Annotated in this window: 49 protein-coding genes and 1 pseudogene (1 of these 50 cut by a window edge); 16 read left to right on the top strand and 34 right to left on the bottom strand. The window is 44.9% G+C overall.

Features of this window, described 5'->3' with window-relative positions:
* The 10 genes from ACFQZR_RS05745 to ACFQZR_RS05700 all read right to left on the bottom strand — a co-directional run.
* Positions 1 to 1,039: the 5' portion of a right-handed parallel beta-helix repeat-containing protein gene (locus ACFQZR_RS05745; protein WP_379343673.1), read on the bottom strand. 317 nt of this gene lie to the left of the window's left edge; the window shows 1,039 of its 1,356 coding nt (coding positions 1–1,039); its start codon is at positions 1,037 to 1,039; the stop codon falls past the left edge of the window.
* On the bottom strand, positions 1,036 to 1,905 hold the full coding sequence (locus tag ACFQZR_RS05740) for a sensor histidine kinase (RefSeq protein ID WP_379343671.1): 870 nt from the start codon (positions 1,903 to 1,905) through the stop codon (positions 1,036 to 1,038). The genes ACFQZR_RS05745 and ACFQZR_RS05740 overlap by 4 nt, the downstream gene beginning before the upstream one ends.
* Before the next feature lie 284 nt (positions 1,906 to 2,189).
* Positions 2,190 to 3,317, bottom strand: a complete 1,128-nt coding sequence (locus ACFQZR_RS05735; RefSeq protein WP_379343669.1) for an NAD(P)/FAD-dependent oxidoreductase — start codon at positions 3,315 to 3,317, stop codon at positions 2,190 to 2,192.
* A gap of 257 nt (positions 3,318 to 3,574) precedes the next feature.
* A complete protein-coding gene (locus tag ACFQZR_RS05730) occupies positions 3,575 to 4,294 on the bottom strand; it encodes a class I SAM-dependent methyltransferase (protein WP_379343667.1) in 720 nt (239 codons plus the stop codon).
* 246 nt (positions 4,295 to 4,540) lie between these two features.
* Positions 4,541 to 7,609 (bottom strand): alpha-L-fucosidase, encoded by a 3,069-nt coding sequence (locus ACFQZR_RS05725; protein ID WP_379343665.1) that lies wholly within the window; start codon positions 7,607 to 7,609, stop codon positions 4,541 to 4,543.
* Between the two features lie 26 nt (positions 7,610 to 7,635).
* The gene (locus ACFQZR_RS05720) at positions 7,636 to 11,856 is read right to left on the bottom strand and encodes a discoidin domain-containing protein (RefSeq protein WP_379343663.1); all 4,221 of its coding nucleotides are present in this window, start codon (positions 11,854 to 11,856) and stop codon (positions 7,636 to 7,638) included.
* A gap of 226 nt (positions 11,857 to 12,082) precedes the next feature.
* Complete coding sequence (locus tag ACFQZR_RS05715; protein ID WP_379343661.1) at positions 12,083 to 13,180, bottom strand: vWA domain-containing protein; 1,098 nt, start codon at positions 13,178 to 13,180, stop codon at positions 12,083 to 12,085.
* A gap of 5 nt (positions 13,181 to 13,185) precedes the next feature.
* Entirely contained in the window at positions 13,186 to 14,289 is a 1,104-nt protein-coding gene (locus tag ACFQZR_RS05710; RefSeq protein ID WP_379343659.1) for an AAA family ATPase, read from the bottom strand.
* Complete coding sequence (locus ACFQZR_RS05705) at positions 14,289 to 14,771, bottom strand: DUF6530 family protein (protein WP_379343657.1); 483 nt, start codon at positions 14,769 to 14,771, stop codon at positions 14,289 to 14,291. The genes ACFQZR_RS05710 and ACFQZR_RS05705 overlap by 1 nt, the downstream gene beginning before the upstream one ends.
* Positions 14,772 to 15,013: 242 nt before the next feature.
* Positions 15,014 to 15,166 (bottom strand): hypothetical protein, encoded by a 153-nt coding sequence (locus tag ACFQZR_RS05700; RefSeq protein WP_379343655.1) that lies wholly within the window; start codon positions 15,164 to 15,166, stop codon positions 15,014 to 15,016.
* A gap of 124 nt (positions 15,167 to 15,290) precedes the next feature.
* Between ACFQZR_RS05700 and ACFQZR_RS05695 the strand changes: the two genes are divergently transcribed.
* Positions 15,291 to 15,890, top strand: coding sequence for a cysteine hydrolase family protein (locus tag ACFQZR_RS05695; protein ID WP_379343653.1), 600 nt, complete (start codon positions 15,291 to 15,293; stop codon positions 15,888 to 15,890).
* A gap of 69 nt (positions 15,891 to 15,959) precedes the next feature.
* Here the strand turns inward: ACFQZR_RS05695 and ACFQZR_RS05690 are convergent, their stop codons facing one another.
* The 7 genes from ACFQZR_RS05690 to ACFQZR_RS05660 form a co-directional block, all read right to left on the bottom strand.
* Positions 15,960 to 17,567, bottom strand: coding sequence for an oleate hydratase (locus ACFQZR_RS05690; RefSeq protein ID WP_379343651.1), 1,608 nt, complete (start codon positions 17,565 to 17,567; stop codon positions 15,960 to 15,962).
* A 137-nt stretch (positions 17,568 to 17,704) separates the two neighbouring features.
* Entirely contained in the window at positions 17,705 to 18,265 is a 561-nt protein-coding gene (locus ACFQZR_RS05685) for a TetR/AcrR family transcriptional regulator (RefSeq protein WP_379343649.1), read from the bottom strand.
* A 164-nt stretch (positions 18,266 to 18,429) separates the two neighbouring features.
* On the bottom strand, positions 18,430 to 19,410 hold the full coding sequence (locus ACFQZR_RS05680; protein WP_379343647.1) for an alpha/beta hydrolase: 981 nt from the start codon (positions 19,408 to 19,410) through the stop codon (positions 18,430 to 18,432).
* Between the two features lie 126 nt (positions 19,411 to 19,536).
* Positions 19,537 to 20,991 (bottom strand): alpha/beta hydrolase family protein, encoded by a 1,455-nt coding sequence (locus tag ACFQZR_RS05675; protein ID WP_379343645.1) that lies wholly within the window; start codon positions 20,989 to 20,991, stop codon positions 19,537 to 19,539.
* A gap of 69 nt (positions 20,992 to 21,060) precedes the next feature.
* Positions 21,061 to 22,032, bottom strand: coding sequence for an alpha/beta hydrolase (locus ACFQZR_RS05670; RefSeq protein ID WP_379343643.1), 972 nt, complete (start codon positions 22,030 to 22,032; stop codon positions 21,061 to 21,063).
* A 178-nt stretch (positions 22,033 to 22,210) separates the two neighbouring features.
* Entirely contained in the window at positions 22,211 to 23,575 is a 1,365-nt protein-coding gene (locus tag ACFQZR_RS05665; protein WP_379343641.1) for a sensor histidine kinase, read from the bottom strand.
* Complete coding sequence (locus tag ACFQZR_RS05660; RefSeq protein ID WP_379343639.1) at positions 23,572 to 24,246, bottom strand: response regulator transcription factor; 675 nt, start codon at positions 24,244 to 24,246, stop codon at positions 23,572 to 23,574. The genes ACFQZR_RS05665 and ACFQZR_RS05660 overlap by 4 nt, the downstream gene beginning before the upstream one ends.
* A 204-nt stretch (positions 24,247 to 24,450) precedes the next feature.
* Between ACFQZR_RS05660 and ACFQZR_RS05655 the strand changes: the two genes are divergently transcribed.
* A complete protein-coding gene (locus ACFQZR_RS05655; RefSeq protein WP_379343637.1) occupies positions 24,451 to 24,981 on the top strand; it encodes an NAD(P)H-dependent oxidoreductase in 531 nt (176 codons plus the stop codon).
* Between the two features lie 76 nt (positions 24,982 to 25,057).
* Here ACFQZR_RS05655 and ACFQZR_RS05650 read toward each other — a convergent pair whose 3' ends face one another.
* From ACFQZR_RS05650 to ACFQZR_RS05630, 5 genes are all read right to left on the bottom strand, one after another.
* The gene (locus ACFQZR_RS05650) at positions 25,058 to 25,423 is read right to left on the bottom strand and encodes a winged helix-turn-helix transcriptional regulator (protein ID WP_379343635.1); all 366 of its coding nucleotides are present in this window, start codon (positions 25,421 to 25,423) and stop codon (positions 25,058 to 25,060) included.
* 118 nt (positions 25,424 to 25,541) lie between these two features.
* Entirely contained in the window at positions 25,542 to 26,756 is a 1,215-nt protein-coding gene (locus ACFQZR_RS05645) for a Ger(x)C family spore germination protein (protein WP_379343633.1), read from the bottom strand.
* Positions 26,753 to 27,838: a GerAB/ArcD/ProY family transporter gene (locus ACFQZR_RS05640; RefSeq protein WP_379343632.1), complete on the bottom strand. Its 1,086-nt coding sequence runs from the start codon at positions 27,836 to 27,838 to the stop codon at positions 26,753 to 26,755. The genes ACFQZR_RS05645 and ACFQZR_RS05640 overlap by 4 nt, the downstream gene beginning before the upstream one ends.
* Before the next feature lie 23 nt (positions 27,839 to 27,861).
* Positions 27,862 to 29,508 carry a spore germination protein gene (locus tag ACFQZR_RS05635; RefSeq protein WP_379343631.1) on the bottom strand — a complete coding sequence of 549 codons (1,647 nt, stop codon included), beginning with the start codon at positions 29,506 to 29,508 and terminating at the stop codon, positions 27,862 to 27,864.
* Between the two features lie 68 nt (positions 29,509 to 29,576).
* Positions 29,577 to 30,140, bottom strand: a complete 564-nt coding sequence (locus ACFQZR_RS05630; RefSeq protein WP_379343630.1) for a hypothetical protein — start codon at positions 30,138 to 30,140, stop codon at positions 29,577 to 29,579.
* A gap of 156 nt (positions 30,141 to 30,296) precedes the next feature.
* Between ACFQZR_RS05630 and ACFQZR_RS05625 the strand changes: the two genes are divergently transcribed.
* The 3 genes from ACFQZR_RS05625 (at position 30,297) to ACFQZR_RS05615 (ending at position 33,083) form a co-directional block, all read left to right on the top strand.
* Positions 30,297 to 30,623, top strand: a complete 327-nt coding sequence (locus tag ACFQZR_RS05625) for an ArsR/SmtB family transcription factor (RefSeq protein ID WP_379343629.1) — start codon at positions 30,297 to 30,299, stop codon at positions 30,621 to 30,623.
* Between the two features lie 160 nt (positions 30,624 to 30,783).
* A complete protein-coding gene (locus tag ACFQZR_RS05620; protein ID WP_379343627.1) occupies positions 30,784 to 32,547 on the top strand; it encodes a SulP family inorganic anion transporter in 1,764 nt (587 codons plus the stop codon).
* A gap of 89 nt (positions 32,548 to 32,636) precedes the next feature.
* On the top strand, positions 32,637 to 33,083 hold the full coding sequence (locus ACFQZR_RS05615; RefSeq protein ID WP_379343625.1) for an OsmC family protein: 447 nt from the start codon (positions 32,637 to 32,639) through the stop codon (positions 33,081 to 33,083).
* Between the two features lie 64 nt (positions 33,084 to 33,147).
* Here ACFQZR_RS05615 and ACFQZR_RS05610 read toward each other — a convergent pair whose 3' ends face one another.
* Both ACFQZR_RS05610 and ACFQZR_RS05605 read right to left on the bottom strand, forming a co-directional pair.
* Entirely contained in the window at positions 33,148 to 33,525 is a 378-nt protein-coding gene (locus tag ACFQZR_RS05610; protein ID WP_379343623.1) for a VOC family protein, read from the bottom strand.
* A 144-nt stretch (positions 33,526 to 33,669) separates the two neighbouring features.
* The gene (locus tag ACFQZR_RS05605; RefSeq protein ID WP_379343835.1) at positions 33,670 to 34,959 is read right to left on the bottom strand and encodes an MFS transporter; all 1,290 of its coding nucleotides are present in this window, start codon (positions 34,957 to 34,959) and stop codon (positions 33,670 to 33,672) included.
* A gap of 744 nt (positions 34,960 to 35,703) precedes the next feature.
* Here ACFQZR_RS05605 and ACFQZR_RS05600 point away from each other — a divergent pair.
* Positions 35,704 to 35,862 (top strand): annotated as a pseudogene (locus ACFQZR_RS05600) (phytanoyl-CoA dioxygenase family protein); the annotation flags it as partial.
* A gap of 94 nt (positions 35,863 to 35,956) precedes the next feature.
* Here ACFQZR_RS05600 and ACFQZR_RS05595 read toward each other — a convergent pair.
* The 5 genes from ACFQZR_RS05595 to ACFQZR_RS05575 all read right to left on the bottom strand — a co-directional run bounded on the left by ACFQZR_RS05595 (position 35,957) and on the right by ACFQZR_RS05575 (position 44,110).
* Positions 35,957 to 37,516 carry a carboxylesterase/lipase family protein gene (locus tag ACFQZR_RS05595; RefSeq protein WP_379343621.1) on the bottom strand — a complete coding sequence of 520 codons (1,560 nt, stop codon included), beginning with the start codon at positions 37,514 to 37,516 and terminating at the stop codon, positions 35,957 to 35,959.
* Positions 37,517 to 37,756: 240 nt separating this feature from the next.
* The gene (locus ACFQZR_RS05590) at positions 37,757 to 40,264 is read right to left on the bottom strand and encodes a GH39 family glycosyl hydrolase (RefSeq protein WP_379343619.1); all 2,508 of its coding nucleotides are present in this window, start codon (positions 40,262 to 40,264) and stop codon (positions 37,757 to 37,759) included.
* 119 nt (positions 40,265 to 40,383) lie between these two features.
* A complete protein-coding gene (locus tag ACFQZR_RS05585) occupies positions 40,384 to 41,238 on the bottom strand; it encodes a polysaccharide deacetylase family protein (RefSeq protein WP_379343617.1) in 855 nt (284 codons plus the stop codon).
* The gene (locus tag ACFQZR_RS05580; protein WP_379343615.1) at positions 41,228 to 42,514 is read right to left on the bottom strand and encodes an MFS transporter; all 1,287 of its coding nucleotides are present in this window, start codon (positions 42,512 to 42,514) and stop codon (positions 41,228 to 41,230) included. The genes ACFQZR_RS05585 and ACFQZR_RS05580 overlap by 11 nt, the downstream gene beginning before the upstream one ends.
* 165 nt (positions 42,515 to 42,679) lie before the next feature.
* Positions 42,680 to 44,110, bottom strand: a complete 1,431-nt coding sequence (locus tag ACFQZR_RS05575) for an aminotransferase-like domain-containing protein (RefSeq protein ID WP_379343613.1) — start codon at positions 44,108 to 44,110, stop codon at positions 42,680 to 42,682.
* A 121-nt stretch (positions 44,111 to 44,231) separates the two neighbouring features.
* Here ACFQZR_RS05575 and ACFQZR_RS05570 point away from each other — a divergent pair, with 121 nt between their 5' ends.
* The 4 genes from ACFQZR_RS05570 to ACFQZR_RS05555 all read left to right on the top strand — a co-directional run bounded on the left by ACFQZR_RS05570 (position 44,232) and on the right by ACFQZR_RS05555 (position 46,705).
* A complete protein-coding gene (locus tag ACFQZR_RS05570) occupies positions 44,232 to 45,167 on the top strand; it encodes a DMT family transporter (protein WP_379343611.1) in 936 nt (311 codons plus the stop codon).
* A gap of 137 nt (positions 45,168 to 45,304) precedes the next feature.
* Entirely contained in the window at positions 45,305 to 45,523 is a 219-nt protein-coding gene (locus ACFQZR_RS05565) for a hypothetical protein (protein WP_379343609.1), read from the top strand.
* A 201-nt stretch (positions 45,524 to 45,724) separates the two neighbouring features.
* Positions 45,725 to 45,979, top strand: a complete 255-nt coding sequence (locus ACFQZR_RS05560; protein WP_379343607.1) for a hypothetical protein — start codon at positions 45,725 to 45,727, stop codon at positions 45,977 to 45,979.
* A 48-nt stretch (positions 45,980 to 46,027) separates the two neighbouring features.
* Complete coding sequence (locus tag ACFQZR_RS05555) at positions 46,028 to 46,705, top strand: class F sortase (RefSeq protein WP_379343605.1); 678 nt, start codon at positions 46,028 to 46,030, stop codon at positions 46,703 to 46,705.
* A gap of 63 nt (positions 46,706 to 46,768) precedes the next feature.
* Here ACFQZR_RS05555 and ACFQZR_RS05550 read toward each other — a convergent pair whose 3' ends face one another.
* Positions 46,769 to 48,436 carry a ribonuclease J gene (locus ACFQZR_RS05550; protein ID WP_379343603.1) on the bottom strand — a complete coding sequence of 556 codons (1,668 nt, stop codon included), beginning with the start codon at positions 48,434 to 48,436 and terminating at the stop codon, positions 46,769 to 46,771.
* A gap of 277 nt (positions 48,437 to 48,713) precedes the next feature.
* On the opposite strand from ACFQZR_RS05550, the gene ACFQZR_RS05545 reads away from it, so the two are divergent.
* From ACFQZR_RS05545 to arsC, 3 genes are read left to right on the top strand one after another with little or no spacing between them, the layout of a single operon-like run.
* A complete protein-coding gene (locus ACFQZR_RS05545; protein ID WP_379343602.1) occupies positions 48,714 to 49,031 on the top strand; it encodes an ArsR/SmtB family transcription factor in 318 nt (105 codons plus the stop codon).
* A 15-nt stretch (positions 49,032 to 49,046) separates the two neighbouring features.
* Positions 49,047 to 50,342, top strand: a complete 1,296-nt coding sequence (locus ACFQZR_RS05540) for an arsenic transporter (RefSeq protein WP_379343600.1) — start codon at positions 49,047 to 49,049, stop codon at positions 50,340 to 50,342.
* A gap of 17 nt (positions 50,343 to 50,359) precedes the next feature.
* Positions 50,360 to 50,782, top strand: a complete 423-nt coding sequence (arsC, locus tag ACFQZR_RS05535; protein ID WP_379343598.1) for an arsenate reductase (thioredoxin) — start codon at positions 50,360 to 50,362, stop codon at positions 50,780 to 50,782.
* 162 nt (positions 50,783 to 50,944) lie between these two features.
* Here arsC and ACFQZR_RS05530 read toward each other — a convergent pair whose 3' ends face one another.
* Together ACFQZR_RS05530 and pepF are read right to left on the bottom strand one after the other, a co-directional pair.
* Complete coding sequence (locus ACFQZR_RS05530; protein WP_379343596.1) at positions 50,945 to 51,355, bottom strand: VOC family protein; 411 nt, start codon at positions 51,353 to 51,355, stop codon at positions 50,945 to 50,947.
* A gap of 69 nt (positions 51,356 to 51,424) precedes the next feature.
* Positions 51,425 to 53,224 (bottom strand): oligoendopeptidase F, encoded by a 1,800-nt coding sequence (gene pepF, locus ACFQZR_RS05525; RefSeq protein ID WP_379343594.1) that lies wholly within the window; start codon positions 53,222 to 53,224, stop codon positions 51,425 to 51,427.
* A gap of 222 nt (positions 53,225 to 53,446) precedes the next feature.
* Here pepF and ACFQZR_RS05520 point away from each other — a divergent pair, with 222 nt between their 5' ends.
* From ACFQZR_RS05520 to ACFQZR_RS05510, 3 genes are all read left to right on the top strand, one after another.
* Positions 53,447 to 54,295 carry an AraC family transcriptional regulator gene (locus ACFQZR_RS05520; RefSeq protein ID WP_379343592.1) on the top strand — a complete coding sequence of 283 codons (849 nt, stop codon included), beginning with the start codon at positions 53,447 to 53,449 and terminating at the stop codon, positions 54,293 to 54,295.
* A 99-nt stretch (positions 54,296 to 54,394) separates the two neighbouring features.
* A complete protein-coding gene (locus ACFQZR_RS05515) occupies positions 54,395 to 55,777 on the top strand; it encodes an ADP-ribosylglycohydrolase family protein (protein WP_379343590.1) in 1,383 nt (460 codons plus the stop codon).
* Positions 55,778 to 55,978: 201 nt separating this feature from the next.
* The gene (locus ACFQZR_RS05510; RefSeq protein WP_379343588.1) at positions 55,979 to 56,758 is read left to right on the top strand and encodes a helix-turn-helix domain-containing protein; all 780 of its coding nucleotides are present in this window, start codon (positions 55,979 to 55,981) and stop codon (positions 56,756 to 56,758) included.
* A 60-nt stretch (positions 56,759 to 56,818) separates the two neighbouring features.
* Here the strand turns inward: ACFQZR_RS05510 and ACFQZR_RS05505 are convergent, their stop codons facing one another.
* Together ACFQZR_RS05505 and ACFQZR_RS05500 are read right to left on the bottom strand one after the other, a co-directional pair.
* On the bottom strand, positions 56,819 to 57,202 hold the full coding sequence (locus tag ACFQZR_RS05505; protein WP_379343586.1) for a VOC family protein: 384 nt from the start codon (positions 57,200 to 57,202) through the stop codon (positions 56,819 to 56,821).
* A gap of 36 nt (positions 57,203 to 57,238) precedes the next feature.
* Positions 57,239 to 57,671 (bottom strand): DinB family protein (locus ACFQZR_RS05500; protein ID WP_379343584.1); only part of this gene is annotated, 433 nt, incomplete at its 5' end.

The following is a 57,671-nucleotide window of genomic DNA, read 5'->3' as shown; positions in this document are numbered from 1 at the left end:
ATGAATCCCAATAATTCCCTATCATTTCGTTCTTCTGACTATCTGCCGCCTCCGCTTCAATGACGTTAGCAATAAATTCGTTGCCATGAAATTGATTACTATTCGAATTTATCAACTGGATGCCTATGAAATTTCGAAGCACTGCGTTGTTACTTAATTCATTCTCTGATGATTGTTCCATATAGATTCCAACGCGATTGCCTTCTACAACGTTTTTATTGATCGAAGAAGACTGTACATCATATAACAATATCCCTTGCGAATGGACATTTTGGCTTTGTCTGCGAAAGACGTTCCCTGACACGACAACATTCTTCACGCCCATGACCATAGCGCCGGTTATATTATATTGGCCTTCATTATCGATAACAGAAGAGCCGTCGATATACATACAATGGATGCCATATCGAGTACGTGACAGTTTGTTCCCTTGAATTCTCGCATTGCGGCTCTTCTCGAGATAGATTGCATCTCTTACTCCTGTAATGCGATTATTCTTGATCAGCGTACCGTTCGAATTGTACAGGTCGATGCCATTGCCTTTTTGCTTCGGCTTATTCGTCTCAGGCTTGAACCATGTGATCGTATTGTTTTGAAGAATTGCTTGATCGGCATCGCGAAGGATGATCCCATATCCACTCGTCTGAATCGTAAGGTCCTCAAGTGTTACTTGGTGAGACTTTACCAGAATAGCTGGTGATTGATCGCCGCTCGCATTGTTTTTAATTTGAATGTTCGCTAGATGAACCCCGTCCGAGAGAATTGAAATCGCAGGCGCTCCGGATGGATTCAACAGCGTAACTTCACTATTTCCTCGTATGTATACCTTCTTGTTAATCGTTGCAGGGCCAGCATATGTACCCGGTGGAAGCTCTATCGCATCACCTGCGTCCAGCTGATCAATAATCGCCTGAAGCGAATTCACTTGGTCGATCGATGAACTTGCTAGAGCTTCCTCCATATTCAATACTTGATGACATATAAGCAAAAGCACAATGAATAGAAAACGGTAGATTAGGGTCCACTTTGCCTTTTTCATATATTCATCTTGTGATTGACTTCACAACCAACCTCATTTTCTCGTTTAGATATCATAATATGGGTATGGTGGTTATCCCGAATTAGCTTCAGTTCCCAGTTCATTTCTTCTGCTCTTTCCTTCATAATGTTCAGACCATAACGATCTGTCAGCTGGAACGGATTACCTTCAAATCCCTGGCCATTATCTTTGATCGTTACTCTCCAGTTCTGCTTATCCCCTTCTCCTTGAACCCAACCTTTAGACGCGTTTGCATGCTTTTCGATATTTAACACAGCTTCTCGAATGCAGGCTAACAGCTCGACCTTTTCTTTTGGCGTTAACATCTCATCTTGGAGCTCCCAGAATACATCGATATCCACATAAACCTCTTTTGCTATTTTCTGAACTTCAACATCAAGCGCCTCGTTCAAGTTCATAAGCTTCACCGCCGTATCCTCGTACCTTAAATTCGAAATGGCTTGACGCACGTAGCGATTCACCTCGTGAACAGTCTTTCTGATATTATAAATTTCTTGAAGTTGCGACTGCTGCTCATCGCTCTTCTCCAATCGATCTATCTTTACAGATAGCAAAAACAGCGATTGTGCAATCCCGTCATGAAGTTCTTTGGCTAAGTTTTCTCTTGCTTCCAGAGCGAACTTGGCTGTTCTCTCTTGCTCTAATTCACGTCGAATTCTCTCTAACATGTGAAATAGCTTATTTAATAATGTTACGCTCACTAGGTATACAATCAGAGGGGTAAGCCAATTCCCAAGATCCATCGAAATATAAGGCAATAAAAACTGGTGTCTGACATACTCCCATAATCCAACGGTGATTGTAGGAATGAACAGGATTGTCCACTTGATCTGCTTGTACGTCATGTTGTTCTCCTTTCTTGCGATTTGATCACTCTTCGTATGTCATATATCAAGTTTTCAATATTGACAGTATATCGATAATGCAATAATAAGAGTTGACTCGATCGGGCTATTTTTCACCTAAAATATTGAACAATTTGTGATCATTGTCATTTCATTTGTAAAAAACCGTAACAAAAAGCACCCGATCTGGGTGCTTTGGGTCCTGCATGAACCTAGTCTTTGTCTTCACATGACAGATGGATAGCCTGACAAGAATGAATGCTGTCGTATTTACAAGGTGTGGATCACTCTTCATCCATTGCTTTCCGAATATCATAATCATTCAGATCGATATCGAGCTCCATGCCAAGCGTGAGTTTGGCAAGTTGGCTCCCCAGGAAAGGTCCTACCGTCAAGCCGGATGCTCCCAGTCCATTGGCCGTGATGAGACCTTCCCAGCCAGGAACGGCACCAATCACCGGCAGAAAACCGGGGGTAAAAGGCCTAAACCCCACTCTGATCTCTTGCAATGTGCTCGATGCTAATTTAGGGGCTAGTTGCAATCCTTTGTTCAAGATTTCCTGCATACCACCCGCCGTTACGCGTGTATCGTACCCTTCGATATCGTTTTCATGCGTTGCCCCTATAACGATTTTTTGGTTCTCAAACGCAAGCAAATACTGATCGGATGGCGGAATGACTAGTGGCCAATTGCCGGTGTCCTGTTGATCAGGGACATGTAAATGCATAATTTGTGCTTTTTGATAACCCACTTTAAAATGTAATCCCAAAGGCTCGAAGAGCGAATTGGCCCATGCCCCTGCACAGACAACCACGAGATCCGAAGTGTAGGTTTTATCGCCAATTGAAACGCCTGTAACGCGATTTGACTGATATTCAAGCGTCGCATCACCTTGAATCAAGTCAGCGCCGTTCCTCTCTGCTGAACGGATCAACGCATTGCGGAGCGCACGACCATCTACCCGAGCAGCACCGCTAATATGAACCGCCTGATAACCTTCGGCTAACAGCGGAAACCGCTTAAGCGTTTCTTCGTCATGAAGCAAGTCAATATCACCGATTTCTGGTGCATCTACTTTGCGAATGCGTGCCCGCTCCTCGATCTTTCTGATCTTCTCCATATCATCATGGATACAAAGCGCGCCCACTTGAGCATAACCTGTTTCTGTTTCTCCCTCGCTTTTGAGTTCATGGATTAACCCAGGATAATAACGTGCGCCCGCCTTAGCTAACCGGTACCAAGCTTGATTCCGTCGCTGAGATAGCCAGGGGCAGATGATGCCAGCGGCGGCGTCCGTGGCCTGCCCTTGATCTTTGCGATCTATAATAAGGACATCCGCCCCCATTTTGGCTAACGTGTATGCGGTTGACGCCCCAAGAATTCCTGCTCCGACGATGATGATTTTCTTCATGTATGCAACCCTTTCCAATCGAAGTCTAACGATACATGCGCAATGGCTTGATATCGTTAGTCCGATGATCTAGGTCTATTATACATTGCTTCTACATCACCGAATCAAGTTTGACTCATATTTAGCTAATCCTCGTAACCGGATATCATGTTTTTATCGAAATACAATAGAAATAATTCGCATGATATCAGGGCATCTGGACCTCGAAAAGTCATTAAAAAAGCCCAAGCCTAAGATTGTTCGGCTTGAGCTTCTGCTTAACTGCGTTCCTTGATGGCGACGATGCGCAATCGACTTGTGTCGATCATCCACTGACCGTCCCGGTATAGAAGCGGCTTCACCTGCGCTTCGATGGCGTTGTAGATCGACGCTTTGTCCACAGCAGTAACATCGTGGAAGAAATAATCGGAGAAACTGTCGAGCCAGATCCGAACTCCTGCCTCTCTCTTGAGCGGCGTAGGCTTGTCGAAATGCTGAGCGAACATGACGCGGAAGCCGGTCCGCTCGAGTAGGCTGGCGTATTCGCCGATAGTGGGATGATACCACGGATTCCGCCCCGCCCACGCATAACCATGTGACTCAAGCGCCTGTTGAATTGCTGTAGTTAGCACGGCGACATTGCCTCTGCCGGCGAATTCGGTCACGAATCGGCCGCCATCGCGCAGCGCCAGCCAGATGGAGCGAGTGACACTGGTTGCATCCAGGATCCAGTGCAAAGTCGCATGGGAGAAGACCGCATCATAGGGGTTCTCTGTCCGGTACTGAGATGCGTCTGCTACTTGGAAGTCCAGTTCAGGATACTTCTGTCTCGCTCGATTTACCATCCCCTCCGACATGTCGATCCCTGTGGGTACCGCACCTGCAGCCGCAATCTTAGCCATCAAGTCCCCATTCCCGCTACCTACGTCAAGGATTCGCTCACCCGCTTGAGGCTGAAGCATTGATAAGACCCCGGAATCTATAATTTCGCTATACATCAGTTCCATCTCCTTTGGTATGAATATCTTTCTCTCTATTATAGATCTTATATGTCTATAATATCTACAATTCAGTTATCCTGTCAACAAACTGGACGTTAATGCCAAAAAGCCGCGATGTTCGCGGCTTTGAGTTAGATATAATATAAATATCGAGAAATGATCTGAACTAATTTTGTTTAGGCAGTACATTCGGCTTCCTGAATGAGTTCAAATTTATGACCTCTTGGATTTCATAAGCATCCTTTATGTTATGATAATTTTATGGGCTAACGCTGCAAGATCCACAAAATCAATAACATGATTGCCATCAAAATCCGCATCCTTGACTTTATCCCACTCCGGATCAGATGAGGTCTTCCCGTAATAAGAGGCCAGAATCGCAAGATCCCCGATGCTTATGCGGCCGTCATGATTCAGATCTCCTGAACCGACGCTCGGCGTAGACGTAACCTCGATGCGTAATGAAGCTTGCGTAGCAGTCGCTTCTGTACCCAGCTCATCTCCTAGCGTTGCGTTAGTTACAGAGATCGTACCGGATTTGGTTTCTTGTACGTCTTTTGCTTTGAAATCCAAGGTCAGCAATGGCGTATTGCCGCTAATTCCTTTGTCCGCGCCTTCGCTAGCTGCGATGAATCGAATTTTCCCAGCCTGCGGATTGGTTGATGCGACGATACTGATTCCTGGTTGTATGGACTTTGCAGAGACGTATTCCATTAGGTTTGCGTCATAATTCATCGAGATATCCATCCCGTACATCTTATTCTTCACTTGATTCATATCGATCTGGACGGTGAACGATTGACCTGATTTTACGGAATTCGGAGCTGTCAGCGCAGCAGCCGCTTCATCGGTAATCGCTGCTTCGACATTGACGTTTGACGTTGCCTTGAAGCCTCCGTCCACTGCCATTGCCGTAATTTCAGCTGTGCCTGCCTTGACGCCACGTACGGTCGCCCTTCCGTCGCCTAAATCTTCTAAGGAAGCCACGGTGTCGTCACTGCTCGACCAAAGAACGGTCTTATTCGATGCATTGGCCGGCATAACAGTTGCCGTCAGTTGCCCCGATTGGCCGATCTTTAATTTTAGCTGTTGTTGGTCAAGTGTAATGCCGTTAGCTTTGACACCTGTATTGTACACTTGGAACTCGTTGATTGTCGGACCCGCTGTCCCCGTTACGGAAGTGATATTCAGCCTTACTTTCGACCCTGTTACAGGATCAAACGTTATAGTCTTATAAGGACCCGCTGTCGTTCCTTGATATGCATCTTTCCACGCTGTTCCATCCCAGTACTGGATCACAAACCCGGCAATTCGCAGCATGTTGTTATAAATCCATTCATCGATCACCACTTTATTAAAGGTGGTATTCTCCCCGAAGTTTACTTCAAGCCAGGCCGCATTCGTAGGATCATCGGTTGCCCATCGCGTGCTAGAATCGCCATCTACTGCTTTGGATGCATTGTAATTCGCGTCATTCTTATAGAAATTGCTTGCCGTTGCCGGTTTTTTCAAGGCCAAATTCTCAAAAACCTGGATTTTAGGAACTCCGTCGACATCGATAACGTACACGGAATCATAAGAGTTCGGTAAAGATGCAGGAAGATTTATCGTTATCTCTTCCCCTAGCGTGTAATTTAACGTCACCTTGTCATCCGCCAGGGAGTAAACCTTGTTCACTTTGTTCAAAAGCCGCGGAAGAACGATTTGATTGTTCGCGGGTTGATTCAATACGTGCAAGTACACTTTTCCATTCTTTGTCGTGGAATAGCCCCAAGGGAACTTGCTTGCGAATATACTCGCCTTGGAATCATAAATGCTCTCCCCATAAAGCTTTAACCAATTACCTATTTCGGTTAAACGATCTACGCTTGCCTGCGGGATAAGTCCTTCCGGCGTCGGTCCCACATTCAGTAAGTAATTTCCGCCCTTTGAAGAAGTTTCTACCAAATTCGAGATTAATGTTTTGGTGGATTTCCAATTGAGATCCTTGGCATGAAATCCCCATGAACCGTTCATGGTCATACATGTCTCCCAGATATAAGGCAAGCCTGTCGCGGGTATTTCTTGCTCTGGTGTCCCGTAATCTCCGTCATCCGATTCTCGTTTGCCAACACGGTTGTTAATAACAAGATCATTTTTTAATGTCCGAAGATATCTGTATAATTCCTTCCCATCTTGCTTCGTCCACCAGGCGTCCCATTCTCCGTCGAACCATAGTAGATCAGGATCATACTTCTCAATGAGCTCGCGCAGCTGTTCCTTCATTTCGGATACATAGAGTTCTTTCTGCGCAGGCACCTTAGGATTAACCCATTCTAATATGGAGTAATAGAAGCCGAATTTAATGCCTTGTTTCTTCGCCTCTTTCGATAATTCCGCCATAGGATCCTTTCCATAGGCGCTAGTCTTTACAATGTTGTAGTCCTTGAATCCGTTGACCCCGGTATCGAACATACTGAACCCGTCATGATGCTTCGACGTGATCACCATATATTTCTGCCCTGCCTGCTTCATCACATCGACCCATGCTTTCGGATCATACTGTGTCGGATTGAACGGGGTCGCTGCCTGCTTAATATAATCATCTTTGGGGATATTCAGATAATTCATGATCCACTCTGCCGCGCCGTTAACTGTCTTGCCGTTATAAGTCCCTGCGAGCTGCGAATAGGCTCCCCAATGAATGAATTGTCCAAAGCGCGCATCATTGAACCATTGCATTCGTTGATCTCGCTGCTCCTTGGTTTCATGGTCGGGCGTCTGGCCCAACGCGAACCAGTTCATACTTCCAATAGAACCATCTGGAAATGTGAGATATACGTCATGGACCCCTGTCACATTCGCAATCGATGCGTATTGTTCTTTGAACAAAGCCACGTTCCCCGTAGAATTGACGGTTAACGTTCCGATCAGCATCCCTGATTGCGAATCCAGACGAATCTCAACCTTTCTGCCCGCTTCGGACGAGGAAGCCGCAATCGTGGCCATGAATGTATCATACGAGCCTGTTCCAAAGTCAACCCCGGCGTATTTCACCCAATCGCCTGATGCTATATTTCCGATTGCATTGCCATCCGGCGCAGTACCTTGAACGATCTGCACACTCCCCGATTTATCAGACCATTGATGCGCTTGCACAATTTTAACAGGGGCTTCGGCTGCTAGAGCTTGAGTCTGGACTTTCGCTGTGTTAACGTTCACCTCCGCCGCAGCGGCCTGTGAATTGAAGGCATACATATTCAACAAGGACAACGTGAATGACACTGCCGTAACCCATGCCAATCTCTTCAATATGCTACTCTGGATCACCATATGAACCTCCTTCGATATAGACTTTATTAACCGCCTATGATCTTCTTGGCAACCATCGATAAATCGGAAATGTCCACTTTTCCATCGTGGTTCACATCGGCTTTCTTCGCTTCCTGCCAATCGATGCTGGATTGATCTTTGCCGTAATGGACAGCGACGATCGACAGATCGCCAATGCTGACCTTGCCGTCTTTGTTTACATCTTCGATCATACCGGCCGCGGTAATCTCGATTCTCGCAGATCGCTCCGGAAGAAGTGTCTCTTCACCAAGTCCGTTAGCTAAAACCGCTTGGTTTAACGCAATTATCCCAGACGTATCCTGATTTGAATCCTTAGCCCGTAAGGTTAGTTCCAATATATGAGCATCTCCATCAATAGCCTGATCAGCTCCCTGGCTTGCAAGAATGAACCGAAGCTTACCTTGCGGTTCTTTCACTGTTTGCAGGATCTCCGTTCCGGTCTGCAAAGACTTTGCCGATACGAATTCGAACACATTAGGATCGAAATTGAGGTCAAGGTCCTGGGCATAAACCCCCTTAACTCTTTCCAATCCTAAATTCAGCTTGAAGGTCTCACCCGCCTGCACCGATTGCGCACCGGAAAATACGGCAGCCGGATCTTTAGAAGGAACAACGTTTACGGATGTGTATAGCTTACGCACTTCATCGTTCGATAGCGGCTTGCTATATAAACGAATTTCGTCTAACACGCCATCGAACACATTCACCAATGTCGAGCCGTTCTCGTTCAATCTAGAACCAATCCGAAATTGGTAAGGGTTATAGGGTTGATCGATAAATCCGGAGATCACTTTCTCTGCTGCCTGCTCGCCATTGATAAACATTTTATACTTATTCCCATCCCGAGTAACGGCAACATGGGACCACTCATTAAGTGGGATCGAGCCTGCCGGCGTAACAAACTCATATAGACCAAAATCTTGGCCAAGCTCGTTTGTTATTTGGAAATACATTCTCCCTTTCGAAATCCACCAATCCCATTGATATGGAGATTTGTTCTGCTGTCCCTGAGATAAAATCATTTTTTTATCATCAAATGAACGCGGATTGATCCAGAGTGATAACGTGAAGTTAGAGCGAGTAACAATCGGATCAATAATGATCGAGTGATCTTTGCCATTAAAGTCGAGTGCTTTACCAGCTTTGCCTTCAACCCAGACAGGAGTGGAACCCTGAATGACGCTAACGTGACCCGTTACTTTATCGACCACGGTATTGCCCTGATTCTCGTTGAAATGAAAATATTGTTCGAGGCTAGAATTGCTCGTGAATGTCATTTTCGTATTCGATGCTATCGTATTCGGCGCAGCCGCACGATCTTTTATCCCGGAAATCGTGAGAATGTAACTTTTCAATTCCTCAAGCGGTCCTGCCAGCGTCAATTCAACCGTCTTGTCGTCCACTAACACGGCAGAACGCACGGAGATCGGGGTATTCAATACGTAATTTCCTGTATTCTGAGCAGATTGCGGATCGACTGGCTCGCTGAATGTAACGGAAATTTTATCATTTTGCAGAGATGTCACTTTATCTACTGTAGGAGGGATCGTATCCTCTGCTGTACGCACGGTTACTGTACCGCTCTTCTCTCCTTCCATGCCTTGACCGTTCACAGCCGATACCTGGTAGGTATACTCATTCGATTCGGTTAATCCATTATCGATGTAATTCGTACCTGATGTTTCCGCGACCTTTATCCCGTTACGGTAAATATCATATTGTTTAATTCCTGTTTCCGGATCGGAAGCGGCGATCCAGGATAAGGTAACGGAAGTATCGTTCTTCACCTCGGCTTTCAGTTCGGATGGAATCGTTGGCGGTGTTGGATCTATGGCTTTGATACCCGTTCTAGTGACATACAATTTCGATATTTTCGGAGTCAGAACAGATTCGCTGATTTGCAGGCGAACTTTCTTGACGGTAACGGGATTGATTTTGATGATATGCTTGTGGCCGATCGCGTCGCCATCCGCCAGCTTGATCCATGTGCCGTCTTCCTTTTGTCCTTCATACGAATATTTTCGGACTCTCTCGCCAAATGCGATATCTTCCATAGCAATGATATGGTCGATCTCCTTGGTACCGTTCAGGTCAAGCTCGATCGACTTGCCTTCTCCTTTGGTGATGGCAAGCGGATAACCGACCCGGTCCGATATGGCGGTCCCTAACTCCTTCGCCCGTTGAACATAACTATCGGGGATCATACCATCGGTTTGCGGTGTTACATTCAACAGCAAATTTGTTCCTTCCCCTACGGAATTGTAAAAGGCATTCACCAATGTATTTAGCGGCTTCGGAGTGCCTCCGAACCATTGCCCCTCGTAAGTTCCGCCTTCATGCAGACTGGTGTCCGTCTCATTCGGCAGCCAGTAAACGCCGTTCGGATCACTATAGTCGCTTGTTACATCGCCCTCTTTGTTCATGAAACGGTCCAGACCAGCTTGAGAGACAGTATTCCACGGCTTGAACGGTTTACTTCCCCCCTCGTTGCCTACCCAGCGAACCAGGTTGTATGTGCCTTGGAACTGTATGGCATTCGGCTGATTGCGGTCGATTGTCTCTTTCACACGCTCTACGAGACGAGGGTCCAAATTGCCATCGAACCAGATTTCGAATATATCGCCATATTTCGTCGTTAATTCCTGCAGCTGGCGCACATAATAATCAACGTATTTTTCCATTTTGATCGGATCGCTGATCGTTCCTCCCAATCCGGTGCCAAATGCCTTGTCTTGCGGGGAGAGATAGAATCCAAGCTTCAGTCCGCGCTCTTTCGCGGATTTCACGAGATCCGCCATGACGTCGCCTTTTCCGTCTTTATAAGGGGTCTGATGGATACCGAGAACATTATCCTGGGAATTCCACCATGCGAACCCGTCCATATGTTTAATGACGACAACCATATATTTCGCGCCTAAACTTACGGCAACGTCTGCCCATTGATCCGTATTCAATTTTGACAATGTCATTTGTGACGGTGGAATGGCGGAACCATTGGGATGACGGTTAATATGCATGAACATCCCGATCTCTTGATTTGCCCAGTCGACTTGAGGGGACGATGGAATTTCAAGACCCCCATAATGGATCATCGCCGGAACCTGATCGAGATCCTTCGTCCCTCCAAATGCACTTTTCTTCACTACAATTTGAATGGGTGTATCGTCTTGAACTGGAACAGCGGTGCTGCCTTTCACGATGATGTCGATCGTCTCATTGGAGCTTTTCTTTACATCGTAACTTAATCCATTCGGCAAACCGGTTACGGTAACATCACTTAATTCCAATTCGTCCTTCACGGTCTGCCCTGGTACGCGAACGGTCCATTTATTTTTAAAGGATCGAATTTGTGCGTTGTTCTTCTCGAATTGCACGCTGCCTGCGAGTTGAAATTCATTATATTTGTAAGTGGACGGTGGAGGCTCGTATGCGCGGTAATTGGGATTAAACGGATTGATGACTTCCTTAGCGATCTTAACGGTCGCCGTTGTCTGCTTGCTGCCGTCCTCCGTTGTCGCAGTCACGGTTGCCGTACCTTCCTTCAAACCCTCCAGTATAACTTTGCCTCCGCTTTCGTTCGCGATTTTCACAACGGACTCATCGCTAGTTGTCCACTTGATTTGGTTGTTGGTCGTATTAAACGGCTGCAGTAACGCTTCCAATTGCCCCATCTCGCCTTTCTTGATCGTGAGTCTCGTCTGGTTCATTTGAATGCCTGATACTTCATTCGTCGGTTGATAGACCTCGAAATCATATAAAGAGTATCCATAATTCGTAGCACGGCTTGTTCCTTGCATTTTGACATATTTGGCACGAACCGGATCAAACGTTATGTAATCGAATCCGCCGTCTCCCGTGTTCGTTGTAAACACGTCTTTCCACGTATTTCCGTCCGTTGAGACTTGAATTTTGTACCCCTTGCCGTATGCTGCTTCCCAATTCAGCTTAACACCGTTAAACTCGTGGATTTGACTCAAATCCACCGAAATCCATTCCCCATCTGTGTAAAGGCTCGACCAGCGCGTCGTAGAATCACCGTCTACCGCTTTCTGAGCGGTAAAGCTGCTTGTTTCAGTGGAAGAGACCGTGACGGGATTATTCAACGCCAAATCGCCGGCCGATGCCGCATGGACATTCGGACATACAGGCATTAGATAACCCGCCGTCGTCGCGATCAGAATGGTAGCAAGCCATCGTTGTGGTCTGCTGGAATTCATAGGCTTCATGGTTAACCTCCATTTCTATGATTTCACTGCAGTTATATGTGTACGGGATAACGGATGAAATAATAATTGAATATTTAACTTTAAATGTTTGTTTTTCTACTATTATTCAAAACCATATTAAAACAACAAAAACCCGACTGATCAGAGCACGTCGTGTGCCTCGGTCAGTCGGGTTAAATGCGCCCCATATTATCGTAATCTGTTAGAAGTCTATACTCGATGAATATTATAAATATCGAGAAATGATCCGAACTAATTTTGCTGGCAGTTCATTCAAATTCGTAATATCCAGAAATCTCTCTCCGCCATAGATCTGGCTAATGACATCCTTGTCTTGACCAATGGCTGCTGCGAGAAAGGTTATTCCCTTTCTCTCATAATGAGCAATCGTCTGATGCATGTCTTGCATGGCAAGGCTTCCAGTATAATCTTCCATTGCTTTGGGTTGCCCGTCACTGATGCTGATTAACAGCTTTGTTTGCTTGGGTGCAGCAGCTAACCGTTCTGCCATAATGCGCAGAGCCATGCCATCTCGGTTATTGCTTCGCGCACGAATTCCCATCAGCCTGAACCGATCACGGAAATCCATTTTATCATAATCGGCATAAGCAAAGATGGACATCTGTTCTAATCGGGAGACATCCGCCGTATCCCCATAGATGAGAATCGGAATATTACATATTTGACAAAATTCATACACTGCTATGACTGCGCGCTTTGCCGCTTCCAATCTTCCGAAAGCAGCCATCGATGCGGATTCATCTACCCTCAAACCGACGACAAGACCAGGGGATTCCGTCGGGGGACGTTTCTTTGCAAAATACCTGAAGTCTCGGTAGGCCACGCTGTCAGCCTGAAATTTAGATCCATAATAATGGTTCTTTGCAAATTCCGTGCTTACCTCATGCTCTAAGAGCGGCAGCGTCGTTCTGGCAATTTCACGTACGATGGGCATAAGCCCCCGGCTCAGATTAAAATACTCCTCCTGGTTGGTCGCATCATATTCAGGTCGGTGAACAATAAGCTTAACAGCCTTATGAATAGAATCGGATACAATTTCCCTGGAGACCCGATTCAGCTTTTTGCGAAAGTCCCGTTCCTTTTGCTTCTCATCCTCCGACATGGGTTCAGGATTGCCTTTATGATATTTCGGTGATCCGTTCTCGCCCGAATCGGTACTCTCCAAATCCGCTGACTCATCTGAGCTGATGGATGAACTCTCTTCGCTATCAGCGGTCTTTTTGAACGAAATCCCTTCTTCCTCAGCTTCGTTCTCAGGGATCAAGTCAGTGTCCGTATGAATTTCCTCGATTGCGATCTCCACGGCGTCTAAATTTCGTTTTTTTTTAATTCATTGGGGACTTCATCCAATCTACCCATCAAACCTTGACCATCCAACGCATCTTCCAGCAGTTTGATTTCATCTGCATCGGTTGTGATCTTGTAGATAACTTTATGATAAAGGGATTCTCTTGCGGAAGCCCCTCTTGCAACGGCATCTGCCCAGTAGAAATAGGAGCGCATGCCGGCCACACCTTTAATCGCATTTGCCCGGGCTGTTTTATCCAACAGAATAATTGTATCTGCCAAAACATCGAGCACTTCATTGTCCCTAAAGCCGGTTTTGGCCATTGCGCGTTCGATCATAATCTCCTTGCTCGGCAGGTCCATCTTCTCCGTATGCTGAATCCTGTCACGCAGCGCCTCGTTAAGCGGCCTAGATCCTGCATAACTGCGATTTGCCGTGATAACCGCGATGAAATCCGGATGCCTGTGAACGATTTCCATTGGAAGATTAATGGTGCCATCCAGCTCCAAGGCAGAATTTAGCGCCATCAATACCGCAGCATCTCGAATCACATTCGGTTCTTGTATTTCTAACAGATAGCCTTGTCGAAAGGCCCTCACGATCTCGGATGGGTAAAATCGATACTCTACGGCTTCATCCTTGGCATTATCTGAAGCCAACTTCAGTAATTGCCTCATCTTCACAGAAGCCATTTCTTGCGTTATCCCCAGCGCAGCTATTAAAATCTCCGTCGAGCTCTGAAAGCCATCACTCTCATATAATGAGCTCAAGGCAGTTTGGTCTGCAGTATCTAACTCATTCATTCGATCCGAAGAAAGTACCGGTAAAATGGCTCCAATGATATCCGATTTATCCATATCCGCAAAGCAAGTTACTTTGGTGTAAGGTACCCTGAAGTTCGCCGACAATGCTTTGGCGAGTTGTGTCTTGCCGGAACCGGCATCTCCTTCGAGTAGGATATTGGCAATTTTCATCTCGTCACGATCCCAATTGCGCTTCACTTCACTGCAGATTCGGCGTTCGACCTCGCTCACTTTATGAGATAATGGCTTTTGCCATACAAGGACTTTCTCTTCATCTGTCAATTCTCTCCCTGGTGACAATACATATTGTTCCACTCTCATTATGAATACCCCAAATCCCCTAATAATCTCGATAAGGTTCGCAGACGTTCTCCGATCATCTCACCGTTATCGCTCAATGCTTTGTTGAACAGCTTGATATCCTCATTTATTTCATTATTATCCGTACACACGGCCACTGTCATCGCATTCCCTTGCAGTCCAATCCGCTCGATAACAGGATTCTGCGGATCATATAAATGATCGTATCGATAGGCTTCACTAAAATGGTTCAGTGCGCTACAAAGAAGAATGGACAAATCAAGAATGCGATGGAGAGGTATCTCCTCTGACTGTCCGGACCATTCTTCCTCTGTGTATCTCCATAGATCGGCGGAAATATGGGTCTTTCCTTCATCATTCAATGGGGTCAATCCCAAAGTTAAAGCTTTTACATCTGTATTATTAGCGAATCGCCCATCCACTTTCCCATAGTTGTCCGAAATAATAACAGGTTTATGATTCCTAGATTCAGTTATTTTCATTGTGTCTCCTCTTTTCGCTTATTGAACTGGCAAGATAATTTTATAGACATTTTATTATTATGTCTATATTTATAATAGACAATTTATCATTTGTTGTAAATAGTGATTATATTCATTCATATTTTCCGGACGCACACTGAAACGCAAAAAAGCCCGCGTACTACGCAGACTTTTATGGATTGATCGATAATATTTTGTTCTTCTACATGGAGATGATTAATTCGCAAGCAACCTTTTATCGATTACTTTAAATGGAGCTTCTGGGCCTGTTCTTCCGTCAAAATATATTCCTCGCTCGGCCATATCTCATCCTCATTATCCACGCCGAACATTTTCATCACTTCAGGCCAGATCCCTTTTTCCACTGCTTCCGCTTGGGTTATGATCATTTTCATGATAATTAGCCTCCTTATCCGCTATATCTTTTAGCATTCCCCTAAAAGTGTCTTCTGATTTCCATTTCACCTTTTTTTATGTGTGACATAGGCTGTAATGAATGAAAGATAAAGGAGGGTTAATATGAGATATCGTTGCCCCATTTGTGGTAATTGGCGCACGGATTGTACCATCATTGACGAATGGAGTACCGTCATCGCCCCACCTGCACCCGAGTTAAAAGCAATCTGTATTGACCCACATACGAGTGCGCTCCTCATCTTAGATATGGAGAATTCAATATGCAACAATGATCGCTGTATAGCTTCGATCCCTAAGATTAACAATCTATTGAAGCAAGCACGTAAACATAACATGTTAGTTGTTTATAGCCTTACACATATAGGAACTGTTTCAGATATTGCCCCTCAGCTAAGCCCCTCGCCATATGACCCTGTTGTTAAATCGAATGTAGATAAGTTCTACGGCACCGATTTAGAAAAAGTTTTACAAGAGCATGGTATACAAACTGTAATCATTACTGGTTATGCTGCAAATGGCGCAGTCCTCCACACCGCCACGAGCGCTGCATTCTGTGGATTTGATGTTGTTGTTCCTGTTGACGGCATGTCAGCTGTTAATCCATATGCCGAACAGTATACGGCATGGCATATGCTCAATAGTCCTGGTACACGAAACCGAGCAACCCTAACGAAGATGGATTTGATAACTTTTTGCCAGTAAAAGGGCATTCGCGATAATCAGCGAATGCCCTTTGGTTAGGAGAATGGATATGGGGTTTGCATCGTGATTTTATCTATATGAAGTATTCAAAGCTTTCAACAAGGTGCGAACGTCATACATGTGAGGTGTTACCGGACAGACCTTCTTATTCAATCCCATCAAGGTATAGACGGCAATTCTCGCTGCACGAATCGAATATTCTTCCGTAAATACCATATCTTCAGGAATTTCAACGAACTGACTAATCAGACCCAAGTTCGTCGAACCATCTGGTACCACTTTTGGACGATCGCTCAAGGCACGGGGTTGGAATTGTGACACAATGTAAGGCATCATGCATGGAATAACATTCACGACGCTATCCATGATCTCATCCATATCTTCTTCCATATGCAGATGGTGAATTAATTCAACCAGCATCTCTTTCCCTGTACAATCTCGCATTGGCTTCTTCACATAATTACCTTCTTTGTCTGTGTACAAGCCGTATCCCCAGAATATTGTCGTATCTGCTGATTGGTTTTTAAAGTGAGGCTGCGCCGCAACAACGATGGACATCAGCCAATTCGAATCTTTGAATGTCATAAGCGCACCGCTGCCCGGTTTATTGCGGGAATATTTCTCAATCATCTTCAGCAGCTTATTGCCTTTGCAAGTCACGGTGAAGGACTCCCAATTCGTCTCCTCCGGATTACCGAAGAATGGCGTTGGATTCCCAAGTCCCTCCTTCTTCGCTGCGATCTTCGCCCACAGGTTGCCTGACATCGGATTCTCGTGCACCATTGTGGCAGGTGTGTTCAAATCACCTAACGTTGCATTATCGGTCATGCAACCATTGGTCACGATACACAGATCATCCTTTTGAAGTTGAATCACGCCTGATTTGCCATCTTGCTCATAATGGATCGCTGTGACGGTGATCCCGTCGCCTTCCGCAAAATCAAGATCAGTTACGGTATATTTCAAGCTGAAATCAACACCATACCCATCCAGATAGGTTTTGATCGGCAGAATAATGGAGTCATATTGGTTATACGGAGTACGCGTAACCCCTTCGAGTGTCTGAATCCGAGAGAATTCGAACATCATGCGATTCATATAGCGTCTGAATTCAAACAAACTGGACCACTTCTGGAAGGCAAATGTCGTCTGCCACATATACCAGAAGTTCGTTTCGAAGAAATGAGGTGTCTCTGCAAACCAATCGCAGATCCGCAAATTGTCCAATTTCTCCTCCGGTGTGATCATCAATCGGCCAAGTGCCAATCGATCAGCCGTGTTAAAGCCCATCGACATCACATCGAGTACTTCACCGTCTTTGTTAATTAATCGAGCATTCGCATGTGTGGGATGCGCGTGGTCAAAAGCTAGAATCTCATCGCATACGGACACACCTTCTTGCTCAATCGAAGGAATGGACGATAGCAGCTCCCATGTATTCTCGTAGGTTTCTTCGTTCAACATCCGTCCGCCTCGGCATACGAAACCTTGCATTTTGTCGCCGGCTCCATCATTACTTCCTCCGAGGATGTGCATGCCTTCTAAAATATGAATATTCTCTCCTGGAAAGTCACAATCACGTAAAAGATAAGTTGCACCCGCGAGAGATGCTAGACCGCCACCAACAAAGTAAACTTGTCTGTTTCCGTATTCTTTTTTCATCGATGTAACCTCCATATGTTCAATTGTATTTCTCCGTGAGTCCAATATACTGCACCTATGGAACGATTACCTTAGACACCAAAAGGACTGTGTATAAAATTTATACACAACCCTCTTATTGTCTAATCAGATAGAATAACTAGTGTCGGAAATTAGCAGCTCTTCACGTATTTTGTAATGGCTTTCTCCATATCGCCTTCAATGAGGACACTTAATCGATCGATAATCATCTCTGGATCTTCCGTCATATCGTGTCTGATCCACTCCAACATAATACCGATAAACGCATAGGTATAGAAATTCGCGATAAAATTCTTATCTTCCAACCTCACCTGCTTATTGGCGTTGACTTCCTCAATGACGCCCATGAGCAGCTCGAATACCGCTAGGTGGAGAAACAGGTCCAGATGTTCCCGCCCCATGGAACGATAGGTGCTCATACAGAATTTCTTGTTATCCAGTACATACTGAAATATCTTAAGAAAACCCTGCTGCCAAGTGTCGTATGTACGATAATTTGCGATACTATCCAGCGCTTCCGTCTTATAGATCCAACCTAATAGATCGTATATATCTTGAAAATGGTAATAAAACGTCTGTCGATTCACGCCACAGTCTGCAACGAGATCTTTGACTGTGATTTTATCGAGTGACGATCGTTCCATCATGGCTTTTAAAGTGGAGGATAAAGCTTTTTTGGTCATCCCGGACATGTCGCACAGCTCCTTCCAAACTAGAGAGAGTGATTGTAATAGACAATAAACGCTCATTCATTGATTATAACTGCGCCATGTCACGTGGTACAAGGCCCTGATCTCTATAGCGTTAACCGGACCGCCCCTCAGTTAGCGTCGTCTTCTGTTCGCGATGGGATGACTTATTTTATTTCTTTCATAAATTCTCTCAAATTCTCTACGATTTCTTTGCCTTTGGTCCGATGGATGTAATGATCTGCTTCGAACAGCATCACTTTTCCATGTGCAGAATTTTTTAATTGCGCTTCGTGCTCGGGTACCCATCGATCCGTTACGGGATGATTCGCTTGGATAAAGAAAATAACGGGAAGATTTTCGGGAAATGATACGCTTTCAGCTGCTTTAAAATTAGAATACATATGTTCAACTTCATTTATTATGTTTGAATTAAACGTGTTTTTGTGCATAAGAATTCTCATTTGTTCTTTCGTTTTATCATCATAGGGCAGTGCAGCCAATGGGTCCTTACCCAATTTCATGGCCAATCTGGAGAGACCTGATTTTTTGAGCCATTTAACCATTTCTAGTTGGGAGGATTCAATCTTCTCCGTTAGCGTCGGAACACTGCTATCGAGCCCGACAAATGCAATGACCTCGTTTTCGTATTTATTCACATAATCGAGTCCGTAAACGCCTGAAATGGAGTGTCCCATGAGAATATAACGTTCAATGTTAAGACCTTGTAAGGCATCGTGAATTTCACGGACAATATTCTCTGTGGTCCGTTCCTTTTCGGTTAAATCACTTAATCCATATCCAAAAGGCTCAACAACGATGACTTTGTAGAATGGTGATAGCTCTTCGATTAGAGGCTTAAAATCCAGTGCGGGTGCCGCTGTTGCAAGACCGGGTAGGAGTACGACGGTTTCTTCGCCTGTTCCTTGGATCAGAACATTCATATTTTTCCCGTCTACAGATACGTGCTGGCCGTAGGGCTCTAATCTTTTTGACTCCGAGTTATTACATAGAATATTTACAGTATAAACAATGGCTAGAAAGAGCACGATGGCTATCAATATTGCTCCGATGACTTTAAGAAACATGTTTCGTACTTTATTGGTTCTCGTTCGATTCCTCGTTATTGATTCCGCTTGGTGTACCATTCGCATCTACTCCTGTTCTTATTTGTTTCTATGAATGTAAGTATGAACATGTTACAAAATGCCACATCGACATATGCACAGCGAAAAACCGCCCCAAAGGACGGTTTTCCATTCAGACATGATCGGTTAGAGGTCTCCCGGCTCTATAAATTTCACCTCTGGATACAGATCGTTTGGCCCCTGAATCAGATTTCCACCCGTTCCTTTTAGTTGCTTATTGAAGAAATCGAGTACATATTGATTGACAATGCTTGATCCTCTTTTACCACTTATATCTCCTGTTATCCCCGTCAGTTTAATCAACTCAGAATAGAATTGAAGGTCCGTGAAGTTGAAGTGTTGGGTTCCTTCTACATAAATCGCACTTCCCCCCTGATTGATAACATTTTTAATAATGTGCAGCTCATCTGAAAGTTGTTTAATTATTTCGTTATCCGGATTTTTATCCTTTTTAAAATCTACTAACCAGTCTTTAAAACTTCCCGATCTTATGAACATAAACGGCTTGTTTATAACATCTCTATTTTCCACTTCATAGAGTGACCCGTCCATATTGATCCCGGCCTTGATTCTATGATCTAAATAAGTTGTATTAAACGCCGTTGCACCCCCAAAAGAATGCCCCATCGCGCCTATGTTATTTAAATCTATTTTCCCTTTGAATTGACTTTCGATTGCACCTGAATTTAGCTTTTCGATTTGATTGATGACAAACTCTACGTCTTGCGTCCATATATTTCCGATTTTTCTACGATCATCTATTGTTGTCATCTTTGTTTTATAGTCCGTTACACGGCCATCCGGAAAAATGGTAGCAAAGGTGCTATATGTATGATCGATTGTGACCACGATAAACCCATGACTAGCCAAATTCTCTGCCTGTGATGCATGTAGAACTCTACTGGATCCCATGCCATGAGATAGCAGTACCAGAGGATAAGGACTTGTAGAAGGTAATATTTCTACATTTTCATAAGAGTTGGTTCTACTATACTTCCAGTAATCGAACACAAAATCGGGAAGGTTTAAAGAATTAGAGTATGTCTGAATGTATTTTTTGAACATTTCTTTATCTTTTGGAAAAAGCGCTTCACGCTTGTTGTTATTTTTATTTTCCGTAGGATACCAAACTTGAACCATTAGCTCCCGCTTATCGCTTTGATCTTCAGTTAAGACTTCATCTCTATTCTGATCTGTAAAATGAAATGTTTGAGTACCCACTTTCTCTGGACCATCAAGTTTCGGCAAATGAAAGACAGGCAAGTATACAGACAAGCTGGTAGATACAACAAGTAAAATAACAATGATGGAAGATAAACTATATTTCAACAGCTTCCCTAATTTTAAATTTACCATCTTTCTTGAATGTCTAAATAACACGATGAGAAGGAGTAGAGCCGTCATGATATATACCAAAAGCAACTGCCATCTGTATCCCTCAACCAACAATTGAACTACGAATATAACGCTACTTCCTATACACAAACCCAATCCTGTTTTCTTTGCGCTTCTTTTAATAAACAATAAATCGAGTAGTAAAGCCAAACAGGATATAACTAAAAGGATTTCAAATAATCTCATATGTATCCCTCTCTTCCATCAATAGGACTGTGGAAAACCGTCCTTTGGGACGGTCTTCCACAGTCCTATTTATTTTGCTTCTTCCATAAAAGCTCTAACGTCCTCAGCGATTTCTTTGAATTTGGTGTGGTGCAAATAATGCGATCCTTCCATGGTGATGACTTTGCCATGTACCGAGTCTTTGATCTGCCCTTCATGCAGAGGGATCCATCCGGCTATATCTTGATTATCCGCTTGTACAAAGAGTAGAAGCGGGAGGTCTTTCGGGAAGGTTAAACCTTGAGCTCCTTTAAAATTGGAAGAAATATGGTCCATCTCGTTCAACATCGTGGAACTATTCGAGTTTCTATTCGACAGCATGGTCATCTGTTCTATGGTGCGATCATCAAATGCGAGTTCAGCATAGGGGCTGCCACCCAATTTGACCGCTAGCCTTTGGAGACCTGATTTTTTAAGAAATGCAAACGTTTTTAATGGGAATTTAACATCCATACCCGGTTGTGTTGGAACACTGCTATCGATTCCGACAAATGCAGTCACCTCGTTAGGATACTTGTTCACATAATTAATCCCGTAAATGCCTGTAATGGAGTGGCCCATGAGCATGTAGCGGTTAATGTTAAGCTGCTGAAGCGCTTCATGAACTTCACTTACGATATTCTCTGTGGTTCGATCTTTTTCCGTTCCATCACTTAATCCATAACCGAAAGGCTCAACGGCAACAACTTTGTAATATGGAGATAGTTCATCGATGAGCAGCTTAAAATCAAGCGCCGGTGCAGCTGTTCCATAACCAGGCAGAAGCACGATCGTTTCCTTGCCATCGCCTTGAATTAACACATTCATATTTTTTCCGTCCACAGACACGTGTTGACCGTACGGCACGATTTTTGCTTGATCCGATTTTGTTGCGAACACATTCACGAGAAATACAATAGCTAGAAAAAGCACAATGGCTATAGCTATTACTCCTAAGGTTTTAAGTAAAATACGCAGCGGCTTACGTATCCTTTTTTTCGTTACCTCTTCTTTTGGTTGCATGTTCATCTACTCCTGTCCCTCTTCTCTATATTGGGCTGCCTTGAATAAGAAGCCGTTAAAAGAAGCATATATGACGAAGATGTCCTCCCCATGACGACAATATGAACGGAATATGAACTGATCCAAAATAAAAGGCTTCACACGCAAGGAAGCTTGCGCATGAAGCCGTACAATTGAATTACTCTGTTGAGGTTACTGGCAAAGTGACAAAGAAGGTCGTTCCTTGACCAGGCTCGCTCTCCACTCGAATGTCGCCTTGATGCAGCGAAATGATTTGCTTCACAATGGCAAGACCCATACCGCTGCCGCCATACTTACGACTATGGGAACGATCGGCCTTGAAGAACCGCTCGAATATACGCTTCTGGTCCTCCAAGGAAATGCCAATACCCGTGTCGGATATTCGGACGATCACATTTTTGATATCTTGTTTGATGCTGACGTTAATTATGCCGCCATCCATGGAAAATTTAATACTATTGCCGATGATATTCGTCCAAACCTGGTTTAATAGATCATGATCAGCCGTTAGGTGCACAGCCTTCAAATTGAGATCGAACTGGATGTTGCGGGCAGACCATTGCGGCTGGAGCGTCACGATGACCCGTCGGATCTGTTCATCAAGACTGCGTGTGACGAGCCGCAATTGCTGTGACTGCGATTCAAGCAAACTCAGCTTCAACAGGCTGTCGCTCATCTTGGACATCCGCTGCGCTTCCGTGATGATAATGTCCAGATAACGGCTTCGTTCGTGATCTGTGAGGCTTACTTGCTTAAGGGCTTGAGCATAACCGGATATCGAGGTGAGCGGTGATTGTACCTCGTGCGATACATTCGATACGAATTCCCTGCGCATCTGCTCAAGTTGCTGTAGATCATGCATCATTTCTTCGAAGCTGCGAGCGAGCGTACCCAGCTCACTCGTCTGCTTAATATTCAACTTGACGTTGAAGTCACCCGCTGCGATCCGCTTGGTTGCTTTTGTCAGCTTTTTGATTGGTCTGACCAGGAATATAGAGGCAACCAGAATCAACAAGCTTCCTGCAATCAACGAACAGGTTGCAAAGATCATTGCCCAATTGGCGACAAAAGAGGAAGAAGGAGGGGCGAGTGTTTCCAAAAACATCGCTTTTGTTCCCATTTCCGTTTTCAAGGGCAACCCTAAGAGGACCGAAGCAATCCCATTCGGCGTGACTTGGACAACGCCTCCATCTATTACCTTTTTTAGTTGCTCCATCGTCACAGTGGCAGGTTTGTGTCCGTTAAGTTTTCCGTAAGACTGGAACTGACCCGTTGCTTCGTAAATTCGAATATGATAGGAATCGAGCTGCTTCATTTCACTTACGAACAAGTCCGCTTCACGTAACGGAAGGGTCTTGTAAATCCGGACGATGTCTTGGCCAAAGTTACGTAAGTTGATTTGCGCGTTTTCGTTTAATTTATCTTCGAACATCCAAGTTGACGCAAAAAAAGCAATGATCGTACCTGCGATGACGCTGACTAGAAATGTCAGGACAACACGGATATATAAGGATCTGATCATTCGTACACCTCAAGCCGGTAGCCAAGCCCACGCACCGTTTCGATCTTGAAATCGGATGTCGTCGCGAATCTTTCGCGAAGGCGTTTAATATGTACGTCTATCGTTCGATCATCTCCTGCGTAATCGATCCCCCAAATCTGATCGATCAACTGTTCGCGCGTATAGACTTGTCCGGGTGTTCCAGCGAGCTTATACAGTAATTCGAACTCCTTAAGCGGCAATGTGAGCGATTCCGTCCCTCGTATCACTTTATAGGTCTGACGATCAAGGGTAACGTTGCCGAACTTAATCGTCTGTGTGGAGCCAATCCGGTATCGTTTCAGCAATGCCCGAACACGAACCGTCAACTCCAACGGGTCAAATGGTTTCGTCAAATAATCATCCGTCCCAAGTTCGAACCCTTTCACTTTCTCCCATGTTTCGCCTCTCGCAGTCAGCATAAGTAACGGAAGATCAGGATTGGCTCTTCGGAGCTCCTTGCATAACGTCCAACCATCCATGATTGGCATCATAATATCGAGCACGACAAGATCGACATGCGTTGAGGCGTAGACAGCCAGTGCTTCCTTGCCGTCCGCGGCTTCTACAGTTGTAAATCCGTCATTGCGTAGAAATAAACAGACGAGTTCGCGAATGTTCGCATCGTCGTCAGCAACTAGTATAGTAGGCATCTGTTCCCTCTTTTCGCTGTTTCCATCCCTTATTGAAGTCATCATTATACTATAAATGGATTTGAATTACCCTATTCTTCCTATCATCACCTTCACATTGACACTTACCTTTTTGTAAGTACCTGTACTAAAAGTGCATACTTACATATTTGTAGTGTTCACCTTATACTCGAGAAGTAAATCATCCTTAAGGAGGACGAATCATTGAAAACTCTTGTTATCGTAACACACCCCAGCATAGAAACATCCGTCATAAATAAACAATGGGTAGAGGAACTCCAAAAATATCCGGAAAAGTATACTGTACACGAGTTGTATAAGGTTTACCCTGACGGAAACATTGATGTGGAAAAAGAACAGCAATTCATTGAATCACATGATAATCTTGTTTTACAGTTCCCTATTTTTTGGTTCAATTGTCCTCCTCTCCTTAAAAAGTGGATTGACGATGTTTTTGCTTATGGTTGGGCCTATGGTTCAAATGGAGGCGATAAATTAAAGAATCGTAAAGTTGCTTTAGCTGTTTCTGCCGGCATTAAAGAAGAAGATTACCGCGAAGAGGGTCGGTATCACTATACCCTTGACCATTTATTATCTCCTTTTGAAACGACCTTCCAATACTGCAATGCGGATTATCGTTCGTTCTTTGCATTCTATGGTGCAGAACATGAAACGGTTGCAAGCGACCTGGAAAACAGCGCACTAGATTATTTGAATTTTGTTGACAACCTGTAAAAGGCAGCTGAATTCATTAACTAAAAAGAAGTATTTCCTTGTTAAGGAAATACTTCTTTTTAGTTAAACAAAATTGTTAAGCCTTCCGTTGTACAGCCTCCGGGGATGGTAAACTGTTCTTCTCCCCCCACTCGCACATCATATGTAACAATGGAATGAGAGAGAGGCCACGTTCAGATAATGAATATTCAACTTTTGGAGGTACTTGGGGAAATTCCTTGCGGATGATAAGCCCATCTGCCTCCATCTCTTTTAACATGATGCTGAGCGTCTTAAAGGAAATGGTCCCGATACTTCGCTTGAGCTCATTATGCCGCATCACTTTATTTTCAGATAACCAATACATAATAATCATTTTATATTTACCGCCAATTAAGGACAAGGTATACCCAAAGCCGGTATCTTTTAGTAATACGCCAGTCGGCACACAGGTTTCTTGCACAAGTTTCACGCTCCTTCAAGTAAAGTATATGATCTAAATGTGCATACGTACCAATAGATCATTATGCAATCTTATTAAAAGGATGTAAAGGTATGTTCCGAGAAATTTCGAACACTTCTTAATGTACTTTGATACTTGTTGTACCGAATTCTTTAATTTTCACTTTTACACGATATCGTATGGATGCATTGGCGAACTTGTCATCCCAATCCTTTTTTATTTTCTCCCAGGTTCGAGGGTAATAAATTCTCACATACTGATCCAGTCCGATGACATCGGCGCGATATTCTTTTTGAATTCTGTGCAGCATTTTGTCTATCCGCTTTCTCACCTGCTTAACAGTTTCCTCTTCTACTCGCCTGATAAATCGGTTATCAAAGCCATTTCCATTCTCCCATTGCTCCCCAAGCCGACCATCCGATTCGATCTCGACGTCAAAGGATATCCGGTTCCCTTCAATATGAGGACGAATTTTACTCTTCATCGACGTGATCTCGTACAGGATCGGCTGCCCTGTGTGGGAATCGTATGATTTCAGAACGCCGCCCTTCACTTTCGCTGTCATCCAATTGATGGATTCCAAATCCTCCTCATTGAGGAAACCGATCAATTTTCCCGTTTTGCCATAGATAACCGCAGCTCCGGCAAACTTAACTTCGCCTTCGGCAGTAATTACGTTCTGCAGCAAGAAGCTGGATGAAGAGTTGATCTCTGGCAGTAACTTGGTTAAGGATACAGGCGGCAGGATACGGCTGCTTCTATATTGGTTGTTGGTAATAGAGCGCAACCTTAGCGAGGGGAACTCGCTTTTATCTTTTTGGTCAAGTGCGCTGCGGGCCTCTCCTGTGCAAATAAAGACAAGGCAGCTTGGGCGGAACTCCTGCTCTCGAATAAAAAAATCAAAAAACATCCGCATATTGAACGCTCTCGCGACTTTATCGCTGATGACAATGACTTTATAGTGCTGTCCAAAGATCGGACGATCCTTCGTCAGCGCAATTTCTCGTGTAACTTCATATAAGGAATCGCCTGTTACCGAGATATTCCGGTATTGTTTCCCTCCTCCTCCCCCTCCTTTACCCGCAACACCGCCGCTCTGTCCGGGTTGAACCATTTGGTAGGTCAGCGTCAAGACATTTTTTTTGCTGTAATCTCCGCCTTGTTGCTCAATCTCTTGCTCAAGCTTTGTCTCTTCGCCGATATCTACGGCTGCGCCAATCGTAATGCCTAGATCTTCGATCTCCCTGCGACTCCAGCAGCCTGTTAATAGGATCAGTATGGCAAATATCCCACATATCCATGGTGTTCTTAATTTAAGCCATTTCTGGTTCACGTCTGAACACCTCTTAATTTTGCAATTCCGAGCAGTACAATAGGCAATATCACAAACATGACGAATGACAATTTCCCAATGCTATCACTGAAATGAAATAGATCGTTAATATTTTTAGGGAGCATAGCCACGATATAAATGACAGGCATCAGAACATACAAAAACGGACGGATGTCCTTCCTCATGCTCCTCGCCATCCCCATGGCGGCTGCATAATGCGTGATCACGAATGTCGTGAAAATCTGCATCATCCATATTACGAGCAGCAGTGATTCGTATCGTTCAAAGAATATCCCGGGGAATTCAAAGCTTTTAATCAACGTAATCGTAGGCCAAGTGAGGCTGATCACGCCCTCAATCGTCAACGCCCCAATGACCATCACCGCTGTTGTTACGTAAAAGAGCAGTGGTATGGCGATCCCAATCAGCACCGCTTTTTTGGCTGTTTTTGGATTCTGCATAGAGGCAACAATTAAGAGCATGATTTCAAATCCGCTGAATGAAAGCGCCGTCGTCTTTACCCCATTGAGTACGGGGACAATGCCAAGCCCTAATACCGGTCGTAAATTATTGATATCGAATATCTTCAAGCTCATCACCGCGATTAATACAAAGATGATGACAGTAATCGGAAAAATAATCTCAAACATACGAGTAATGGCAGACAATCCCCCAACCACGAGATAGATCCCTACCCACATGAATGCAATAATCATGGCCCAACGTGGGGTCTCTTCCAATAAGAACAACGTGTTTACTTCCGCCATGGCCCGCAGCATAACGCTCGCCATCGATATGAAGTACCCAATGACGATCAGATTGAGAATACATCCAATCCACTTTCCGACAATCTGTTGACTATAGTCGTAGAAGGTCATGCCAGGGAATTTCTGACTCAACTTGACGACAATCAAACCCGCTAGCATAGCGATTAACCCGCCGATAATAATAGAGAGCCATATATCTGGCGTTTTTACCTGCTCTGCCGCTGATCTGGGAAGCGTAAGAATACCTACCCCGAGGATGTAATTCGCGACGATGACGACTGCCTGATGGGTTGTGATGCTCTCCTGTTCGCTCATTTGCACTCTTTGTTCGCTCCCTTTTACTTCCTACGTAACGGATCCTTCGTATTCATCATCTTCGGCCGGTGTTTCATCAATTTGAATGGTGCTCGTACAAGGAAGTCCTTCCAATCTTGGAGTCGATATGGAACAGCAGGGCTGATATACGGAACCCCGAAGCTTATCAGTTTCGACAGATGACTGCACAGCAGTAAGAAGAACAACACGACTCCATAGAGTCCAAATGTGGCAGCAAAAATCATGGCGATGAAGCGAAGGATCCTTAGCGCAATGCCTGCATTATATTGCGGGATCGCAAACGATGATATCGCCGTTACTGCCACCACAATCACCATGAGCGGACTGACGATTCCCGCTTGAACGGCCGCCTCGCCAATGACCAAGCCGCCTACGATGCCAATGGTCTGACCGATGGGCTTAGGTAGCCGTAAACCCGCTTCACGCAAGATTTCAAGTGCGATCTCCATGATGAGCACTTCAATGAGTGAGGGAAATGGCACGCCTGCCCGTGTATCTGCAATCGATAGCGCCAGCTTTGTCGGTATAAGCCCCTGATGAAACGAAATGAATGATATGTACAAGGATGGGCCGAATGTAGACACAAATGCTGCGAAGTAACGCAGCATGCGGACCAATGTCCCCGGTATCCACCGTTCATAATAATCTTCGGGTGATTGCAGCAGCATGTTAAAAGTCGTTGGGACGGTCAAGACGAAGGGTGTTCCATCGAGTAGAATTGCAACTCTCCCTTCCATTAATGCGCTGATGACACGATCAAGCCGCTCTGTGCTCTGCACTTGTGGGAACGGAGACAGGTAGTTATCCTCAATTAATTGCTCAATGTATCCTGTGTCTTGGATATCATCGAGATTCATTCGCTCCACTCTTTCGCGTACCTCTTGGACCAAATTTTCGTCGGCAATATCCTTGATATACACTATCGCGAGTTCCTTCGTAACGCGTTGACCAACGCGGAGTTGGGTTATGGTCAAGTTTGTTTTTTCGCCATGTTGCCGCAATAACGTTGTATTATCGCAAATGCTCTCGTTAAAGCCAAGACGAGGCCCTCTAACCAGAATCTCTGATGAAGGCTCTCCTGCGCTCCGTGTGATCTCTTTTCTTGTACCGAGAATAATGACCGATCCGTTGCTGTTGTCAAGTAACAAAGCGGTGTGACCACGCAGCAATTCGGATGATAAATCCGTGAAACGATCCACTTCTTTGACAACACCTACGGATAGAACATTGTTCTTGAGATATTGCTTCGTGAACGGAGGAGATGACGCATCCCGACCTCGCTCATGACCTACTAGAGCAAGATCGACCATCAGTGATTTCAAGATATGCTTATCAATCAAATCTCTATCGGAAATGCCATTCACAAATAAAATAGCTGCTTGTTGATTGGTATTGCCTAGACAAAAAGTCCGTATGTTCAAATCTGCCTGATCCCCAAATTCGGTTCTCATCCGATCCAAATCGTTGTCCAGTTTGCCGGAGAAGTCACGCTGTGGATTGGCCTCCTGATCGTCCTGCTTTATGTTGCTGTCTGCTGCGTTTTTGGTCATGGACATGATTCTGGACAGTACGTAGGGAATAGACACGACAATTAGTGCTTGCAGAAAAACCGTCCAATCTGGAAGATAAGACACAAACATATTCCACATTCTTGATCACCTGTTAAATAATATGCAACTTGGATACATTGCCTATACATCGAGATTGTTTTGACGGGTCAAGCTCTATTAAGCTGTTCGATTGCTAGATGAAAACGTCGAAAATCTTTCGTCAGGTATTTCAGTTCTTTCTCGTTTTTTCTTCTAATTTCGGGGTCGGTAAATTCCAATAGATTATCTATATACCGATCAAGCGTCTCCTTCATTTCATGTATCCAGAACGGATTATTGTAGGGGTGCAGCTCCTTCAAGTCTTCAGCAAATGCTTCGGATAGAAAACGAATCTTAGGCGTATCTATCCAATTGCGAACGGTAAAATAGTCGGGTGTGAAGTCTTCTCGGTATGCGCGACCAGGTACTTGAATCCAAAATTTCTCCCACTCAACAATTAGGCCAGCTTCATAGAAGATAAATTTTAAAAATCCGCACAACCAAGCCGTGCAGCTTGTATTTCGTTCTTGACAGCCTACCTCGTTTATTAATGAACGGCAACCTGTGCAGCAAGAACCACCACTAGGAATGCAAACATTACAAATATAATCCGCCCCTACCCCATGGAGAAATTCAAGGCCCACTTCGATTACTTTTTGTTTATTACCTTGTAACTCTTTTAATCCAGACATCCTTGCACACCTTTCTTCCACAAACTTAACTTAAATATATTTGATTATTTGAATATAACAATATTACACCTTTTTTAGTTTGTTTTACAAAGTACTTCATCAATGTGTTATTCTGGTTGTATATTCAAAGCTTCAAATGTTAAGGGGATTAGATCTATGAATCGTGACATTCAACAATTCAAAGCAGAATTTTTCAAAGCACTGGCTCATCCCATGCGCATACGTATCCTTGAAGTGCTATGTGAAGGGGATAAAAACGTTAACGAACTTCAAAGTATTTTAGGTAGCGAAGGTTCTGCTGTATCCCAGCAGTTGGCCGTACTTCGTAATAAGAATGTGGTTAATGGAACAAAAGATGGTACTTCCGTTATTTATTCCCTTAGAGATCCTCTAATCAAAGATCTACTTGGGGTGACCAGACAAATATTTGATAATCATCTGGTGGATGCTATTTCCCTGTTGGAAACCATACGGAATGAATAAAACGGTCCAAGAAACAAGGCGTCATAAGATGCCTTGTTTTTTATTTTAATCATGTTTTTGTGAAAAATCGTATAGGTATTTGTTCATTGACAAGAAGGAATGTCGGGTGTATATTCCCCATATATTCAAATAATCAAATATATGAAGAAGAAGGGTTCTTATGAAATGGTCGGGTAGATTTGAAGGTTATACGATCCAATCGTTGCGTCGGGATCTTGTTGCTGGGTTAATTGTCGGTGTCGTAGCGATTCCACTTGCCATGTCTTTCGCTATTGCATCAGGGGTAAAACCTCAATTTGGGATATATACGACCATTGTAGCAGGGTTTCTAATTTCACTTTTTGGCGGATCCAAGTTTCAAATTGGAGGTCCAACCGGAGCTTTTGTTCCGATATTATTAGGTATTGTCCTGCAATATGGATATGAAAATTTGCTCATCGCCGGAATGATCGCAGGGGTCATTCTTATTTTGATGGGCATTTTCAAGCTCGGTATCTTAATTCAATTTATTCCAAGGCCCGTTACGATCGGGTTTACGTCAGGTATCGCGGTCATCATCTTCTCAGGCCAAATCGCGAATTTCTTGGGACTGCAGCATATAAAAAGTCATGAGTACTTTTTATCGAATATGAAAGAAATCGGGACTCATCTCTCCACCTGGAATGTGTATAGTGCTCTGACTGCTGTAATCTGCCTTGCCGTCCTTCTCTTTCTACCAAAAATACTTCCGAAACTTCCGGCATCATTGGCTGGAATTATCGTTTCAAGTGTTATTGCGTCTATATTTTTTAGTGGAAAAATAGCAACAATCGGTTCTACCTATGGCATGATCCCGGATACGCTGCCAAAGTTCTCCATGCCTCATCTGTCGCTGGATATCATCATACAGCTTCTCCCTGCTGCGTTCGTTATTGCGATGCTCGGTGGTATTGAATCACTGCTCTCTGCTGTTGTAGCAGATGGTATGACAGGTAGCAGGCATCATAGCAATCGTGAGCTTATAGGGCAAGGGATTGCGAATGTCGTCACGCCGTTTTTTGGAGGAATTCCTGCGACTGGGGCGATTGCACGTACAGCTACGAATATTAAAAATGGCGCCGCTTCTCCAATATCGGGGATGATTCACGGACTTGTCGTTTTATCTGTTCTGGTCTTATTTGCTCCCTTTGCTTCAACGATTCCATTGTCCAGTATGGCGCCGATTCTGATGGTCGTGGCCTGGAATATGAGCGAGCGTAAAGAGTTTGTCCATGTTTTAAAAACAAAATCTAGTGATTCGATCATTTTGTTGATTACATTTCTCCTTACGGTATTAACAAGTCTAACTACGGCGGTCGAGGTCGGATTAGCGCTAGCGGTTATTATTTTTGTTATACGGATGCGGGATATCCTTACCGTGACAAAGGTCTTGCCTGATCCATCGATGAAGAATGAGAAGGTAAAACCATATATGGTCAATGAAAATCACGACTGTCCCCAGATCAGCATTTATACGATTGATGGCCCCCTATTCTTTGGAGCAGCAGATATGTTTCAGAAATCCATTATGGATACAACGAGCTCGCATGTGAGAGTATTGTTGCTGCGTTTTGCGAAAGTACCCTTCATGGATGCTACCGGTGAGGCTAACCTTGCTCGTATTGTACAGCATGTTAAGAATTCTGGTGGTACTGTGCTTTTTTCAGCCATGCAATCGCAACCAAGAGCTTTTATGAGAAAAACCGGATTAGACCAACGCATTGGAACAGAACATTTCTTTGACCATACCGGCGAAGCAATTAGCTCTGCTCTAGGTAAACTGGATGATAACAAATGTTTAGGCTGTAGCCATTTTGCATTTCGTGAATGTACCGCGTTATCTTCAAATAAGGACGGATCCAAAGTCATAACATATATTGACAAATCACGATCAGTAGATTTATAATCCATATAAATCCTAGTATATTAGTATGATTAATTCGTCGGTGAAATACTCAACCACACTTGGGTGTTCAGAAAAAGGAGAGTACATGCATGCCAAATGTCCAAACTTTCAAAGCAACGGCCCATTTACAAGATGGGGTCAAAGTCATTACCAATGTAAGACAATTCGAACTCGTCATCGACGAGCCGAAAAACCTTGGTGGTACTGACACGGGTATGAATCCTGTCGAAGCATTGCTTGCCTCCTTGGGCGCATGCCAATCCATTGTGGCTCGGGTCTATGCTCCAAAATTCGATGTCGTGCTTGAAGATTTCAGGGTAGATGTTGAAGGTGAGCTGGATCTTGACGGATTTTTCAACCGCTCTGAAGTTCGCCCTGGTTACTCCGATATACGCTACACTTTCTACATCAAGACCCAATCGTCTGCCGATAAAGTCGAACAATTTGTTCAATTTCTGGAGAGCAAATGTCCAGTGGGCGACACGCTTGCGAACCCAGTGAATCTCAAGCTGAATCGCGTCGTTATTGAAAATTAAAAAAACACCTTCAAGCTTAATTCCTATGGAACCAGGCTTGAAGGTGTTCGATTTCAGCAGCTTATTATTTCTCCATGACAGCAAAGTAATTATCTTCATCATCTGCAAAGTTAAATACTCTACCCGATGGCATGTTTACAATTTCTCCGACTTTTACATTTTTATTGGATAAGTCGCTATACAACCCATCAAGATTCTCCGTAAAAAACATTAACGAAGGTGTACCCAGATTCATTCCAGGCGACATTTTCGCAACGAATTCCTTGTTATGTAGAATAATACTCGTTTCTGCTCCTTTTGTTGGAGCAACTTCTATCCATCGCATGCCTTGACCGTTATTTTCTTCAGAGATCATACTGAATCCGACTTTTCCGGTCCAGAATTTAACTGCCTCATCTTGGTTATTGACATATAACATAATTTGGCCGACTTTACTAATCATTGATTTACCGCCCCTTGTATAAGGAATATTTTGCTTAAGCTACAGGTTTCTTGAGTAAACCCGCCTGTACAATCAGTTTAATATATAAATTTACCAAAACACAAGCAATGCCTTCCACGTCTGGGCTTGAATTGGTACCATGATTTAAGCTGCCCTGCCCCGGTACAAGAGTAATATGACGAAAGAACTCATGCCTGCCAAAACTAATACGCCGTATACATTCTGGTACGTATGTGCGAGCGGCGCTCCCTTTTGAATGTCGAGCAGCTTGCCGCAAACCGCAACCGAGATCGAGCCGCCAAAAAACTGAATAAGCTGCATGAGGCCCATGCCGGAGCCGAGCATCGTTTTCAGAAGAATGCGCGAGGCTTCATTGTTGAGTGATGCTATCGTGGCCGAATAAGCCGGAGCAAAGATCAAGTATCCGAACAGGACGACGAAAGATGAGACGTGGAGTACAAAATAAAATGCAATCATGACGGTGCCCAGCATGCAATGCCCGATCAACAAAAATCGCATATTCCCAAAGCGGTCAATCCAGCGCCCTACAAAAGGGGTCAAAACCGCGGATAAAATGGCCCCAGGCGCAATCATCAAGCCGATCACCATTGCAGATCGGTCGTACAGATGGGCCAGCACGAGCGGCATAAGGAATAAGTTGCCTAAATTCAGAACGAGAATGCAGAACCCGATCACAACCAGCTTTCGATATGCCGGATTAGCCAGCAGCGCAGGGTTAATGAACGTTTCTTCCGCCCGTTTCATATGCCGGGCATGGGCGATGAACGATACAATGCTGACCGCGAGCCAGATCGCTGAAAGCTGTGTCACCGCCAACAGCAGCGATGCCGCGTTAAGAACGGTGTACAGCGCACCAGACGTATCGAAACGGAAAGCCGCCGCGCTCTCCTTCGGCAGCAGCCTAAGGAGTATGGGAAGCAGGACAGGAACCAGGCATGTTATTGCAAACAAGCCGTTCCAACCCCAATATTCGCTGATCAATCCACCGACAATCGGCCCTAATCCGAAAGCCATCGCACTGCCGGTTGATATCATCGCGATGGCCGATCCGCGCCGTTCGATCGGCACATACCGGCTGGCCAGAACGAGGCCCAACCCGGCCATGACCCCTGCCCCCGCGGATTGCAAAATCCGCGCCGCCAGCAGCATGTAGAAGCTCCGCGCAAACAAGCCGAACACCGACGCGAGTCCCAGCACCATAAGCCCGACAGTAAGCAACCGGCGTATCGGCACGGTGTCGGAGAGCCTGCTGTAAATGACTGTAGATAAGGCATAGCCAATAGAATAGCTTGAAATCACCCATGCCCCAAGATCGGCAGAGATGCCCAGATCCTGAATGATACTGGGGACAGACACATTGAACATTGTCGTATTCATAACTACGATAAAGAGGCCGATCGTCCAGACCGGCATGACGACTTTATCGTTCATAGCAACAACCACCAATCTGACTATGAAATAAATAAAGAAATGAAAAACTTCTATCTAGGCCTTCAAAAATGTGCGACTGCGGTTAGAAGTTGGCTTATAACTAGCTCATATAGTATCGCTGGCAATCCAATGCGGCCATACAGCCGGAACCGATGGCGTTAAAATTTGCCTCTAGCGCCGGTCCTGTACGTGTCCGCAGGTAAATACGCCGGGAATCCCGGTTTCTGTCGTGCCAGGCTTGACCAGCACGTAGCCCTGTTCATCAATGGACAGTTGATTGGAAAGAAATGCCATGTTCCTCGGACGACGACAACAACGTTTTTACGCGGAAAAGGAATCCGCTGCACTGCGCGTAGGTACTAACGCCAAACCCCAGATGCTCTTTCTCTCCGGGGTGTCGAGGAGCTCCGGCCCGTTGATGCCGTGCAGGAATCCGGCAAACCCGCCCCCGATAGATGCTTTTATGTTCCATACCCATCACCATGATGTCAACAATTTCATTATTATGACTCGTGGTTAGGCGAGATATTCCCATAGGTCGGTTTAATCGCTTCCCTCAGCTCTTCCCAGAACGTAATTTGGGGCAAGCTTATATGCTTGTTATAACTCCTATCTCTGAATGTAGCCGAACACGTCGAGCTGTTGCGAGATATTTCACCGTTGTGATTATGGATTCGACTTTGAAGGTTCTTTAGGAAACAATAATCAACATATGTCCCTACAGAGAAAGGCGATATTCTCTTTTTCAGCGAGCTGCTCATTCACACCTCGAACAAGAACCGAAGCGAGGATCGTTGGCGCCGATCTTATGTGTGCCACTACATCCGCGAGGATTCGAACGCGCTACATCGGGAAGATTTGCGGCGGATGTGTCCGCTAGATTAACGAACAGAATCTTCATTTCACAAATCTGTAATCCAAAAAACGGACTACGTTAAGATCGTAGTCCGTTTTTACATGTTCGATTCTCACATCATTATTAGTGCTGAATATCTTGTGCGAACAACTCGGCTAAGGAGAAAGGCGGTAAGACCTCTTCGATGAGCGCCAGCAAGGCATCGTCGTAATTATGGCGTACTTCACAGGTACGATCGAATATCATCGTCGCTTCGTCGTCCGCCGTAACAGCCGGCCAATGCGGCAGCCCTTCGTGGTTCGGGTTACCGGTGCGGGCAAAGTTAATTACAGCCCCGAACACCTGCTTCTCCAGCTTGTCGGAAACACCAGGTACGTTGCAGATCTCCACCTTGCTCGTGTTGTGGAACACAAAAGGGATATCCGCGCAGTGCCACGCTGTTTTGCCATTTTGATAAGGAAACTCAAAAGTAAAATTGTATAGATACGCCGGTGCTTGCTGACTCTCAGCTTTCAATTTAGCAAGCTCTTTGGAAGGCACTCGGAAAATTCGATCTAACGCCAGTAAATCGACAGCATTTTTCTCAGGATACGCTTGAACATACAAATCGATGAGTTCTTGGGTGCGTTCGCCAAAACGCTTGGTTAGAATCGCCTTCATCTCTTCGTAGGACAGCTCATTTTTGTTGAACGGCAATGGCGCGAAGGAAAACTCGCCGATTACAGAGCCAACCATCATCGGGATGGTTTTGGCGTGCTCGGTAAAGCCGCTGAGGAGCGGCTCACCCTTGTAGAATTCGTTCTCCATCGGCATGCAACCGATATACCCGCCCTGTTGCGCTACAATAGGACACACCTTATTGTAGGCCAGTACCAATTCGTGATAAGGGACCGTCTCCAGTTTCTCTACATCGTTCACATCAATTCCAAGCGATTCCAGCATCGCAGTAACGATCATCGTGCCGTCACCTGTAGGGATCGGCATCAGCTTCCCGTCAGACACGCCACTCATCACAATCGCTTTGTGGAACAAGCCGTCCGCGCTCGGGATCTGCATCAAACCGGTCGTTTTCATGCCTCCTCCGGACTGGCCAAATAGTGTCACGTTCTCCGGATCTCCACCAAACTTCGCAATGTTCTCGTTGATCCATTTTAGCGCTGCAACAAGATCGGCATGGCCAGCGTTGGCCGAATTCGCATACTTTTCGCCGAATGGGGATAGGTCCATGTAACCTAGGATATTAAGACGGTGATTCACCGAGACCACCACGACATCGCCTTCTCGGCTCATATTGAAGCCGTCGTAGGCTTCCTGTTCGATCGAAGAGCCCGCTACGAAACCACCACCATGCAGCCATACCAAGACCGGTTTTTTTGCCTTCGCATCCAGCGTCTCGGTCCAGATGTTCAGATTATGACAGTTTTCATCCTGCGGCCAGTATCGATGGGGTACAAGCAGCTCACCGGTGGGCTTTTCCTGCGCCATCAGTGGGCAGACAAATCCATAGGAAGTCACTTCCTTCACACCCTCCCAAGGTTCAACCTCGTTAGGCATCTGGAACCGTTTGGCTTGTGCGTAAGGGATCCCTTTGAAAATATACATGCCATCGAATGAATAACCTTTAAGTTTACCAGCTTTCGTCTCTATGACAGGTACGTCATCGAATCTGAATTCTTTCACCATCTTCAATCCCTCTTTCTATGAAACAAAAGTATTTTGAAATTGATTCAATCTTTTATAATTTCATTTTAAGAAATAAAGCGATTTCAAAATATACAAAATCAATAGACTTCGTGTGAGAAAATGATTCATTTTTCATGCTTCGATCATCGATCACGCTAAACATGACAAAAAACATATTAAAAAAGACAAGAATCGGATATACCGTTTCGCGTACCCGATTCTTTGCTTCGTGTTACCCTGTTAACCTGTGATGGTGATTAATTGAACCTCATGCGGCTGAAGATGGGCATGAAGCGTGATGCTTCCGTCGCTGTGCACGGTTTCTCTGCTGTACAATGGATGTGACTGATGATCCAGCAAATGCTCCTCTTCCTGATTGAGCTGTTCAGGTGCCCCCATTCGAATCCAGGCATCAAAGGTGCTGCCGCCACCTGGGCCAATGTGATAGCGGCGCAGCGTGTGCTTTCCTTCCTCAAGTCCGTCCAATCGAATATGGAAAGATTGCGGCCGCTTTTCATTGAATACGTTATACCGCTCCGTTTTGGTAAGATGGGTGGTATGGCGGTAGCGATACAGCATGTCATAGTGCGTATAGTTATACAAGTAAATTTGAAGTTCACCATCATTTTTGGTCATGAAATAGCCTTGGCCAGAGGCAACCAACTCATCGCCGATCCGGTTAAGCAATTCCATCGCCCGAAAAGCGCTTTTGGGGAGGCCGTTCCGGGTGAACAGGCCAAACCCGCCATGGAACAATTCGGCGGCAGGCGCGATCTCATCCATTTGGTCGCTGGCGCTGAAATATCCCATCGCATGGTAGCTATCGTAATTTTCTAATATCGCTTTGAAAATATAGGTCGATTTATAGCTCGTATCATTGCACAAATCGCGCTGCCAAATATTGTTGCTCCATTCCTCCAGCATTACTGGCAAGTCAAGGCCTTGCTCCTTTACTACTCCACGGATCGCTTGTAGGGAGCCTGCAAGGTACTGCTCGTCGCCGCTCACCGCGAGATCCAATGCGTCATTCGTCCTGTTTAGACGTAGTCCGCCTTTTTCGGTACCAGGTACAATGCTCATGAAAGCGCGAAAAGAGAGAATATCCGGCATACACAACTCTGATTTACACATGTCCAAAAACCACCGGTTGGCTTCAAGCGAATCAATGCCATTCCCCGGACCGCATATGATAATATCGCTGCAGACGGATTTGATGGCACGATACGACGCGAGATAAATCTGGGTATATTCTTCCCGGGTAAATAATCCCAGCCCTGAAAACTCCAGCGCGCACCACGGGGAAAATAACCAGTGGCGCAACGATTTCTGCCCATAGCGCTGCACAAGATGTTGAACGATCGCTGTGATCAGATCCCCCCACTGGTCAATGTCTCTAGGCGCAGATATAATCGACGGCCGGCGAAAAACGGAAGGTTTATTTTGGGCGAGAATCGATGGCATATAACTGAACTCCAGCATTGGCATTGCGCCCGTTGAGAGGATAAAGTCCACCACGGTGTCTAGATAGACAAAGTTATAGTTCGGGTTACCATGGACATCTGTGGTAAACAGCATCATATCATCGTCAAGAATTCCCTTGCAGCGGATGTACTGGAATCCAATCTCACGCTGAAGCTTTGCAATCTGCGTTTGCACAGAACCGTTAAGAAGATCCTTGCCATAACCCGCGTTCATAAGACGCTTCCAATGGTGTTGCAGCGGCTTAATGGTCTTTTTCGTATCCACCGTAATCTCTGTCGTATCAACAGGTTGGTAAGTGATTTCTTCATATGCAACGTTTGCGTAACGCATCAGTGAAGAAAACGCAGTTGAAAAACCATCTACCGTCTCCGTAAGGTTGACCGCATTTTCGATTTTGGGCTCCTTGATGTTGCGTCGATAGTGACCAGGTGTCATCCCACGATACTGCTTATATGCTTCGATGAACGTATGGGCGCTTGAAAATCCGGTGTTGTAAGCGATCTCCGTAATGGTCGCTTCACTTCTCAAAAGGACGGTAGCGTGTATCAAGCGAACCTGAGAAAGGTAAGCTTTGAAGGTTACCCCCAGAAATTTATGAAATATGCGAGAAATATAGGAGCTGCTCAGAAACGTATGCTTGGCTAGATCGGCTAAGGTGATGCTTCCCTGATAGTGCTGATGAATATAATCTGTAGCGACACGTAAGTGTTCATTAACTGAGTTTTGCTCCTCGATAGCAGGTCCATCGACTAAAAAATGCTGGAATAAATCATCCAACAAACTTACCAACTTCCCCCGCAAATGGATGGAAAGCTGAGATTCATTTTTATATTGAGCCCGAAAAGCATTGGCAAACCCCCGGCGCAAGAGGTCAAAAGGCTGTTGACGATCCTCGGAGAACAAAAAGGATTTGCAGTTCACCACTGGCCTTGTGATCTCGGGGCACACCGACGTAATAAATGTTGGAGATATCAACAGCGAAAGTGCCGAGGCGCTCTGGTCCAGAGCTATACTACGTATCTGGAAGCTGTTGACGGCAAAGATGTCCCCTTCTCGGATCGCATAGGACGCTGCCCCTTCCCCACAGTGCAACCAGCCTGTCCCTTGTAACACAAAAATCAACTCCAGCTGCTGGTGCCATATGGAAGCTGCATCGCTGGGTTTGATTAACACAAATTCAAACTCTGGAGACAACAGAAGGCGAACCGCCTCTTGCTTCACTTCTTCGCTATAACGGGTAATGCCTTGTCCTTTCTTGTGTGGCATAACAATATCCCCTCCGGTCAACAGTGTTGAATTCATTTTACCATGAACTCTTTTATCACTGTCTACCTTGAGGGGATAATATCATGGCTCGGCAGCCTCTTCAATATCGTCCAATCCCTTTAGCGAACAATCGAATAATCCGTCAGGATGACGTCAGCATCCTTGATCGCGTAGGCAAAATCATCGTCCAACATCAACTTATACTCCCATACCCTCTTCTCCCAGTCTGGAACTTGTTGTAGCATGTTTTCGTCATCGACGGCTGGATGAATATACGTCTCACTGATCCCTTCAGGCAAGTTGTACATTTTAGCGATGATCTCTTGCTTAAATCCTTCGTATGTCTCCCCTTCTTGAATATGAAAAGGATGCGATAACAAGTAATCGGGAATTGCGACACCAAACGCATCCGCGAGTGACGATACATCTGCCGCTATACGATCAACTCCAGGAATCATCGAGAGTAGTGGATCGCTCAAATAGACTTTGCGGAAGAAACGGAATGGCAGGTTCCAATCAGCGCATAATTTCAAGGCTTCCGCTATATGGCTTCTCCCTGTCGCAAGACCATACAGACTGCCCATATGATTATCCGCATGTGTAGGATAAATACCGGATTGTATGATCTTATCGTATTGAGCATGCAATTCCTTTAGAATGGCATCCGTCTCTGCATGTCGTTCGAATGCTTCAACGGTTTTGTGCATCATTCCACTCTCGTCATGAAGCGAAGGATGTCCGGTTAAGCTGGTCCAACGAATGGCATCGAACTCACTTGTAAGCGTCATATGAAACCCAATATTCTTCTGACCTCTTTTTCTGCACCACGCTGCAGCTTCCTCGAATCCCGGCGCTGGAGCCATCATTGTCGCCGAGGATACCTTGTTCTCCTCAAGCAGATGCATTATGGCCTGGTTCATCGGACGGCTCTGCCCGAAATCGTCACAGTTGATGATGAGATACTTAGGATTCATGTTCAGTTCTCCCTTCTACTCTCACGAATAACGATATAATGATGGAAATGGTCAGCAGGATAAACGGAACGACACTGATCAAATAACGGAAGGTCGACTCAGGATCAGGCCCCGGATTGTCTCCGCTTTCGTATCCGAAGATCATACCAACGATTAGAAAAGCGAGTGCTGAGATCAAACCACTGGACCGAACGATAAATCCACTTACCGCCGTGTAAATACCCTCGCGTCGGCTGCCCGTCTTGGCCAGATCCTGATCAATAATTCGACTGTTGACCATGGGTGGAGACACGAGGAATCCGGCCAATCCAAAGCCAACAATGACGCCCGCTATAATTCCGCTTGTTAAATTGCTACCGAACCAAAATGATATGACGGCTAATGCATAGACGATAAAGGACAATCTCCATCCTTTGACTGGATCCATCTTGCGTAACAGCCAGTACCACACGCCTACGAGTGGGATAACCGAAACGAACACGGCCGCGAACAAAATCGTATTCTGTTCCTCCGGGATGTGAAGGACGTACTTGGCGTAAAAAGGAATGGTTGCACTGAGCAAACCGTTAACGGTCTGAGCGAACGAGTTAGAAATATTGACGAGCCAAAAGGGTTTGTTTTTAAGCGTTTCTTTAAAGGCTTCTTTCAACTTCAACTGGGGCCCTCTGCTCGCCTCCTCATCCTCTTTGATGAATTTCAAGAATAGGAGCATAAGAACAAGAAACACAATGGAATAGATAATTGCCATGTTACTGAAACCAAGCGCTTGGAACAGTATAGGTGTTAGCGCGGTACCTATCAGGATCGCTAAGATTTGAAAGCCCTGTTGAATGGCTGAAGCTTTTGTGCGAATGCGGTCTCCTTTGAACAATTCAGGAAATAGTGCACCGTAGTTGACCCAAATAATTGTCGCCATGGCTTCGTAGAATATAAGCACAACAAGAAACCATGTGAACAATTCCGTATCTGACATGTTGCTCGGTGGGGAGAATACTAGAATAAACGCAAGAACGAATAACGGTGAGGCGAAGAATATCCATGGTCGTCTGCGTCCGTATTTCGTTTTCGTTCGATCTGACCAATAGCCGAACATGGGTTGGTTCACAGCGTCCCAGATTAAGAAGATCGTTCTTGCGAGCGTAGCGAGACCGATGCTGAGACCGAGCTTATCAACGTAGTAATAAGTATAGAATGAACTGAAAGCTTGGCTTGGAATCATCATAGCCAGCATCCCGAATGCATAAATCATTGGGGAATTGAGAAGCTTCTGTTTCATATGTAGAATAACCTCCGATAATTAATCGCAACTTTTCTCTCAATTTGATTCTCTGTATTTATTATTTGACTACCCAATACAACCTCTGCTCCCTTCCTCCATTGCCAAGAATATACAAACCTGATCATTGATATTCGTTAATCAGTAGGCTTATCCCTCTTTTTATCATGACCCTCCTGATGACAACTGGCGGAACAAGCGGACGAATCTTCGCAACCCCTCCCGCAGTTGTAGTTCATTCAAATAGGAATAGCTCATTCGAATCCTAGAATTCATTTCCCTGCGCGGGTCGCAGATGGAGCCTGGCACAAAGGTAATGGATTGCTCGATGCAATTGCCGAGAAGGCTTTCCATCGGGGTAGATTCCGGAAGCTTGATCCACAAATTAAATCCTCCTGCCGGGGAATTCCATTGCCAACCTGTAGCGGACAACTCATCTTCCATAATTTCCTTGCGAACCGCCAGCGCCGTCCGGAGTTTCTCCAAGTGCTGCTGCATGCGTTCCGAAAAGAAATAATGCAAAAAGATTTTTTGGTTCAGCAAAGGCGTCCCGCTGTCCGATAGCGATTTCGCCTTGACCAAATATGTCATGATGCTAGGGCGGCAGGCCACCATGGCAATACTCAAGCCCGGGGCAATGTATTTGCTGAAACTTCGAATATAAATCGTGCACCCGGCCGTATCGTAAGCGAAAAAAGGCGGCGGCGGTTCTTCACCGAAATAGATATCTGGACAAGGATCGTCCTCTACCAATAGACATTGATATTGAGCCGCCAGATCAACAATCCTCTTCCGTTGTTCTGCAGGGACGGTGTAGCCCGTTGGATTTTGAAAGGTAGGATTGAGATAAAAAAGACGCGGCTTGTATTTTTGCATAAGCTCTTCCACCTGATCCAGATTATATCCGTACGGGTAGATATCGATCGGGACAATATTTGCTCCCTGCCTTCTGAACACGTCAATCGCCGGGCTATAGGTGGGCCTTTCGAGCAATACGGTATCCCGCGGTTTGACCAGCACTCTGGCTATGAGATCGATAGCTTCCTGCGAACCGGAGGTGATCAATACTTCATCCTTCGTCAGATCGAAATGATGACGGTCCGCAAAATATTGGCAAAGTGTTTCCCGTAGTTCCATGTCCCCCTGCGTTGTAGAATAGGTCCCTAGCACTTTTGGATAAATATCAAACACTTTTTTCACGTATTCAGAAAAATACCGGTTCGGCAGCAGATTAGGATCCATTAAAGCCTTGGAAAATTGATAAACGGCCTCCACCTGATGGATTTCGGAAAGACAGCTTTCATGTACATAGGCGGAAACGATCGGGTCCTGCTGTGCAGCGGGCGACAGCGTACTGCCTGGCTGCACATAATATCCGGATTTATCTTTTACATACACTTTGCGGTTTTGTTTGAGTAATTGGTACGCTTTGAAGACAGTTAATCGGTGAACTTCAAATTCCGACGCCAGTACGCGAATCGAAGGGAGTTTATCATGTGCCTTCCACTCCCCACGTCTGATCCGTTCCAGAAGATAGTCGTACACTTGTTCAAAAAGCTTATCCGAATGAACATTTGAAAGAACGTCTTTTTTCATATGCCCCTCCCCATCCCTCTTTTCCTCATATTTTAAACGATTTGTATAGTATCTGTTCTATTTGATTTCAACTGTTCTGTTCCATCCCCCTTATGATTGAAAAATACAAGGAGGAATGGACATGATTTGGATGAATTATTTGATAATGTGCTTGGTTTTCGGGACGACTTTTTTGGCTATTAAAGTAGGGATTGATGCAGGTGCGCCACCGTTTTTCTCAGCTGGCCTCCGTTTTCTTCTGGCTGGGAGCATCATTTTGTTATACATGGTTGTCAGACGAAAAGCGAGGTTGTCTCTTTTGCTCCGTAAAGAGATGTTATTAACGGGCGCGGGACTAACCTTTGGTGTATTCGCAACCTTATATTGGGCCGAACAATATTTGAGCTCCGGCATTGCGGCAATCTTGTCGGCGACGGCACCACTCATGATTTTGTTGCTTCAAACTGTGATTTCCCGTCAGCGTCTATCACTCAGCTCTTTGGTAGGCTGCCTCACAGGGACAGCGGGTGTCGTTTTGCTGCTCTTGCCCGGCATTGCCTTTACCTTTAGCAGGTTTTGGGTTCTTGGATGTGCGGCCGTGTTATTGGGCCAAGTCTTTTATTCCACGGGTACCGTATATTCGCGCCGTGTCGTGCAGCGGTTTCAAGATACGTCTCCCATTGCTTTGAATGCAGCTCAAATGATCTATGGCGGAGGGTTACTTCTGATCCTATCCCTGTTCACCGAGAAAATACAGATCGAGACCATGCTCGCTCCAAACGCCATTTGGTCGCTTTTGTATTTAATCATCGCCGGTTCGATGACTGGACACACCATCTTCTATTGGCTGATCGCCAAAACCAATCCCGTGTTTCCATCCACTTGGCTCTATATCTCGCCGTTAATTGCCCTTTGTCTTGGGACTGTATTGTATGATGAGCCTATTTCGGTTTTATCGGTGGTCGGCGGAATCATAATTATCATCGGAATCATTGTGATTAACATGGACAGTTTGAGAACCTTCGTGTTCAAAGGGAAACATGCGGGAAAGGAAATCAACAAACAAGTTACCGAGTAGCTATATAGAGACTCTATAAAAAATCCCAATCAAAACACTCGTGCAGAATCATTTCAGAAATGTCAGGGAAAGATACTTTTGGGATGTTACACAGACTTCGTAGTAGCGTTCAAATCACGAAAAAAGGAGTGAAATAGATGGCTAACAATAACGATCGTAATCGAAACGGTGATTCAGCTGAAAACACAGCTGGAATGAGTGCTGGAGATGCTGTAGGAACCGTGGGTGGTGGTGCTGCGGGTGCTGTCGTAGGTACTGCTTTTGGTCCTATAGGAACCGTTGTAGGTGGAATCGTAGGCGCATCACTGGGCAACCAGGCGGCAGATAGTGTCCAAGACGACGATAAATCCGAGTAAATACCCTACGAGTGAGGAATAAGTGAGAAAAACCAGGGTGCGGAGGATATCTCTGCACCCGACCTAATGGATATCAACTCTTCACGATGTGTACCTTTTCTGATGACTATAACAATCTATCCATAAAAACCCTCTTATGAATTTCTCATAAACGGGTAAATTAACTTCGCAAGACAAACCATACTTCAGGAGGTTAGTACATTGAAAAAATTCGCAGCTGTTGTCCTTTCTGCATGTTTACTCCTATCTGTAGCATCTGTAGCTTCCGCGGCCCCGGCACACGAAACAAAGCACAAAATGCACGCGAAGAGCACCCATAAACACAAAATGCATGCAAAGAGCGCTCATAAAGGCAAAAAACTTCATGCAAAGTCGCATAAAAAGGGTCATATGAAAATGAAGGGTTTGACACCAAAAGCTCTTCCAAAAACAGGCTTCGGCGGAGTAAGCGAATAAATGAAATGAGGGGAAACCCTCATTTTATTTATTCTAAGGAATATACGTATGGAACAAATTCATCGATTTAGTATCATGGTTATGTTCTTGCTGCTATTATGTGCCGGTTGCTCCTCTGGAAATCAGTTGAATCCCACACCGGATATTAACTCACAACCGCAACCACAGCCGCAGCCGCAGCCGAAGAACGTCCATATCGAGCATCTCCCTGTTAAACCAGAATTAATGCACAAACCTTTACCTTTGTCATCATTACCACCATCGAAATCAGCATCCAGACCTGCAATCATTCCTAATAAAATCTATATTCCGTCCGTCCGGATCCAGGCCAGCGTAGAACCCGTTGGAGTGTTGGATAACGGCCAGATGGAGGTCCCTGAATCCACCGAGAACGTAGGTCTTCTGATGAGCGGGGTCAAACCAGGACAACGTGGAAATGCTGTGATTGCTGGGCATGTCGATAATTATACCGGTCCTGCTATATTCTATGGCCTTAAGAAATTAAAACGAGATGATCCGGTACTACTCTCCGATGCATCTGGTAAATATTTAGTCTATAAAGTCCTTTCCGTTGAATCATTTAAGACGGTCGAAGCGCCTATAGACCGCATATTCGGAAAGACTGATGAAGCTCGGTTAAATCTCATCACATGTGCAGGTAAATATAATCGGCAAAAGAAAGAACACGAGAAAAGGCTTATTGTATTTACCCGGTTAATGGAATGAGATCAATACTACACAAAAATGGACAGTCCATAAAGGAATGTCCTATTTTTATCTCTATTGAACTTAAACTTCAATGATGATCGGCAGGATGATCGGTCGTCTTTTGGTGCGAGCATATAAATATTGCCCTAATGTATCTTTTAACGTCTTCTTCATGGTATTCCATTGACTCATTTGTTCGTGCTTCATCTTCTCAATAGTCTCAATGACAAGCTGGTTGATACCTTGAATAAGCTCTTCAGAGTTTCGGACATAGACGAACCCCCTGGAGATTGTATCTGGGCGGGATAACAGCTGTCCCTCAATTTTGCTTAATGTAACAACGACAATCAAGATACCATCAGCAGACAACTGACGTCGATCCCGAAGCACAATATTGCCAATGTCACCAATGCCAAGTCCATCCACTAAGATTTGACCCGCTGGAATACGACCCGATTGACGAGTTACCCCACTTTCTGTCTCCACTACATCGCCATTATTCAGAATAAAAATATTCTCATGCTTTACCCCTACAGCTTCTGCAAGCTCACGGTGTTGATGTAGCATACGGAACTCACCATGTATCGGCACAAAATATTTGGGCTTCATTAATGTAAGCATTAGCTTTAACTCTTCTTGACTGCCGTGCCCGGATACATGTAATTCGCTGCGAGAACCATAAATGATTTTTGCGCCAAGTGCGAACAAGTTATCTACAATCCGAGCTACATTTCGTTCATTTCCTGGGATGGGGTTCGCTGCAATGATCACCAAGTCTCCCGCTTCTACTTTCATTTGTCTTTGCGTTGAACTTGCGAGTCGAGCTAAAGCTGCCATAGGTTCCCCTTGGCTTCCAGTACAAAGGACGGCAATTTTATCGGGAGGGAGCTTCTTCGCTTCGTCGGTATCCACGAGCATTCCAGATGGAATGTTCAAATACCCCAACTCTTGAGCCACAGATACAACGTTCAACATGCTCCGGCCGAGTAAAGTGAGTTTGCGATTTGTTGAAATAGCAGCGTCTACAACCTGTTGAAGTCGGTAGACATTCGATGCAAAGGTGGAAATAAAAACTCTCCGATCCGCTTTATTGAACGCTTCCTCGATATGGGCACCTACAAGACGTTCGGATGGTGTGAATCCTGGGCGTTCCGCATTGGTGCTCTCTGACAGGAGCATTAGAACGCCCTTCTTGCCAATATCTGACATGCGATGCAGGTCAGGGTATTGCTTATTCACGGGCGTCATGTCGAATTTAAAGTCACCGGTATGTACAACAGTTCCTTCAGGCGTGTCAAATACGATACCGAGACAGTCCGGTATACTATGGTTCGTATTAAAAAAGGAACATTGAATTGCACCAAATTCAAGCTTGGAATTTGCGTCAATACGAACCATATGCGTTTCATTGAGAATAGCATGTTCCCTTAGCTTGATTTCAATGAGGCCTAATGTCAAACGTGAAGCATACACAGGGATTTGCAATTGCTTCAATAAGTAAGGAATACCTCCGATATGGTCTTCATGTCCATGGGTGACAATGATCGCTCGTACCTTATCTTGATTAGATAACAGATAACTTATATCAGGGATGATCAAATCTATCCCGAGTAAGCTTTCATCTGGAAATTTAGACCCGCAATCGATAACTACAATGTCATTTCCATACTGTAATACATACATATTCTTACCGATTTCGTTAACGCCGCCTAATGCTGCAACCCATAGACGGTCATTAGTCTGATTCATAGTAAACCCCCGTCTTTTTTGTCGTTTGTTCTTATGCATAACCCAACTGTTGAAAGTCGATTTGAATTTATGATATCCATTCCACACCCTAACCAACCAAAGCTTTTGCTCAAAAGGAATTAATATTTTCTCAATTGTGCCTAACCGCCATGCCTGTAAATAATCATTTACTTATATAATCATTTACTTATATAAAAGGCTGTGTATAATGTAAATGTATGAGTTCAGCGTGGAATGTCGAAAACCTCTATCCTAAACGTGTGAAGGAGTGCATCTATTGACACAAACCGTAGAAACACTTGTTGAGACGCTTAAGCTGCTAGCCGATAATACGCGGCTAACGATCCTTGCTCTTCTCAAAGAGAAAGAAATGTGTGTTTGTGATATCGTCGATATTCTTCAGACCACCCAGCCCAATATCAGTCAGCATTTAAGAAAATTGAAAAAAGGGGGACTGGTGATAGAAACAAGAAAAAGCCAATGGATTTATTACTCCTTAAATCTAGAAGACAAGCCTTACTTAGAAGGGATTTTAGAAGAGCTGGCTTCTATGAAGGATGATATTAGCAAGTTAAATCCAGATTGTTGCAAGTAATTCAAGGAGGACACCATGTTAGCTGTTGCATCCATTATTTTTATTCTTACACTTGTCTTCGTCATCTGGCAGCCTAAAGGCTTAAACATCGGCTATTCCGCTGTGGGTGGAGCGATCTTAGCCCTATTATTCGGGGTTGTCGACCTCCGTGATGTTTGGGATGTCACCGGCATTGTCTGGAATGCGACGCTGACCTTTGTGTCGGTCATACTCATTTCACTAATTCTGGATGAGATCGGTTTTTTTGATTGGTCAGCCCTGCACATAGCACGGTTTGCAAAAGGAAACGGGTATCTAACGTTCACTTATGTGGTTCTATTGGGAGCTGCCGTTGCTGCGTTCTTTTCTAACGATGGAGCCGCACTCATCCTAACGCCCATCGTCCTTGCCATGGTCAGAGCCTTGAAGTTTGACGATCGAATGATACTGCCCTTCATCATGGCCAGCGGGTTTATCTCGGATACAGCCTCCCTTCCGCTTGTCGTAAGTAACCTGGTTAATATCGTTTCTTCTGATTTCTTCGGTATTGGATTTGCGAAATATGCCAGCCGGATGATTGTCCCGAACTTCTTCTCTATTGGTGGAAGCTTACTCATGTTGTTTATCTTGTTCCGTAAAAGAATTCCAAAAACGGTGGATCTCACTGCGTTGAAGCAGCCTAGGGAAGCCATCAAGGATATGCGAATGTTTAAGCTGTCATGGGTCGTTCTTGCCGTTCTACTCGTGGCATATATCATCAGCGAATTTATACATGTACCGGTATCCTTCATAGCTGGATTCGCTGCCATTATATTTATTTTGTTCGCTAGAAAAAGTTCGGTTATTCAAACTGGAATTGTCATTAAAGGAGCGCCGTGGTCCGTAGTTGTGTTTTCGATCGGAATGTATGTGGTCGTCTATGGGCTTCGTAACGTTGGACTTACGGATGAGCTCGGCAAAGTGTTTCAGTGGATGGCTGATCAAGGATTGTATATTGCAACAGTTGGATCTGGATTTGTCGCTGCCATACTCTCCTCCGTGATGAATAACATGCCAACTGTCATGATTGATGCTCTTGCAATTCAAGGAACCACGACGCAAGGTGTGCTGCATGAAGCACTCATTTATGCGAACGTCATTGGCTCTGATCTTGGTCCCAAAATTACGCCAATCGGCTCGCTTGCAACACTCTTATGGCTGCACGTACTTGCGAAGAAAAATGTCAAAATCACTTGGGGTTATTACTTTAAAGTAGGAATCGTGCTGACTATACCCGTACTGCTAATGACATTAATTGGTCTTTATTTGTGGCTCAGCATCATTCATTCATAACAAAGGGGAAATGAAAAATGGAAAAGAAACTCGTTTACTTTTTATGTACAGGCAACTCCTGCCGCAGCCAAATCGCCGATGGATTCTTGAAATCGATTGGCGGACAACAATATGAAGTTAAAAGCGCTGGTCTTGAAGCTCATGGCTTAAACCCTAGAGCGGTTCAAGTGATGGAAGAAGCTGGCGTAGATATTCGTCAGCACGTCTCCGACGTGATTGATTCAGAGATCCTAAACAACGCTGATTATGTAGTGACGCTCTGCGGACATGCGGATGAACATTGTCCGGTTATTTCTAATCCGAATGTCGTGAAATGGCATTGGGGATTCGATGATCCTGCAAAAGCAACGGGGACGGAAGAGGAAATTATGGCACAATTCAGAAATGTTCGTGATGCAATTAAAGCCCGTATCGAAGCGTTTGTTGCGACTGGCAAATAGATTCTCGAATATAGTAATGCGGTCGTTGCGTAACGACCGCATTACATTTAAGTATGATTAGTCTAGAAAGTGCTGTATGATCAACGATCATACTAAAAGAGTAGGACCTGAACAGAAAATTGAATTGTGCTCATACCATTACCCTCCATAATATGATTAGATCTATACATTCAATCGGTTATACCAATCCTGACATATACAAATCATATGCCCATCCGGGTCATATACATCGAAATATTTGCCGCATCCCGGATTATCGTAACGTTCAGTTACGTGAATTCCTTCCACTTGGAGCTGCTTATATAATCCATCAATGTCTCTTGTACCAACTTCAAATAATGCTTGTTCCTTCTTATCTACGGATGAGAACTTAAGTTCAGATTCTACTTGATCAACGGGATTCAAAAATATCGTTGGACTATTACCAATCTTGATTAGTGCATTGGTATACTTCCCATCCTCTTGTCCGCGAATAAGCTCAAATCCTAGGCGTTCAACATAAAACTCAACTGATTTCTCAACCTTAGTAACTGGTACATGAATACAGTGAAGCCCCATTACTCTCTCAACCAATCTAACATCTCCTCACCATAGATAATGTTGCAACGCATTACAAATTTTACCATATTCGTTCGGTTAAACTTAATACAACTCCTCCAGCTCATCAATAAGTGATCCGACGTAAGCTGCAGCGCTGCGAATCGGATCAGGCTGAGACATGTCTACGCCTGCCAACTTCATCAATTCGAGTGGGCTCATTGATCCCCCGGCTTTTAACACCTCGAGCCAGCGATCCACGGCAGGTTGCCCTTCCTCTCGGATGAGCTTAGCTACGGCTGTGGATGCAGTTAGACCCGCAGCATATGTGTACGGGTACAAGCTCATATAGTAGTGTGGCTGACGCATCCAGGTTAACTTGGCATGCTCATCGATAACCACATCCTCTCCCCAGAACGAAGACAGGATATTCCCCTTCAACTCACACAATTTAACGGCAGTAATAGGTACATTTTTCATGGCAAGGTCGTAAACCCGGCGCTGAAGCTCCCCTTCAAGTAAATGGGTGACAAAGTTGTGGAAATAGGTACCCAGCAGCTGGGAAATCACCCATCGACGCATTCTCGGATCGTTAGAACGTGCCAGCAAATGATTCGCCAGCAGGAGCTCGTTCATCGTAGAAGGAGCTTCAATAAAATACATCGAAGGTCTGGCGTTCGTCAAACGCTGATATTTGCTCGCCAGCATGAGATGACCAGCATGGCCTACCTCATGGGCAAGCGTAAAGGCACCTCTCATGCTATCCGCCCAACTGATTAGAATATAGGAATGCACGCCAGAAATCGACATGCAGAACGCCCCCGTTCTCTTCCCTGCGTTATCCGCGTAATCTACCCACCGATTTTTAAAGGCATCCGATACGATCTCCCCGTATTCCGGACCAAGGATGGATAAGGCTTCCTTGATTAGATCTCCTGCTTCCTGAAAAGAAATGCCAGGACTGAAATCAGGATCAAGCGGAGCTTTCAGATCCGCAAACGTCATCTCGTCTAATTGCAGCACGCGCTTCTTAAGCGCAGCATATTTTCGCATATGTGGTGCTAGTTCTTCCTGCAGAATATCCAATATGTTGTTATACATTTCCGTTGATACCTGCTGCGGTTCCAAAAGCATGTCCGTAACAGAGTCATACCCACGCAAACCCGATTCAATCACTTGGCGCTTCACTTCGGTCCCATAGGCTTCAGCAAATGTATTGCGGTATTTGTACAATGTCTCGCTAAAGGTATTAAACGCATTTCGGCGCAGATCTGTATCCGGTGACTCAACGTACTTGTTCTCATATAGCGCAAATGATACCGGCACTTCTTCGCCTCGGCCATTCTCTGTTGTCGGAAATGTCATATCCGCCAGCTTACTACGTTCATAAATACGATATGGTGCTCCCAATACTTCGCCAAAGGAAGCAAGAACTTTTTCCGTCTCCGCCGTTAGTCTGTGCGGTTTCGTCTGAATAAGCAATCCAAGACTGCGTTCGAACTCTTGAAGCTGGGGCTGCTCTATGATGTACTGGTCAATCGAGCCGTCTGGTAGAGCGATAATTTCAGATTTGATAAAGGAAAGTGCTGAACTGACTCGTGAAGCAAGATCACGCGCTTTCGTCGCATTCATTTGATTTTCAGGACTGATGCTGTCACCGGATTGATGTAAATATGCAAAGGATACGACACGGTTGAGTCTAGCTTGAAGCTCTTCCTGTGCATGAAGACAGGCCAGCAGCATATCTGCTCCATCAACGAGTCTTCCTTCATACTTCGTAACGGAGGTGATGTCTTGCTGAACAGCGATTAATTCTTTTTCCCATGCCTCACGCGTTTCAAAAATATCATTCAAATTCCATGTTGATTCCGTAGCTACTTCAGCTCGGCTTAAAATTTTCGACATACGCTAAACACCTCTCCCATATGATTAATCGACATATTTGCTACCAACAAATCCCATCATATCATAGATTCGTATGCTTATAGAGAACAACAAATGCCAGAAGGAAAATTCCCCGCTGGCTGAATGTTTATATGAAAGTAAAGAGTAGTATATGGATTAGCGCACCCCTTATTTCTATACTTGATATATCAACTGATTCTTGTCAGGAGGTAAATGGTCACGATGAAATTGCATATTACATATGATCATCCCATTCCTATCAATGCTTTCGAATGGACACCTGCAACGTACCAACAGACACCCCATATGCATGCAAGTCTGGAAATCGGCCTATGTCTGTCAGGCAAAGGTACCTTTTCCTTCGGGAATAAACGCTATGCTGCGAGTCCTGGCGATTTGTTCCTTGTCAATCATGAGGAACGGCACGTTGCGCAATCAGATTCGGACGATCCGAGCCGCTACCTGTTCATCAACTTTGATGCTGCAATGTTGCTAGCGGAGGAGCCTGGTTTACTGCTGCCATTTTCATATCGATCTACTCACTTCTGCAATCATATTGCTGGTGGCTCAGCGCTTGCACAACAGCTTACGCCTTGGATCCTGACCATTGCAGATGAGCTGAAAGAGAAATCACCAGGCTATCTAGCGATGGCCAAAAGTGCACTGATCCAACTTTGCGGACGCCTTCTGCGCCATTATAACGGTCTGCTCACGGAGGATGAACGCTTAATCATGGTGAAGTCCGTTCATCAAGTCCAGTCGTTAGCCACATTGGTCGAGCAGCGCCACAGGGAGCCGATTGGCCTGGGAGAATTGGCCGATGAACTGGGTCTAAGTGTCTCACGCGTGAGTCGGGCCTTTCTGGAGACGACAGGTTATCGCTTCTCGGATTATGTGTCCCTACTGCGTGTACAATCCGCAAAGAGGGATTTATCAGGAACGGACAAAGCGGTTGCTACGATCGCATTCGAATGTGGCTTTCAGAGCTTGCCAACCTTCTATCGGGTATTCAAAGAGATCGTTGGCGTGTCTCCGATTGTGTATCGGCAATCCATGGGGTCAGCGCAATAAGCAAAAAATGAGAATATCTTCTTCATCATTCGAGAAGTCATTGCGCCGGGCGATCGTTATAATAAATGCAAACATACGTATTTCAGGAGGGAACATGTCATGACGAAATGGATTGGACTTAGAGAAATTGTACGCGAGGAAATAACGCAGCGCCGAGAGGAAGGTTGCGACGTATTAGGATTCACAGAGCGTCTCGACGCAGCCGGTACAAATGAATCGCAGCTGATGGACGTATATCATGCACTCATGGCGCTTGAACAAAGCACGGATTTTAAGTATGTTGAGCCATCAGAGCTGGAAGAAATTCGCGCCGAGCGACCGATTGGACCGCGCATGATGGTCAACAAATGGGACGACAGTACATGGCAAGACAAGTTCTATGGTGCTTGGCTCGGCCGTGCGGCTGGTTGTGCGCTTGGCAAACCGCTGGAGGCCCATTCTTTCATGAACGGTTCTGGTGACAGACCAGGCTGGCACAATATTAAGCTGTGGTTCGAAGGTGCCGGACAATGGCCGATTCGTCACTATACGCCGAGTGAATCGACTGCGGAGGCGCAATATAATCTCGAGATCGCTCACTGGAGCAGTCTGGCGAGTTGTGGCGACAATATTCGTTACATGGAAACGGATGATGATATTCGTTATACCGTGCTTGGGCTGCTAATGCTAGAGGAGCGCGGTCTAGATTTTAGTTCATGGGATGTTGGCAAACTGTGGCATCGTCATCTGTCATTTGGACAAGTATTCACGGCCGAAGCACAGTCATACTTAAATTTTGCACGCGTGACTTCGCATATAAGCGGAGAACGCCCGGAGGATTGGGAACAGCATATTCAATGGGGCCGTTCCTATTTGAACCCATACCGCGAATGGATCGGCGCCCAAATCCGTGTGGATGGGTATGCCTATGGTGCAGCCGGTCAGCCTCAGCTTGCAGCTGAGCTAGCTTGGCGTGATGCCTCCTTCTCCCATGTGAAGAATGGCATTTATGGCGCGATGTTCTGTGCAGCGATGATTGCTGCTGCATTCGTAGAGAGCGATGTGAGACGAATCATTGAGATCGGATTGCGTGAAATACCGAAGAATTGCCGTCTGGCCGAAGATATTTCGCTCGCGGTTAGGATCGCCGAGGAAACGAATGATCAGGTCGAACTTGTAAGTAAAATATGGGAGTCATTTAAACACTACCACCCTGTTCATACGAATAATAATGCTGCATTATGTGCGGCTGCACTCATTCATTCCGGTGGCGATTTCGAAAAAGGCATTACGACAGCCGTGCTTGGCGGTTGGGATACGGATTGCAATGGTGCAACGGTCGGTTCCATTCTCGGTGCATCGCTTGGAGCGGCAGCCCTTCCTAGTTCGTGGATCGCACCGCTTAACGATACTTTGTATGCCGAAGTCAGCGGCTTCCACCCCATATCCATTTCAGAATGCGCACGCAGAAGCTACAATGTCTTCCGTAAATTACAACCTTAACGAGAAGAATCGGCATTCTACCGACTATGATGATCGTTTGACGGAACCACGAACCTTCTAATGCCGAGGTTCCGTCGTCGTTCTGATCATCCGTCTATGATGCTATCTAACAGAAGTATTTTTATTCATGAATTGCTAATTATTCTCAAATTTAATATAATCGCATGGTGTGGCATTGATCCTTGATGGGTGGTGAACATCGTGACAGACCTTTATCCAGAGCTGGATGAGTTGATTCATTATATTCATGCACATATTTATGAACCGCTCACTTTATCTCAATTATCTCGCTATGCGGCATATAGCCCCTTCCATTTTACTAGAATATTTAAACAAAGGTTAGGGCTATCCCCGCAGCATTTCATTTCATCATTACGACTCCAGAAGGCTAAAGATTTGTTGCTCACGACGCCCTTCCCTATCCGAGAAATCGCAGAGGAGATCGGACAACAGAGTCTCGGCACGTTTACGACCCGATTTACACAACGTGTAGGCATGACGCCTTCCGTATTTCGTCATTCAACAATGTTCGCTGACGATCATTTACATCAGTTAGCCAATCTTGAACAATGGCCAACGCCGGGCATTGTTTCTCACATATACCCCAACCTAACTGGAACCATTCATAGCGCGTATTCGTTTGAAGGTGTGATTCTGATCGGGTTGTTTACGAAGCCCATTCCGGAAGGTCTCCCCAAATACGGAACCTTATTGCGCTCCCTTGGCGATTTTTGTATACCTTCTATCCAACCAGGAACATATTACCTCATGGCGACTTCCGTAGCTTGGGGGATGGAATCGAGAGAATTTTTGCTGCCGCACCATACACTTCGCACGCGCTCTAAGATGCCTATTATCGTCAAAATGAGTGAACCTATTCCGGATCAGAATGTTGAGCTCTATCCACCACGAATAGATGATCCTCCGATCCTGATCTCACTTTCATTGCTCATGAAACGTTTCCTGAATCGCCCACAATAGATCGCCCTATGCTCTCAAAAGAAAAAATCCCTTCTGCAAGAAAGGGACTTCATCGATCTATTAAATTCCTTGATTAATCTCAATCAAATTTCCAGCAGGGTCACGAAAATAAGCTACTCGCATATTCCATTCAAGCGTGTCATGTGGCTCTTTTACAAACTCAACTTCTCTGCTCTTCAATCGATCATATGTTGCGTCAACGTCATCTACTCTGAAAATGAGGGCAACCTGATCAAGGGCACTAAATTCATTCTTATTACGGAAGGCTGCAATAGGTTCACTCGCCATTGGAGGCTCCAATGCGATATGAATATCTCCTGTCTTAAACTCAGCAAACGGCGTGTCTTCATTGCCATACAGAACTTCAAGGCCCAGAATATCCCGGTAAAATATAAAACATTCCCTCACATTCGGCACTAATAATCTTACATGAGAAAACTTCAAGTTATTGCCCCCTTCATCATAGAATGATTTCCTCTTTCATGCTTGGAACCCTAGGTTTTGCTCCAACTCGTATTTCTGTCGAAGATGATGGCGAAAATGCATGCCGACAAGATCGTACCATTCTTTCGCATTCAGCCAGCCAAAGCCGCCATGGTTAACTTTGTAGTTTGGATTTATCGCATCTATGCTAGTTTCTAATTCTCTCAATCTCAGCATGACTTGATCGAGTCTATTCATAAGATCTTCTTGACTATCCCAATTGTTGGGGGGTGCATTTAATTCGTCTGGTAATTTGATTTTAATGGGTGGAAATCCTCCCATTTGATATAGACGTTCCCCAAAATCGCTCTTCCCGAGGTGTTGCTCTTCTTCCTGCCTCGCACATGCTTCTACATTATCCAGGTACTCATGGGCAACGAGAATCAAATGGTCGTACATTTGTCCGATTGACCAGACCCCTTCAGAAGCG

Origin of the sequence: Paenibacillus sp. GCM10027629, assembly GCF_042676425.1 — a bacterium.
GTDB lineage: Bacteria > Bacillota > Bacilli > Paenibacillales > Paenibacillaceae > Paenibacillus_K > Paenibacillus_K terrigena.
This window is presented reverse-complemented; position numbering and strand designations above follow the sequence as displayed.

What these genes read in the sequence shown, in the direction of transcription:
- ACFQZR_RS05680 (WP_379343647.1), bottom strand. Translation starts at nt 19,410, where the DNA reads ATGGTACACCAAGCGGAATCAATAACGAGGAATCGAACGAGAACCAAT.
- ACFQZR_RS05665 (WP_379343641.1), bottom strand. Translation starts at nt 23,575, where the DNA reads ATGATCAGATCCTTATATATCCGTGTTGTCCTGACATTTCTAGTCAGC.
- ACFQZR_RS05735 (WP_379343669.1), bottom strand. Translation starts at nt 3,317, where the DNA reads ATGAAGAAAATCATCATCGTCGGAGCAGGAATTCTTGGGGCGTCAACC.
- ACFQZR_RS05605 (WP_379343835.1), bottom strand. Translation starts at nt 34,959, where the DNA reads ATGCCGGTCTGGACGATCGGCCTCTTTATCGTAGTTATGAATACGACA.
- ACFQZR_RS05700 (WP_379343655.1), bottom strand. Translation starts at nt 15,166, where the DNA reads ATGAAAATGATCATAACCCAAGCGGAAGCAGTGGAAAAAGGGATCTGG.
- ACFQZR_RS05620 (WP_379343627.1), top strand. Translation starts at nt 30,784, where the DNA reads ATGAAATGGTCGGGTAGATTTGAAGGTTATACGATCCAATCGTTGCGT.
- ACFQZR_RS05625 (WP_379343629.1), top strand. Translation starts at nt 30,297, where the DNA reads ATGAATCGTGACATTCAACAATTCAAAGCAGAATTTTTCAAAGCACTG.
- ACFQZR_RS05570 (WP_379343611.1), top strand. Translation starts at nt 44,232, where the DNA reads ATGATTTGGATGAATTATTTGATAATGTGCTTGGTTTTCGGGACGACT.
- ACFQZR_RS05710 (WP_379343659.1), bottom strand. Translation starts at nt 14,289, where the DNA reads ATGAGAGTGGAACAATATGTATTGTCACCAGGGAGAGAATTGACAGAT.
- ACFQZR_RS05685 (WP_379343649.1), bottom strand. Translation starts at nt 18,265, where the DNA reads ATGTCCGGGATGACCAAAAAAGCTTTATCCTCCACTTTAAAAGCCATG.
- ACFQZR_RS05705 (WP_379343657.1), bottom strand. Translation starts at nt 14,771, where the DNA reads ATGAAAATAACTGAATCTAGGAATCATAAACCTGTTATTATTTCGGAC.
- ACFQZR_RS05610 (WP_379343623.1), bottom strand. Translation starts at nt 33,525, where the DNA reads ATGATTAGTAAAGTCGGCCAAATTATGTTATATGTCAATAACCAAGAT.
- ACFQZR_RS05615 (WP_379343625.1), top strand. Translation starts at nt 32,637, where the DNA reads ATGCCAAATGTCCAAACTTTCAAAGCAACGGCCCATTTACAAGATGGG.
- ACFQZR_RS05695 (WP_379343653.1), top strand. Translation starts at nt 15,291, where the DNA reads ATGAGATATCGTTGCCCCATTTGTGGTAATTGGCGCACGGATTGTACC.
- ACFQZR_RS05640 (WP_379343632.1), bottom strand. Translation starts at nt 27,838, where the DNA reads ATGAGCGAACAGGAGAGCATCACAACCCATCAGGCAGTCGTCATCGTC.
- ACFQZR_RS05630 (WP_379343630.1), bottom strand. Translation starts at nt 30,140, where the DNA reads ATGTCTGGATTAAAAGAGTTACAAGGTAATAAACAAAAAGTAATCGAA.
- ACFQZR_RS05550 (WP_379343603.1), bottom strand. Translation starts at nt 48,436, where the DNA reads ATGAATCAGACTAATGACCGTCTATGGGTTGCAGCATTAGGCGGCGTT.
- ACFQZR_RS05590 (WP_379343619.1), bottom strand. Translation starts at nt 40,264, where the DNA reads ATGCCACACAAGAAAGGACAAGGCATTACCCGTTATAGCGAAGAAGTG.
- ACFQZR_RS05575 (WP_379343613.1), bottom strand. Translation starts at nt 44,110, where the DNA reads ATGAAAAAAGACGTTCTTTCAAATGTTCATTCGGATAAGCTTTTTGAA.
- pepF (WP_379343594.1), bottom strand. Translation starts at nt 53,224, where the DNA reads ATGTCGAAAATTTTAAGCCGAGCTGAAGTAGCTACGGAATCAACATGG.
- ACFQZR_RS05595 (WP_379343621.1), bottom strand. Translation starts at nt 37,516, where the DNA reads ATGGTGAAAGAATTCAGATTCGATGACGTACCTGTCATAGAGACGAAA.
- ACFQZR_RS05565 (WP_379343609.1), top strand. Translation starts at nt 45,305, where the DNA reads ATGGCTAACAATAACGATCGTAATCGAAACGGTGATTCAGCTGAAAAC.
- ACFQZR_RS05520 (WP_379343592.1), top strand. Translation starts at nt 53,447, where the DNA reads ATGAAATTGCATATTACATATGATCATCCCATTCCTATCAATGCTTTC.
- ACFQZR_RS05580 (WP_379343615.1), bottom strand. Translation starts at nt 42,514, where the DNA reads ATGAAACAGAAGCTTCTCAATTCCCCAATGATTTATGCATTCGGGATG.
- arsC (WP_379343598.1), top strand. Translation starts at nt 50,360, where the DNA reads ATGGAAAAGAAACTCGTTTACTTTTTATGTACAGGCAACTCCTGCCGC.
- ACFQZR_RS05690 (WP_379343651.1), bottom strand. Translation starts at nt 17,567, where the DNA reads ATGGAGGTTACATCGATGAAAAAAGAATACGGAAACAGACAAGTTTAC.
- ACFQZR_RS05725 (WP_379343665.1), bottom strand. Translation starts at nt 7,609, where the DNA reads ATGGTGATCCAGAGTAGCATATTGAAGAGATTGGCATGGGTTACGGCA.
- ACFQZR_RS05585 (WP_379343617.1), bottom strand. Translation starts at nt 41,238, where the DNA reads ATGAATCCTAAGTATCTCATCATCAACTGTGACGATTTCGGGCAGAGC.
- ACFQZR_RS05675 (WP_379343645.1), bottom strand. Translation starts at nt 20,991, where the DNA reads ATGAGATTATTTGAAATCCTTTTAGTTATATCCTGTTTGGCTTTACTA.
- ACFQZR_RS05515 (WP_379343590.1), top strand. Translation starts at nt 54,395, where the DNA reads ATGACGAAATGGATTGGACTTAGAGAAATTGTACGCGAGGAAATAACG.
- ACFQZR_RS05660 (WP_379343639.1), bottom strand. Translation starts at nt 24,246, where the DNA reads ATGCCTACTATACTAGTTGCTGACGACGATGCGAACATTCGCGAACTC.
- ACFQZR_RS05670 (WP_379343643.1), bottom strand. Translation starts at nt 22,032, where the DNA reads ATGCAACCAAAAGAAGAGGTAACGAAAAAAAGGATACGTAAGCCGCTG.
- ACFQZR_RS05555 (WP_379343605.1), top strand. Translation starts at nt 46,028, where the DNA reads ATGGAACAAATTCATCGATTTAGTATCATGGTTATGTTCTTGCTGCTA.
- ACFQZR_RS05635 (WP_379343631.1), bottom strand. Translation starts at nt 29,508, where the DNA reads ATGTGGAATATGTTTGTGTCTTATCTTCCAGATTGGACGGTTTTTCTG.
- ACFQZR_RS05740 (WP_379343671.1), bottom strand. Translation starts at nt 1,905, where the DNA reads ATGACGTACAAGCAGATCAAGTGGACAATCCTGTTCATTCCTACAATC.
- ACFQZR_RS05720 (WP_379343663.1), bottom strand. Translation starts at nt 11,856, where the DNA reads ATGAAGCCTATGAATTCCAGCAGACCACAACGATGGCTTGCTACCATT.
- ACFQZR_RS05540 (WP_379343600.1), top strand. Translation starts at nt 49,047, where the DNA reads ATGTTAGCTGTTGCATCCATTATTTTTATTCTTACACTTGTCTTCGTC.
- ACFQZR_RS05730 (WP_379343667.1), bottom strand. Translation starts at nt 4,294, where the DNA reads ATGTATAGCGAAATTATAGATTCCGGGGTCTTATCAATGCTTCAGCCT.